45 protein-coding genes and 1 pseudogene (2 of these 46 only partly in view) are annotated in these 57,671 nt (G+C 60.9%); 27 read left to right on the plus strand and 19 right to left on the minus strand.

What is annotated here, in order from left to right:
- Positions 1–33: the 5' end (the start) of a Si-specific NAD(P)(+) transhydrogenase gene (gene sthA, locus ASC85_RS29190; RefSeq protein WP_003183399.1), read on the minus strand. 1,362 nt of this gene lie to the left of the window's left edge; the window shows 33 of its 1,395 coding nt (coding positions 1–33); it begins with the start codon at positions 31–33; its stop codon lies off the left edge, out of view.
- A 211-nt stretch (positions 34–244) separates the two neighbouring features.
- On the minus strand, positions 245–1,234 hold the full coding sequence (locus tag ASC85_RS29195; RefSeq protein ID WP_057452389.1) for an FAD:protein FMN transferase: 990 nt from the start codon (positions 1,232–1,234) through the stop codon (positions 245–247).
- A gap of 267 nt (positions 1,235–1,501) precedes the next feature.
- On the opposite strand from ASC85_RS29195, the gene ASC85_RS29200 reads away from it, so the two are divergent.
- Positions 1,502–2,800 (plus strand): MFS transporter, encoded by a 1,299-nt coding sequence (locus ASC85_RS29200; protein ID WP_057452390.1) that lies wholly within the window; start codon positions 1,502–1,504, stop codon positions 2,798–2,800.
- A gap of 184 nt (positions 2,801–2,984) precedes the next feature.
- On the opposite strand, the gene ASC85_RS29205 is transcribed toward ASC85_RS29200, so the two are convergent.
- A complete protein-coding gene (locus ASC85_RS29205; protein ID WP_057452391.1) occupies positions 2,985–4,448 on the minus strand; it encodes a glyceraldehyde-3-phosphate dehydrogenase in 1,464 nt (487 codons plus the stop codon).
- 168 nt (positions 4,449–4,616) lie between these two features.
- Here ASC85_RS29205 and mfd point away from each other — a divergent pair, with 168 nt between their 5' ends.
- From mfd to ASC85_RS29220, 3 genes are read left to right on the plus strand one after another with little or no spacing between them, the layout of a single operon-like run.
- Positions 4,617–8,066, plus strand: a complete 3,450-nt coding sequence (mfd, locus tag ASC85_RS29210) for a transcription-repair coupling factor (protein ID WP_057452392.1) — start codon at positions 4,617–4,619, stop codon at positions 8,064–8,066.
- Positions 8,067–8,076: 10 nt separating this feature from the next.
- On the plus strand, positions 8,077–8,643 hold the full coding sequence (locus ASC85_RS29215) for a CsiV family protein (RefSeq protein WP_057452393.1): 567 nt from the start codon (positions 8,077–8,079) through the stop codon (positions 8,641–8,643).
- A gap of 11 nt (positions 8,644–8,654) precedes the next feature.
- Entirely contained in the window at positions 8,655–11,348 is a 2,694-nt protein-coding gene (locus tag ASC85_RS29220; RefSeq protein ID WP_057452394.1) for a DEAD/DEAH box helicase, read from the plus strand.
- Between the two features lie 216 nt (positions 11,349–11,564).
- On the opposite strand, the gene ASC85_RS29225 is transcribed toward ASC85_RS29220, so the two are convergent.
- The 3 genes from ASC85_RS29225 to ASC85_RS29240 all read right to left on the minus strand — a co-directional run bounded on the left by ASC85_RS29225 (position 11,565) and on the right by ASC85_RS29240 (position 16,786).
- Entirely contained in the window at positions 11,565–14,855 is a 3,291-nt protein-coding gene (locus tag ASC85_RS29225; protein WP_082534537.1) for a DEAD/DEAH box helicase, read from the minus strand.
- 41 nt (positions 14,856–14,896) lie between these two features.
- Positions 14,897–15,895, minus strand: coding sequence for a beta-N-acetylhexosaminidase (gene nagZ, locus ASC85_RS29235; RefSeq protein WP_177343189.1), 999 nt, complete (start codon positions 15,893–15,895; stop codon positions 14,897–14,899).
- A gap of 183 nt (positions 15,896–16,078) precedes the next feature.
- A complete protein-coding gene (locus ASC85_RS29240; RefSeq protein WP_013692622.1) occupies positions 16,079–16,786 on the minus strand; it encodes a TetR/AcrR family transcriptional regulator in 708 nt (235 codons plus the stop codon).
- A gap of 241 nt (positions 16,787–17,027) precedes the next feature.
- On the opposite strand from ASC85_RS29240, the gene lexA reads away from it, so the two are divergent.
- Positions 17,028–17,636, plus strand: coding sequence for a transcriptional repressor LexA (gene lexA / locus ASC85_RS29245; protein ID WP_003199651.1), 609 nt, complete (start codon positions 17,028–17,030; stop codon positions 17,634–17,636).
- A 10-nt stretch (positions 17,637–17,646) separates the two neighbouring features.
- Positions 17,647–18,120, plus strand: a complete 474-nt coding sequence (gene sulA, locus ASC85_RS29250) for an SOS-induced cell division inhibitor SulA (protein WP_014339358.1) — start codon at positions 17,647–17,649, stop codon at positions 18,118–18,120.
- 71 nt (positions 18,121–18,191) lie between these two features.
- Here sulA and ASC85_RS29255 read toward each other — a convergent pair whose 3' ends face one another.
- From ASC85_RS29255 to ASC85_RS29285, 7 genes are all read right to left on the minus strand, one after another.
- Positions 18,192–18,425, minus strand: a complete 234-nt coding sequence (locus ASC85_RS29255; RefSeq protein WP_003183419.1) for a hypothetical protein — start codon at positions 18,423–18,425, stop codon at positions 18,192–18,194.
- 106 nt (positions 18,426–18,531) lie between these two features.
- Positions 18,532–19,056 carry a DUF6586 family protein gene (locus ASC85_RS29260; RefSeq protein WP_053120722.1) on the minus strand — a complete coding sequence of 175 codons (525 nt, stop codon included), beginning with the start codon at positions 19,054–19,056 and terminating at the stop codon, positions 18,532–18,534.
- A gap of 216 nt (positions 19,057–19,272) precedes the next feature.
- The gene (topA, locus tag ASC85_RS29265; RefSeq protein ID WP_003199646.1) at positions 19,273–21,885 is read right to left on the minus strand and encodes a type I DNA topoisomerase; all 2,613 of its coding nucleotides are present in this window, start codon (positions 21,883–21,885) and stop codon (positions 19,273–19,275) included.
- 115 nt (positions 21,886–22,000) lie between these two features.
- On the minus strand, positions 22,001–22,237 hold the full coding sequence (locus ASC85_RS29270; RefSeq protein WP_003199644.1) for a DUF1653 domain-containing protein: 237 nt from the start codon (positions 22,235–22,237) through the stop codon (positions 22,001–22,003).
- A gap of 109 nt (positions 22,238–22,346) precedes the next feature.
- Positions 22,347–23,522, minus strand: a complete 1,176-nt coding sequence (fadA, locus tag ASC85_RS29275; RefSeq protein ID WP_024618393.1) for an acetyl-CoA C-acyltransferase FadA — start codon at positions 23,520–23,522, stop codon at positions 22,347–22,349.
- Positions 23,523–23,552: 30 nt separating this feature from the next.
- On the minus strand, positions 23,553–25,700 hold the full coding sequence (gene fadB, locus ASC85_RS29280; RefSeq protein WP_057452398.1) for a fatty acid oxidation complex subunit alpha FadB: 2,148 nt from the start codon (positions 25,698–25,700) through the stop codon (positions 23,553–23,555).
- A 596-nt stretch (positions 25,701–26,296) separates the two neighbouring features.
- Positions 26,297–26,734, minus strand: coding sequence for a hypothetical protein (locus ASC85_RS29285; protein WP_057452399.1), 438 nt, complete (start codon positions 26,732–26,734; stop codon positions 26,297–26,299).
- 102 nt (positions 26,735–26,836) lie between these two features.
- Here ASC85_RS29285 and ASC85_RS29290 point away from each other — a divergent pair, with 102 nt between their 5' ends.
- The gene (locus ASC85_RS29290) at positions 26,837–27,277 is read left to right on the plus strand and encodes a universal stress protein (RefSeq protein ID WP_003199636.1); all 441 of its coding nucleotides are present in this window, start codon (positions 26,837–26,839) and stop codon (positions 27,275–27,277) included.
- A gap of 137 nt (positions 27,278–27,414) precedes the next feature.
- Here the strand turns inward: ASC85_RS29290 and ASC85_RS29295 are convergent, their stop codons facing one another.
- The gene (locus tag ASC85_RS29295) at positions 27,415–29,334 is read right to left on the minus strand and encodes an ATP-binding cassette domain-containing protein (protein WP_057452400.1); all 1,920 of its coding nucleotides are present in this window, start codon (positions 29,332–29,334) and stop codon (positions 27,415–27,417) included.
- A gap of 213 nt (positions 29,335–29,547) precedes the next feature.
- Here ASC85_RS29295 and ASC85_RS29300 point away from each other — a divergent pair, with 213 nt between their 5' ends.
- The gene (locus tag ASC85_RS29300) at positions 29,548–31,476 is read left to right on the plus strand and encodes a transglycosylase SLT domain-containing protein (RefSeq protein ID WP_057452401.1); all 1,929 of its coding nucleotides are present in this window, start codon (positions 29,548–29,550) and stop codon (positions 31,474–31,476) included.
- Between the two features lie 183 nt (positions 31,477–31,659).
- Here the strand turns inward: ASC85_RS29300 and ASC85_RS29305 are convergent, their stop codons facing one another.
- Positions 31,660–33,441: an ABC transporter transmembrane domain-containing protein gene (locus ASC85_RS29305; protein ID WP_162254905.1), complete on the minus strand. Its 1,782-nt coding sequence runs from the start codon at positions 33,439–33,441 to the stop codon at positions 31,660–31,662.
- A 249-nt stretch (positions 33,442–33,690) separates the two neighbouring features.
- Here ASC85_RS29305 and ASC85_RS29310 point away from each other — a divergent pair, with 249 nt between their 5' ends.
- A complete protein-coding gene (locus ASC85_RS29310; RefSeq protein ID WP_003199629.1) occupies positions 33,691–33,870 on the plus strand; it encodes a PA1571 family protein in 180 nt (59 codons plus the stop codon).
- A 231-nt stretch (positions 33,871–34,101) separates the two neighbouring features.
- Here ASC85_RS29310 and pdxB read toward each other — a convergent pair whose 3' ends face one another.
- A complete protein-coding gene (gene pdxB, locus ASC85_RS29315) occupies positions 34,102–35,244 on the minus strand; it encodes a 4-phosphoerythronate dehydrogenase PdxB (RefSeq protein ID WP_057452403.1) in 1,143 nt (380 codons plus the stop codon).
- A gap of 294 nt (positions 35,245–35,538) precedes the next feature.
- Here pdxB and ASC85_RS29320 point away from each other — a divergent pair, with 294 nt between their 5' ends.
- The gene (locus ASC85_RS29320; RefSeq protein WP_057452404.1) at positions 35,539–36,942 is read left to right on the plus strand and encodes an MATE family efflux transporter; all 1,404 of its coding nucleotides are present in this window, start codon (positions 35,539–35,541) and stop codon (positions 36,940–36,942) included.
- On the opposite strand, the gene tusA is transcribed toward ASC85_RS29320, so the two are convergent.
- Together tusA and rlmM are read right to left on the minus strand one after the other, a co-directional pair.
- Complete coding sequence (gene tusA, locus ASC85_RS29325) at positions 36,939–37,190, minus strand: sulfurtransferase TusA (protein WP_014339369.1); 252 nt, start codon at positions 37,188–37,190, stop codon at positions 36,939–36,941. The two genes, ASC85_RS29320 and tusA, sit on opposite strands and share 4 nt — an antisense overlap.
- A 137-nt stretch (positions 37,191–37,327) precedes the next feature.
- Positions 37,328–38,437: a 23S rRNA (cytidine(2498)-2'-O)-methyltransferase RlmM gene (rlmM, locus tag ASC85_RS29330; protein WP_057452405.1), complete on the minus strand. Its 1,110-nt coding sequence runs from the start codon at positions 38,435–38,437 to the stop codon at positions 37,328–37,330.
- A gap of 172 nt (positions 38,438–38,609) precedes the next feature.
- Here rlmM and acnA point away from each other — a divergent pair, with 172 nt between their 5' ends.
- From acnA to ASC85_RS29355, 5 genes are all read left to right on the plus strand, one after another.
- Complete coding sequence (acnA, locus tag ASC85_RS29335; protein WP_057452406.1) at positions 38,610–41,351, plus strand: aconitate hydratase AcnA; 2,742 nt, start codon at positions 38,610–38,612, stop codon at positions 41,349–41,351.
- Between the two features lie 327 nt (positions 41,352–41,678).
- On the plus strand, positions 41,679–42,467 hold the full coding sequence (locus ASC85_RS29340) for a CPBP family intramembrane glutamic endopeptidase (protein WP_057452407.1): 789 nt from the start codon (positions 41,679–41,681) through the stop codon (positions 42,465–42,467).
- 87 nt (positions 42,468–42,554) lie between these two features.
- Complete coding sequence (locus ASC85_RS29345; RefSeq protein WP_057452408.1) at positions 42,555–44,120, plus strand: methyl-accepting chemotaxis protein; 1,566 nt, start codon at positions 42,555–42,557, stop codon at positions 44,118–44,120.
- Between the two features lie 317 nt (positions 44,121–44,437).
- Positions 44,438–44,908 carry a hypothetical protein gene (locus ASC85_RS29350; protein WP_057452409.1) on the plus strand — a complete coding sequence of 157 codons (471 nt, stop codon included), beginning with the start codon at positions 44,438–44,440 and terminating at the stop codon, positions 44,906–44,908.
- 243 nt (positions 44,909–45,151) lie between these two features.
- Positions 45,152–45,610 carry a hypothetical protein gene (locus ASC85_RS29355; RefSeq protein WP_057452410.1) on the plus strand — a complete coding sequence of 153 codons (459 nt, stop codon included), beginning with the start codon at positions 45,152–45,154 and terminating at the stop codon, positions 45,608–45,610.
- A 92-nt stretch (positions 45,611–45,702) separates the two neighbouring features.
- Here the strand turns inward: ASC85_RS29355 and ASC85_RS29360 are convergent, their stop codons facing one another.
- On the minus strand, positions 45,703–46,395 hold the full coding sequence (locus ASC85_RS29360) for an alpha/beta family hydrolase (RefSeq protein WP_057452411.1): 693 nt from the start codon (positions 46,393–46,395) through the stop codon (positions 45,703–45,705).
- A 96-nt stretch (positions 46,396–46,491) separates the two neighbouring features.
- On the opposite strand from ASC85_RS29360, the gene ccoN (ASC85_RS29365) reads away from it, so the two are divergent.
- The 12 genes and pseudogenes from ccoN (ASC85_RS29365) to ASC85_RS29420 all read left to right on the plus strand — a co-directional run.
- Positions 46,492–47,916, plus strand: coding sequence for a cytochrome-c oxidase, cbb3-type subunit I (gene ccoN, locus ASC85_RS29365; RefSeq protein ID WP_057452412.1), 1,425 nt, complete (start codon positions 46,492–46,494; stop codon positions 47,914–47,916).
- Positions 47,917–47,926: 10 nt separating this feature from the next.
- Positions 47,927–48,535: a cytochrome-c oxidase, cbb3-type subunit II gene (gene ccoO, locus ASC85_RS29370; RefSeq protein WP_014339376.1), complete on the plus strand. Its 609-nt coding sequence runs from the start codon at positions 47,927–47,929 to the stop codon at positions 48,533–48,535.
- Positions 48,536–48,538: 3 nt separating this feature from the next.
- Positions 48,539–48,742, plus strand: coding sequence for a cbb3-type cytochrome oxidase subunit 3 (locus tag ASC85_RS29375; protein ID WP_057452413.1), 204 nt, complete (start codon positions 48,539–48,541; stop codon positions 48,740–48,742).
- Entirely contained in the window at positions 48,739–49,695 is a 957-nt protein-coding gene (ccoP, locus tag ASC85_RS29380; RefSeq protein ID WP_057452414.1) for a cytochrome-c oxidase, cbb3-type subunit III, read from the plus strand. Before ASC85_RS29375 ends, ccoP (ASC85_RS29380) begins: the two co-directional genes overlap by 4 nt.
- Positions 49,696–50,197: 502 nt before the next feature.
- On the plus strand, positions 50,198–51,640 hold the full coding sequence (ccoN, locus tag ASC85_RS29385) for a cytochrome-c oxidase, cbb3-type subunit I (RefSeq protein ID WP_057452415.1): 1,443 nt from the start codon (positions 50,198–50,200) through the stop codon (positions 51,638–51,640).
- Positions 51,640–52,248, plus strand: coding sequence for a cytochrome-c oxidase, cbb3-type subunit II (ccoO, locus tag ASC85_RS29390; protein WP_018925301.1), 609 nt, complete (start codon positions 51,640–51,642; stop codon positions 52,246–52,248). The genes ccoN (ASC85_RS29385) and ccoO (ASC85_RS29390) overlap by 1 nt, the downstream gene beginning before the upstream one ends.
- A gap of 6 nt (positions 52,249–52,254) precedes the next feature.
- Positions 52,255–52,440: a CcoQ/FixQ family Cbb3-type cytochrome c oxidase assembly chaperone gene (locus ASC85_RS29395; protein WP_003183474.1), complete on the plus strand. Its 186-nt coding sequence runs from the start codon at positions 52,255–52,257 to the stop codon at positions 52,438–52,440.
- A complete protein-coding gene (ccoP, locus tag ASC85_RS29400) occupies positions 52,437–53,420 on the plus strand; it encodes a cytochrome-c oxidase, cbb3-type subunit III (protein ID WP_057452416.1) in 984 nt (327 codons plus the stop codon). The genes ASC85_RS29395 and ccoP (ASC85_RS29400) overlap by 4 nt, the downstream gene beginning before the upstream one ends.
- Positions 53,421–53,532: 112 nt before the next feature.
- A pseudogene (locus tag ASC85_RS29405) lies at positions 53,533–53,721 on the plus strand (PIN domain-containing protein); the annotation flags it as partial.
- A 470-nt stretch (positions 53,722–54,191) separates the two neighbouring features.
- Positions 54,192–55,607 carry a cytochrome c oxidase accessory protein CcoG gene (gene ccoG, locus ASC85_RS29410; protein ID WP_057452417.1) on the plus strand — a complete coding sequence of 472 codons (1,416 nt, stop codon included), beginning with the start codon at positions 54,192–54,194 and terminating at the stop codon, positions 55,605–55,607.
- Positions 55,608–55,618: 11 nt separating this feature from the next.
- Positions 55,619–56,158 (plus strand): FixH family protein, encoded by a 540-nt coding sequence (locus tag ASC85_RS29415; RefSeq protein WP_057452418.1) that lies wholly within the window; start codon positions 55,619–55,621, stop codon positions 56,156–56,158.
- Positions 56,159–56,323: 165 nt separating this feature from the next.
- A protein-coding gene (locus ASC85_RS29420; protein ID WP_057452419.1) for a heavy metal translocating P-type ATPase crosses the window boundary here: on the plus strand, positions 56,324–57,671 show its 5' portion. The gene runs 1,103 nt beyond the window's last position; only the first 1,348 of its 2,451 coding nucleotides appear in the window; its start codon is at positions 56,324–56,326; its stop codon lies off the right edge, out of view.

A 57,671-nucleotide genomic window follows, 5' to 3' on the forward strand; every position in this document is an offset into this window, starting at 1 on the left:
CAGTACCACCACGTCGTAGTTGTAGACAGCCATGCGTACTCCTCAGAACAGGCCGCTGTGCCTCACTTGGCACCGACGGCTAAATCATGCCGGCCTGCGGCATGAAGGAACAATTTGGGGCCGGTTCACGAGCCCGGCCACAGTCTATAGAAGCGTCAACGCCGCGCACATTACCCCTTGGTCGCGTCGTAGGCTAGTTTTGCCTGTGCTATTTCGCCACAGGTAACCTTTCAGGGCGCTGTCATCATTGGGTTTTTCCGCGACTGATCCGTTCAAACTCATCATTGGTACGCGTCAAAAAACGATCGCCATCGCGCAACACGAAAAATACCCCGATGCCATGTTTCTGGGCATAGTCCCAACCCCGTTCAGGACCGAGAATCAGCAACAGCGTCGATAGTCCATCGGCCATCAACGCCGAAGGATGAATCACCGTGACTGACGCCAGGTTGTGTAGGACCGGCGTACCGGAGCGGGCATCAAAAGTGTGGGAATAACGCCTGCCGCCCTGTTCGAAATATTTACGGTAGTCGCCCGAGGTGGAAACCCCGTAGCCGTTGACCTCGATGACACGCTCGGCCACTTGCCGGTCGTCCCGGGGCTCTTCCAGGGCAATGCGCCAGGCCGAACCATCGGGCTTGCGCCCCGCAGCCTTGAGTTCGCCGGTGGCTTCGGCCAGGTAACTGTCGATGCCCAGGGCCTGGAGCCTCGCGGCGATGCGGTCGACGGCATAGCCTGCGGCGATACTGTTGAAGTCGACTTCCACCGCGGCGTCTTTGCACAGCCGGTCGCCGTCGATGCGCAAATGACCATGACCGACGCGCTGGCGCACCAGGGCCAGGGCTTCGGCGGTCGGTACTTTTTCTTCGCGAGACTGGGGACCGAAGCCCCACAGGTTCAGCAGCGGTTCCACAGTCAGGTCGAAGGAGCCATCGCTTTGGACCGACAACTGCTCACCTACGCGGACCAACTCCAGGACCGGGCCAGGCATGCGCTGACAGCTGTTGGCCGGCAGCGCGTTGAAACGCTCGATGTCCGAGTCGCTGCGATAGGTCGAGAGTTGCCGATCCACTTCGGCGAGGATGCTTTCCACTTCGGCCTGCACCGTTTTCACAGCGGGGCCGGCGGAATGTCTGACGTACTGAATCGAATAGTGACTGCCCATGGTCGGGCCATCGAAGCGTTCCAGGGTGTCGCCGTTGCCGCAACCCGACAACACGCCGGCCAGCACCATAAGCCCAATCCATCGTCCAGTTAACAAATCTTCATCTCCCCTCAAAACCGCGCCCGCCATTATGAACTCCAGCGCACGCAAAAACTGTGGGAGCCAATGGAGCCCTGTGGGAGCAAAGCTTGCTCGCGATGAACGATGACGCGGTCTTGCAGCTAAACCGTATCGCCTGCATCGCGAGCAAGCTTTGCTCCCACAGGCTCCCAGGCTCCCAAGTTCACACCGAGTGCAGCGCTTCCATACAAGATTTGCCAGAGTGAGTACCTACACATGTCTTCCAACACGAGCAACGGCAAGGCGATTTTTCGCGTTGTCAGCGGCAACTTCCTGGAGATGTTCGACTTCATGGTCTACGGCTTCTACGCCACGGCCATCGCCAAGACGTTCTTCCCCGCCGACAGCGCGTTCGCCTCGCTGATGCTGTCCCTGGCCACGTTTGGTGCCGGGTTCCTGATGCGCCCCCTCGGGGCGATTTTTCTCGGTGCCTACATCGACCGTCACGGCCGCCGCAAAGGCTTGATCATCACCCTGGCGCTGATGGCCATGGGCACCATACTGATCGCCTGCGTGCCAAGCTACGCCACCCTGGGCGTGGCGGCCCCCTTGCTGGTGCTGCTGGGCCGATTGCTGCAAGGTTTCTCCGCGGGCGTGGAACTGGGCGGCGTGTCGGTTTACCTGGCGGAAATTTCCACGCCGGGGCGCAAGGGTTTCTTTGTCAGTTGGCAATCCGCCAGCCAACAGGCTGCCGTGGTGTTTGCCGGCCTGCTGGGGGTGGGTCTCAATCATTGGCTGAGCCCCCAGGAAATGGGCGAATGGGGCTGGCGCGTACCGTTCCTGGTGGGGTGCATGATTGTGCCGGCGATATTCGTGATCCGTCGCTCACTGGAAGAAACACCTGAGTTCCAAGCGAGAAAACATCGTCCCAGCCTGTCGGAAATTGTCCGCTCCATCGGTCAGAACTTCGGCATTGTCTTGGCCGGCATGGCGCTGGTGGTGATGACCACTGTGTCGTTCTACCTGATCACCGCCTACACACCGACCTTCGGCAAGGCCGAGCTGAACCTGTCGGACCTCGATGCGCTGCTGGTCACGGTGTGCATCGGCTTGTCGAATTTCTTCTGGCTGCCTGTGATGGGGGCTTTTTCCGACAAGATCGGACGTAAACCCCTGCTGCTCGGTGCGACTGTCCTGGCGATCCTCACCGCCTATCCGGCGCTGTCCTGGCTGGTGGCGAACCCCAGCTTCAGCCATTTGCTGCTCGTCGAGCTGTGGTTGTCGTTCCTGTATGGATCCTACAACGGTGCGATGGTCGTGGCCTTGACGGAAATCATGCCGGTCGAGGTGCGCACCACCGGTTTCTCCCTGGCCTACAGCCTGGCGACAGCGACGTTCGGCGGATTTACCCCGGCGGCCTGTACGTATCTGATTCATGTGCTCGACAACAAGGCTGCACCGGGGATATGGCTCAGTGGTGCGGCGGTGCTGGGGTTGATCGCGACCTTGGTGCTGTTCAAGGGCAATCGGCATGCACTGCGGACTGCACAAGCCTCAGTCGTCGGCGGCGCCTGACACATCGCTATCGTCGGATCGCCGCCCGGAGCAAGCTCGCTCCCACATTGGACCGCATACATCAGCAACAACTCGGTCAACTGTGGGAGCGAGCCTGCTCGCGAAGAGGCCGGCCCAGCCAACACAAACCTCCAGATACAAAAACGCCCCGACAAGTCGGGGCGTTTTCACAAGCAGCTAAGGCTTAGCGCGGGAACGCTGGCGGGTTTACACCGGCCATGTCTTCCATCACGCGAACCACCTGGCAGCTGTAACCGAATTCGTTGTCGTACCAGACGTACAGAACAACGCGGTTGTCTTGGCTGATGGTGGCTTCAGCATCCACGACACCGGCGTGGCGCGAGCCGACGAAGTCGGTGGACACCACTTCCTGGGAGTTGACGAAGTCGATCTGCTTATGCAGATCGGAGTGCAGCGCCATGTAGCGCAGGTACTCGTTCATCTCTTCACGGGTGGCGGCTTTCTCAAGGTTCAGGTTGAGAATGGCCATCGACACGTTCGGCGTCGGCACACGGATCGCGTTGCCGGTCAGCTTGCCAGCCAACTCAGGCAGGGCCTTGGCAGCGGCGGTGGCAGCACCGGTCTCGGTGAGGACCATGTTCAGCGCGGCGCTGCGGCCACGGCGGTCGCCCTTGTGGAAGTTGTCGATCAGGTTCTGGTCGTTGGTGTACGAGTGAACCGTTTCGACGTGACCGTTGACGATGCCGAACTTGTCGTTCACTGCCTTGAGCACCGGCACGATGGCGTTGGTGGTGCAGGAAGCAGCGGAGACGATCTTGTCGTCAGCGGTGATTTCGCCGTGGTTGATGCCGTGAACGATGTTCTTCAGCTTGCCCTTGCCAGGCGCGGTCAGCACGACGCGGGCGATGCCCGGGCAGGTCAGGTGCTGGCCCAGGCCCTCGGCATCACGCCATACGCCGGTGTTGTCCACCAGCAGTGCGTCCTTGATGCCGTACTGGGTGTAGTCCACCTCGGTCGGGTTCTTCGCGTAGATCACCTGGATCAGGTTGCCGTTGGCGAGGATGGTGTTGTTTTCTTCATCGATGATGATGGTGCCGTTGAACGAACCATGGACCGAATCACGACGCAGCAGGCTGGCGCGCTTGGTCAGGTCGTTCTCGGCGCCCTTGCGCACCACGATGGCCCGCAGGCGCAGGCCGTCGCCGCCACCGGTTTTTTCGATCAGGATGCGCGCCAGCAGACGGCCGATACGACCGAAGCCGTACAGGACCACGTCGGTGCCTTTGCGAGGCGAAGCGTTCTGCTGGCCAACCACATCGGCCATCTCTTCACGAACGAACTGCTCGGCGCTACGGCCATTGCCTTCGTTGCGGAATTTGAACGCCAACTTGCCCAGATCCACCGAAGCCGCGCCGAGCTTGAGCTCGCTCATGGCTTTGAGCAGAGGGAATGTTTCGTGGACGGAGAGTTCGCTGTCGTCGGAAGAACGGTGGCGAGCAAAGCGGTGGGCTTTGAGGATCGCGATGACAGACTGGTTGATCAGGCTGCGGCCATAGATCGAGCTCACCACGTTGTTATTGCGGTAGAGCTGACCGATGAGAGGGATCATCGCTTCTGCGAGAGCTTCACGATCAATCCATTCACCAAGACACTGGTCGGGCTTCTGAGTCACGGTAACCTTCCACATGTAGGGGCTGAAAAAAGGGGCTACATTATGCCGCCGAGTCCTCGGCGGAGCAATGCGCGCCTGTCGCACCGTGGTTTTCCTGTCTGCCCGGGCAGTCTGCGACTGACAGCAGGCCCCTTCCCCCGCTACAATTGTCGACTTTGTCGCAATGCTGGAGCTCAATCTTCCGTGCCCGTTCTGCGTCTTCCGCTTCTCCCTGCCGCGGCAGGTAAACAGCACTGGGGCAACCTGCCCGGTGCCGCCCTGAGCCTGGCCATCGCCGAGGCTGCCAGCGCTGCAAAGCGCTTCACCCTGCTGCTGACCGCCGACAGCCAAAGCGCCGAGCGGCTGGAACAGGAGCTGAGTTTCTTCGCTCCGGATTTGCCGGTCTTGCATTTCCCGGACTGGGAAACCCTGCCCTACGATCTGTTTTCGCCGCACCAGGACATCATTTCCCAGCGAATCGCCAGCCTTTATCGGCTGCCGGAACTCAGTCATGGCGTTTTGGTAGTGCCGATCACCACGGCCCTACATCGCCTGGCACCGACCCAATTCCTGCTTGGCAGCAGCCTGGTACTGGACATCGGCCAGAAGCTCGATGTCGAGCAAATGCGCACCCGCCTTGAGGCCAGTGGCTATCGCTGCGTCGACACGGTATACGAGCACGGCGAGTTCGCGGTACGCGGCGCCTTGATCGACCTGTTCCCGATGGGCAGCAAACTGCCTTATCGCATCGACCTGTTCGATGACGAAATCGAGACCCTGCGCACCTTCGACCCGGAAAACCAGCGGTCCATCGACAAAGTGCAGTCGATCCGCCTGTTGCCGGCCAAGGAGTTCCCGCTGCAGAAAGACGCCGTGACCCGCTTCAAGGCACGCTTTCGCGAGCGCTTCGATGTGGATTTCCGGCGCTGCCCGATCTTCCAGGACCTGAGCAGCGGGATCACGCCCGCCGGCATCGAGTACTACCTGCCGCTGTTTTTCGAAGAAACCTCCACCCTGTTCGATTACCTGCCCCAGGACACCCAGGTGTTTTCCCTGCCGGGCATCGAACAGGCTGCGGAAAACTTCTGGAACGACGTGCGCAACCGCTACGAAGAACGTCGCGTCGATCCTTCCCGGCCCCTATTACCGCCGGCCGAGCTGTTCCTGCCGGTGGAAGACTGTTTCGCCCGCCTCAAGAGCTGGCCGCGGGTGGTGGCGAGCCAGCAGGACGTGGAAACCGGCGTCGGCCGTGAACGCTTTGCAGCCAGACCCTTGCCGGACCTGGCGATCGAAGCCAAGGCCACGCAACCTTTGGCGGCGCTGGCCGGCTTTCTCGATGCATTCCCCGGTCGCGTGTTGTTCACCGCCGAATCCGCGGGTCGTCGCGAAGTATTGTTGGAGCTGCTCGAGCGCCTGAAGCTGCGACCGAAGACGGTGGACAGCTGGCCGGACTTCGTCGCCGGCAAGGATCGCCTGGCGATTACCATCGCGCCGCTGAACGACGGCCTGGTCCTGGATGACCCGGCCCTGGCCCTGGTCGCCGAAAGTCCCTTGTTCGGCCAGCGCGTCATGCAGCGCCGCCGTCGCGAGAAACGCGCCGACGCCGCCAACGACGCCGTCATCAAGAACCTCACCGAACTGCGCGAAGGCGCACCCGTGGTGCACATCGACCACGGCGTGGGCCGCTACCTGGGCCTGGCGACACTGGAAATCGACAACCAGGCCGCCGAGTTCCTGACCCTGGAATACGCCGAGGGTGCCAAGCTCTACGTGCCGGTGGCGAACCTGCACCTGATCGCCCGCTACACCGGCAGCGACGACGCCCTGGCGCCGCTGCATCGCCTGGGCTCGGAAACCTGGCAGAAAGCCAAGCGCAAGGCGGCCGAACAGGTGCGCGACGTGGCCGCCGAGCTGCTGGACATCTACGCCCGTCGCGCGGCCCGCGAGGGCTATGCCTTCGCCGATCCGAAAGCCGACTACGAAACCTTCAGCGCCGGTTTCCCGTTCGAAGAAACCGTCGACCAGCAGACCACCATCGAAGCCGTGCGCGCCGACATGCTCGCGCCCAAACCCATGGACCGGCTGGTGTGTGGCGACGTGGGCTTCGGCAAGACCGAAGTGGCGATGCGCGCCGCGTTCATTGCCGTGCACGGTGGCAAGCAGGTGGCGATCCTGGTGCCGACCACCCTGCTCGCCCAGCAGCACTACAACAGTTTCCGCGACCGTTTTGCCGACTGGCCGGTGACCGTGGAAGTGATGAGCCGTTTCAAATCCACCAAGGAAGTGAACGCCGCCGTGGCCGACCTGGCCGAGGGCAAGATCGACATCGTCATCGGCACGCACAAGCTGCTGCAGGACGACGTGAAGTTCAAGAGCCTGGGGCTGGTGATCATCGACGAAGAGCACCGCTTTGGCGTGCGCCAGAAAGAACAGCTCAAGGCCCTGCGCAGCGAAGTCGACATCCTGACCCTGACCGCCACGCCGATCCCGCGCACGCTGAACATGGCGGTGTCGGGCATGCGCGACCTGTCGATCATCGCCACGCCGCCGGCCCGGCGCCTGTCGGTGCGCACCTTTGTCATGGAGCAGAACAAAAGCACGGTCAAGGAAGCCTTGCTGCGTGAGTTGCTGCGTGGCGGCCAGGTCTATTACCTGCACAACGACGTGAAGACCATCGAGAAATGCGCCGCCGACCTGGCCGAACTGGTGCCGGAAGCGCGGATCGGCATCGGCCACGGGCAAATGCGCGAGCGCGAACTCGAACAGGTGATGAGCGACTTCTACCACAAGCGCTTCAACGTGCTGATCGCCTCGACCATCATCGAGACCGGCATCGACGTGCCGAGCGCCAACACCATCATCATCGAGCGCGCCGACAAATTCGGCCTGGCCCAGCTGCACCAGTTGCGCGGCCGGGTCGGGCGTAGCCACCACCAGGCCTATGCCTACCTGCTGACGCCACCGCGCCAGCAGATCACCCCGGATGCGGAAAAGCGCCTGGAAGCCATCGCCAATACCCAGGACCTGGGCGCCGGCTTCGTGCTGGCCACCAACGACCTGGAAATCCGCGGTGCCGGCGAATTGCTCGGCGACGGCCAGAGCGGCCAGATCCAGGCTGTCGGCTTCACCCTGTACATGGAAATGCTCGAGCGCGCGGTCAAGTCGATCCGCAAGGGCGAACAGCCGAACCTCGATCAACCCCTGGGTGGCGGGCCGGAAATCAACCTGCGGGTGCCGGCACTGATCCCGGAAGACTACCTGCGGGACGTTCACGCACGGCTGATCCTCTACAAACGCATCGCCTCGGCCAGCGACGAGGAAGGCCTCAAGGACCTGCAAGTGGAGATGATCGACCGCTTCGGCCTGCTGCCGGAACCGACCAAGAACCTGGTGCGCACCACTCAGCTCAAGCTCAAGGCCGAACAACTGGGCATCAAGAAAGTCGACGGTGGCCCCAACGGTGGCCGGATCGAGTTCGAGGCCCAGACTCCGGTCGATCCACTGGTGCTGATCAAGTTGATCCAGGGCCAGCCCAAACGCTACAAGTTCGAAGGTGCCACGATGTTCAAATTCATGGTGCCCATGGAACGCGCAGAAGAGCGTTTCAATATCGTAGAGGCGCTGTTCGAGCGCCTCACTCCGACCACTGCTTGAAGGACGCCACATGCGCCTGTTTTGCTCACTGACCTTGTTGTTGACCCTGGTCGCTCCCCTGGCGTTTGCCGACGACCTGTATCAGGTTGAAATGATCCTGGTGCGCCAGAACGCCGAGCCGGCGATTGTCAGCCGTGCCGCACCGGAAGACTGGGACGCCGGCGCGCAACGCCTGGGCGCGGATAGCCAGCGCACACCGGCCATGGGTAACATCGTCGAGAAACTCACCGCCAGCGGCCAATACACGGTATTGATGCACAAGGCCTGGCAGCAGACGCTCGGTGAACAGGGGCGCAAAGTTGCCATCAGCGACGGCGCCGAACAGTTCGGGCAATTCCCCATCGAGGGCACCCTGGAACTGAAGCTGGGCCGCTTCACCGACGTGGATGCCGATTTCTGGATCAACCAGATCAACGCCAATGGCCTGGTCACCGCCAGCGAGCGCCTCAAGCAGCAGAGCCATACCAAGAATGGCCAACTGAACTTCCTCGACAACGGTCATCTTGGCCTGCTGATCAAGATCACCTCGTTGACCGCGCCCGCGCCACGGCAGGCACCTGAAGTCATTCCGGACTGATTGGCGCGCCTATGCCCTCGCCCCTGAGCAAACCCCTGGCACCTTCCTGGGTCAATCGATTCAAGGAACAGAGCCTGGAGCGCGGGCGCCGTTATGCGCTGGAAAACCGCGTCAGGATCGTCGAGGCCGGCGACAGCACCATCACCGCCAGCTGCGAAGGCTCTGGCGGTAACGTCTACCGTCAGACCATTCGCCTTAAGGAGTCAGCCAAGGGCACGCTGATTCTGCTCGAAGCCGCGTGCTCCTGCCCGGTGCGCATCAACTGCAAGCACTGCGCGGCCGTGTTGCTGCAAGTCCAGGAAACCCTGGCCTACCCGGCCGCCGAAAAAGACGCGCAGTTGCTGGAGAAACTCCAGGCCGTGCTGGACAACCGCAGCCCCAAGGCCCCACCACAAGTGCTGGTGGACAACGTGCAACCGGTGCCGCGCCTGTGGCTGGCCAGTATCGAGTTCAGCGCCTTCGAGCCGCGCAACGGCAAGATGCAGCGCTACATTCAACACCGCGCCGCGCTGTCGTTCGGTTACCTGGACGAATACGTCAGCGGCCAGCGCAACACCGACGTGCTGATTCGCCAGGAAACCCAGACACTGCGGATAAAACGCCACACCGACGTGGAACAGTCCTACCGCGAACAGCTGCGAATCCTCGGCTTCAAGGTCGCGACCCGACAAAGCAAGGCCCTGCCGGAAAGCGCCGGCGAACTGTACGAAATGGTCAACGACAGTGCCTGGCTGACCTTCACCCTCAACGACCTGCCGAAACTGCGCAGCCAAGGCTGGGAACTGCAGATCGACGAGGACTTCGGCTTCGACCTGACGGCAGTGGACGAGTGGTACGCCACCGTCGAGGAAACGCCGGAGCGGGACTGGTTCGACCTCGAACTGGGGATCATCGTCAACGGTGAGCGCCTGAGCCTGCTGCCGATCCTGTTGAACCTGATGCGCTCGCACATCGAATTGTTCAACCCGGAACGCCTGGCCCGGCGTCGGGACGACGAACTCATTCTGGTCAACCTGCCCAACCGTCCGAACTCGGAGTTCGGCCCGCAGCAGGTGGCCCTGCCCTATGGCCGGCTGAAACCGGTGCTGGCGACCCTGGGCGAGTTTTACCTGCAAGAGCCCGGCACCACTAAACTGCGCCTCAACAGCGCGGACGCCCTGCGCCTGAACCCGCTGCAGGACATGCCGTTGACCTGGGAAGGTGGCGAACACATTCGCGGCCTGGCGCAACGCCTGCGGGACATCAAGGATTACACCGCCACCGCGCCAGAGGGCCTGAACGCGACGCTGCGGCCGTATCAACTCGAAGGCTTGAGCTGGATGCAATCGCTGCGACAGCTGGAAGTCGGCGGCATCCTCGCGGACGACATGGGCCTGGGCAAAACCCTACAGACCCTGGCGCACATTCTCAGCGAAAAAAACGCCGGGCGGCTCGACCGACCGTGCATGGTCGTCATGCCGACCAGCCTGATCCCCAACTGGCTCGACGAGGCGGCTCACTTCACGCCGCAGCTCAAAGTGCTGGCCCTGTATGGCGCCGGGCGCAAGAAGCATTTCGACCGATTGGCCGATTACGACCTGGTCCTCACCACCTATGCCCTGCTGCCCAAGGATGTCGAGCGCCTGGCCGCGCAGCCGTTGCACGTGCTGATCCTCGATGAAGCCCAGTACATCAAGAACCCCACCAGCAAAGCCGCCCAGGCCGCCCGCGAGCTCAACGCCCGCCAGCGCCTGTGCCTGTCCGGCACGCCGCTGGAAAATCACCTGGGTGAATTGTGGTCGCTGTTTCACTTCCTGCTGCCGGGGTGGCTTGGGGACGTCAAGAGTTTCAACCGCGACTACCGTGTACCGATCGAAAAGCGCGGCAGCGATGTACGACTGCAGCACCTCAACGGTCGGATAAAACCTTTCCTGCTGCGCCGGACCAAGGAGCAAGTGGCGACGGAGTTGCCGCCCAAGACCGAGATCATCCATTGGGTCGAACTCAGCGACGCCCAGCGGGACGTCTACGAAACCATGCGCCTGGCGATGGACAAGAAGGTCCGCGACGAGATCACCCGCAAAGGCGTGGCCCGCAGCCAGATCATCATTCTCGAAGCGCTGCTCAAGCTGCGCCAGGTGTGTTGCGACCTGCGCCTGATCAACGACGCCACCCTGCCCGCCCGAGGCAGCACCTCGGGCAAGCTCGACAGCCTGATGGAAATGCTCGAAGAGCTGTTCGAAGAAGGTCGCCGGGTGCTGTTGTTTTCCCAATTCACGTCCATGTTGGCGCTGATTGAAGATGAGCTGAAGAAACGTGGCGTCGATTACGCCCTCCTGACCGGCCAGACCCGCGACCGTCGCACACCCGTCAAGGAATTCCAGAGCGGCAAGCGTCAGATCTTCCTGATCAGCCTGAAGGCCGGCGGTGTAGGCCTGAACCTGACTGAAGCCGACACGGTGATTCACTACGACCCGTGGTGGAACCCGGCCACCGAAAACCAGGCGACCGACCGCGCCTACCGCATCGGCCAGGAAAAACCGGTATTCGTCTACAAGCTGATTGCCCGAGGTACGGTGGAAGAGAAGATCCAGCTACTGCAAAAGGAAAAATCCGACCTCGCAGCCGGCGTACTGGACGGACGCGTAGCCGGGGATTGGAAACTGCAGAGCGACGATATCGAAGCATTGTTCGCGCCGCTGCCGGACAAGCTGGAAAAGCGCTGATTCACACCGTTTCCTGTGGGAGCTGAGCTTGCTCGCGATGGCGGTGGGTCAGCTTACACAGATGCTTACTGCACTGCCGCCATCGCGAGCAAGCTCGGCTCCCACAGGGGATTTGCAGCGTCCACAAAGCCGGAGCCCGCCCCACTCCAATGTGGGAGCGAGCCTGCTCGCGAAGGCTGACTATCAGGCGACATAGCCAGTGAATGTGCCGGTGAATCAGGTCTTGGGCAACGGTGCAAACAACGCTTCGATATCGCTCTGCTCAAGCTTCCACCCACCCTTCGCGCCGCCATCCAGCAGACTGCCCGCCAACGCGGCCTTATCCTCCTGAAGCGCCTGTATCTTCTCTTCCACCGTGCCTCGGGCAATCAGCTTGTAGACGAACACTGGCTTGTTTTGACCGATCCGATAAGCCCGGTCGGTCGCTTGATTTTCCACCGCCGGGTTCCACCACGGATCGAAGTGAATCACCGTGTCCGCAGCCGTCAGATTGAGCCCCGTACCGCCGGCCTTGAGGCTGATTAGAAACAGCGACACCTTGCCACTCTGAAATTCCCTCACCGGGGTGCGGCGATCCGTGGTGGATCCGGTCAGCAAGGAATAGGTCAGGCTGCGCTTTTGCAGTTCCTCCTCGATCAGGGCCAGCATCGAGGTGAACTGGGAAAACAGCAGAATCTTGCGCCCTTCGCTGAGCAACTCTTCGAGCATTTCCATCAAACTGAGCAACTTGCCGCTGCCTGAACGTAGCGCTTTGGCGGTCTGTACGGTATTGAGCAGCCGCAGGTCGCAGCAGACCTGGCGTAACTTGAGCAACGCATCGAGAATGATGATCTGGCTACGGGCCACGCCGCTGCGAGCGATTTCGTCGCGCACTTTCTTGTCCATGGCCACACGCACGGTTTCGTAGACATCCCGCTGACCGTCGCTGAGGTCGACCCAATGGACGATTTCAGTCTTGGGTGGCAGCTCAGTAGCGACTTGTTCCTTTTTACGCCGCAATAGAAACGGTTTTATTCGGGCCGTCAGATGGTGCATTCGCTCGCTGTTGCCATGTTTTTCGATCGGCGTCCGATAGTCCCGATTGAAACTTTTGCTATCCCCCAACCAGCCGGGCAGGAGGAAATGAAACAGCGACCAGAGTTCGCCCAAGTGATTTTCCAGGGGCGTACCGGACAGGCACAAGCGCTGCCGGGCATTGAGTTCACGGGCAGCCTGGGCGGCCTTGCTGGTGGGGTTCTTGATGTACTGGGCTTCATCGAGAATCAGCACACTCCAGGCCTGGGGTTTCAGCACCTCCAGATCCCGCGGCAACAAGGCATAAGTCGTCAGAATCAGGTCGTACTGTGCGAGGCTCGCAAAGTCCTTCTGCCGGGTAGCGCCATGAAGTGCCACGACGTTGAGCTGCGGCGTAAAACGCGCGGCTTCGTCAAGCCAGTTGGGAATAAGGCTGGTGGGCATGACCGCCAGCGCCGGGACATCCAGACGGCCGGCCTGCTTCTCGCAAAGCAGGTGAGCCAGGGTCTGCAAGGTTTTACCCAAGCCCATGTCATCGCCCAGGATGCCGCCGACTTCCAGCTCGCGCAGGGTCTGCATCCAATTGAGCCCTTCCAGTTGATAAGGTCGCAGGGTGGCTTTGAGCCCCGCCGGCGCCGGGACATGCACGTGAGTCGACTCATGTAATCGCTTGGCGAACGTACGCAACCGCTCCCCGCCTTGCCAGGTCAATGGCACGCCTTCCAGCACATTCAACCTGGCCGCATCAAAGGCATTCAACCGTATCGAGTCACCCCGGTGCTCCTTCATGTACAGCTCACCAAGCGTTGCCATCAGCGGCTTGACCCGCCCATATGGCAACGCGACCTTCACACCAGGACCCGCCCCGAATTTTCCGCCGTTGAGATCGAGCAACATCAACTCTTCATCACCACGCCGATCAAGGTTGTCCGGATCCATCATCTCGGGGCTTGAGCGAAGCAGATGAAGCAAGATCGGCAGCAGGCTGTGCCGTTTTCCATCCACGACAATGCCCAGCTGCAAATCGAACCACTCTCGACCGGGAGACTCCTCGATGTCGGCGTACAACTGCTCCACCGGTTGCAGATCGAAATGAAAACCCGCTTCGATATCGATCTGCCAATTGGCGGCACGCAATCGCGGCAGGCCTTTGTCCATGAAGGCCAACCAGGCGTGGTCATCCGCCATTTGAAATAGCTCACCCCCGATGTCCGCCAGCGCAAGGCTCTTGCGACTGGTTTTCTTGAAACCTACCTTACGCAGAACGGTGCGAAAGGCTTGCTCGACATCCGGTTTACGCTGAATGCGCAAAATTTCGGTTCCGGACAGGATCGACAGTTCGGTGGATGCTTTGTCGTCCGCCACATGACCATCATAAATAAAGGTCAGTGCCGCGCGATGTTCTGGAACAGATTTCCAGTGCCGGAAGTTGATTGCACTTCCCAACGTCAACAACGCTCGCGGCTCAACACCTTCGATGATGCGCTCAGTCAGTTCTTTCGGCGGCGGGATAGGTCGGTCGACAGCGTTGATCCTATGGCTGAAAAGCACGACATCCTGAGCAGGTACCTCCGGCGCATGGCATAAATGGCACGCCAATTTGTCGTCCATTTCATAGGACAGCCGGCCAAGTTCCCTGCGCGATAAATCCAGATAATGAAGCGGCTCAAGCACCAGAAGGTTATCCAGTACCTGATCGCCACTGCGCCACCGAGACCGATAGTTGCCATTGGCCTGCTCAGCCCAGAAAAACTGTGCATTTTTTAGCGGACCTGCGCCCAATGGCTGCGGCGGGTCGAAATCCAGGAACAAGCGTGAGGACTGTAATGCCAGCGCCAGCACTTCGGCGCCGCTGCGACCTTGCAACGGAAAGCTGTTCTGGCTGTGATAATGCTGACTGCTGATAAGCGACTGGCCAATTTGCTTGTCGACGTCGGACATATAATTCGGAAAACGATTCAGCATGTCCGTCAGTTGGCCAAACGCTTTCAGATCCTTCAGGGAACCATCATCGAGCTGGCGCCCCTTGAAGAGCTCCAAAAGCCACTGCCCTAAGTGCGTCTTCTTGAGTTTGTAGAAGATCCGGACATCGGCGTCTTTTTTGCTCGGTAGCGAATCGGCGCCCCGCTCGGGAATACACTTGATCCAGGTTTCAAGTTCAGAATTCAGGCGCTCGCCGTCGGAGCCGGCCTCCAGCGCTTGCGGATTCCACATCAAATGGAACATGACGGCAGCGCAGTGCTTGCAGCAGTCACCGACCGGGCACGAGCATTCGTAACGAACGCCGTCGTATCCCCGATAACGAGTGAGCGCGATCACCTGCTGATAGACATTATCGCCGCCACCCTCGCATTCGGCGTGAATCGATTGCTCGTCTATCCGCAGTATCCGTACTCGGTCTCTCTCGGCGTAGTCGAACCCGCGCTGAAGGTAACTCTGATGGAAGTCTTCTCCCCAATCCGTCTCAAGAAGCGCCTCAATTGGCTGGGTCATGGGCACCGCCGAGCGTTACGCATATCAGTCACGACACTTCCTTAATCAATCAGTTGGGCAGCTCTCAGCGCGCCGAGCGCCGCCAGCCAGCGAGGGTCCTGACGGTATTCAGTGGAGGCACAGGCCTGGCCGCGCATGCGGGCGATCCGCGCCGAAGGCTTGACCTTCAGGCGCTGGGCAGCGCTCAAGGCCAACTCCGCGGCAGCACGGTCGTTGCACACCAGGCCCATGTCGCAACCCGCCGTCAACGCGGCCTCGATACGACTGGCGGCATCACCGACCACATGAGCACCGGCCATCGACAGGTCATCACTGAAGATCACCCCATCGAATTGCAACTCGCCGCGCAGAATGTCCTGCAGCCAGCGACGGGAAAACCCGGCTGGATTGGCGTCAACCTGTGGGTAGATGACATGGGCCGGCATGACGGCGGCCAGTTGCTTGCTCAGCCTGGCAAACGGCACCAGGTCGTTGGCGCGAATCTGCTCCAGGCTGCGCTCGTCGTTCGGAATCGCCACGTGGGAGTCGGCCTCGGCCCAGCCATGTCCCGGGAAATGCTTGCCAGTGGCGGCCATCCCGGCGGCGTTCATGCCGCGGATGAAGGCACCGGCCAACAACGCAGCGCGCTCGGGATCACCTTCGAAGGAACGACTGCCGACCACGGCGCTGCGCTGGTAATCGAGGTCCAGCACCGGGGCAAAGCTCAAGTCGAGACCGACCGCCAGCACTTCAGTGGCCATGATCCAGCCGCATTGCTCGGCCAGGTATTCGGCGCTCGGGTTGTCGGCTATCGCCCGCATCGCCGGCAACCGCACAAAACCCTGGCGCAGCCGCTGGACGCGGCCACCTTCCTGATCCACCGCCAATAAAAGGTCGGGGCGGATGGCGCGGATCGACGCACTCAGCTCGCGCACCTGACGTGGATGCTCGATATTGCGGGCAAAGATGATCAAGCCGCCTACCTCAGGCTGGCGCAACAGGTGGCGATCTTCGGCCGTCAGCCAGGTACCGGCGACGTCCACCATCAACGAGCCTTGCAGGCCAGCAGTCATAGCATTTCCTTAATAACGATGAACCCGTGCGGCAACACAGGCACGACCACACCGCTGGGCCCAAGGCCCGGCAGGTCGCGGTCATGCAATAAAAAATGGAACGGGTTCGAAACGAGAGTCGGCATGGGCGGCTAGCTTAGCGGATGTAGGCAGCCGCGCCCACCCATGCACTTACGCCTTGGCCAGCGCCGGCGTCGATTTACTGCGCGGACGCAATTGCGCGGCAGCCATGGCTTCATCGGTGACGCCACTTTCGGCACGCATGCCGGCCGCCAGGAACGGCACCATCAAGCGCATCACCTGTTCGATCGAGGTATTCACGCCAAAGTCGGTTTCAGCAATGGCGCGCAGCGCCTTGATACCGGACATGCTGAACGCGGCGGCGCCGAGCATGAAGTGCACCCGCCAGAACAACTCGATGGGCGGAATACGCGGCGCGGCCTCATTGACCAGCAGCATGTAGCGACGGAAAACCTTGCCGTACATGTCTTCCAGGTAACGTCGCAGGTGTCCCTGGCTCTGGCTGAAGGCAAGGCCCAACAGGCGCATGAAAATGGAAAGGTCGTTACCGCTGCGCGGTTGCACGACAAGGGCCTGCTCGACCAGGATTTCCAACAGCTCTTCCAGGGTCGGCTTGACGTCAGGCTTGGCCTGGCGGCGCTCCAGCTCGCGATCGAGGCTGAGGCAGAAAGGCCCGAGGAACCGCGAGAATACCGCCTGGATCAGGGCCTTTTTCGAGCCGAAGTGATAGTTCACAGCCGCCAGGTTCACCCCGGCCTTGCTGGTGATCAGACGCAACGAGGTTTCAGCGAAACCTTTTTCCGCGAACAACTGCTCGGCAGCATCGAGAATGCGTTCAACGGTTTCCGACTGGGCCATGGTTACTCCGCCTGACAAACACTTGTTTGAAACATACGTTTCAGCCTAGGGGTTGTCAAGCCTGCCGGGGCGTTTTGCGAACGCCCGGTCACGTATTTAACCACACCTTTTAATGGGTGGTAGCCATGTCGCATCCAACAGCCCGACCGACCGTCCAGCGGCCGATGAAAAAAGGAGGATTGCCAAGCGGCGTCCACTGTATATAATCCCAGTCACTGTATAAAAAGACAGAGCGATCAATATGCTAAAGCTGACGCCACGCCAAGCAGAGATTCTGGCCTTCATCAAACGCTGCCTCGAAGACAACGGCTACCCGCCAACCCGCGCGGAAATCGCCCAGGAACTGGGTTTCAAGTCGCCCAACGCGGCTGAAGAACACCTCAAGGCGCTGGCGCGCAAGGGTGCTATCGAAATGACCCCGGGCGCATCCCGTGGCATTCGCATCCCCGGCTTCGAAGCCAAGGCCGACGAAACCACCCTGCCGATCATCGGCCGGGTCGCGGCAGGCGCACCGATCCTGGCCCAGCAGCATGTCGAGGAGTCCTGCAACATCAATCCTTCGTTCTTCCATCCTCGGGCCGATTACCTGCTTCGTGTACACGGCATGAGCATGAAGGACATCGGCATCTTCGACGGTGACCTCCTGGCCGTCCACACCACCCGCGAAGCCCGAAATGGCCAGATCGTGGTGGCGCGAATCGGCGACGAAGTGACCGTCAAGCGCTTCAAGCGCGACGGCAGCAAGGTCTGGCTCATCGCCGAGAACCCGGAGTTCGCGCCCATCGAAGTGAACCTGAAAGATCAGGACCTGGTCATCGAAGGCTTGAGCGTCGGCGTCATTCGCCGCTAAAGGAGGCTTTATGCAGTTCCCTCACACACCACAACACACACAACTTCCGCTGTTCGAGGCATTCATGGCTCAACCGCTGGCTCCAGTCCTGAAAGAGGTCATCGAGTCGCCCTGGGGCGTCGAGCCCGAGGCTTTCAGCGAACTGTCGTTACGTGGTGCGGCCGGAAACTGCCTGAACCTGCTGGCGCCGATTCTGCGAGAACTCAGCCAGGACCAGGATGCTCGCTGGCTGACGCTGATCGCACCACCGGCCAGCGTCACCCAGGCCTGGCTGCGGGATGCCGGCCTGAACCGCGAACGTATCCTGTTGTTGCAGCCGCGGGGCACCCAAAGCGCCCAACAGCTGACCTGCGAAGCCTTGCGCCTGGGCCGTAGCCACACCGTGGTCAGCTGGCTCAACCCGCTGACCGCGACCGCACGGCAACAGTTGATCAGCGCCGCCCGTACCGGGGACGCACAGAGTCTGAATATTCGATTGGGCTAAGACAAACGCGGGGCTTCTCCAAGGCAGAGAAGCCGACCAGCCACACTATCCAAAAAAGCCGACAGACGGGATCAATGAAGGACCCGCGGCCCCTCTTCCTTGTTGAATTCGCCTTCAACCAGGCGACCTGCCATCTGAACACCCACGCTCAGCATCGCCTTGGCGACTTCGACGTGTTGGCCCTGGAGGAATACCTTGGCATCTTCGGAGAAGTTCAGGGTAACCAGAGAACCCTCGTCCTCAGCCCTGCGCAGCTCGATGCGGCCATCAGGAAGTTCGACAATTTCTAGAAAGGACGTAGGCATAAAAGTCTGTTCTCCACGAAAGGCGAGGATTATATAGTCATCGGCCAGGCTCCGCTCGGGATCTTGACCAAGCGTTATCAACGAACGTAACGGGCCGAGGGAAAACTCAGCACTCGTTCAAACCTTCACGAAAGCGTATCGCCAGGCTCTTGAGGTTCTGGCGCCAGCTCTCCAGCTCCTCCCGGCTCAACTCCTGCTCGGGTTCTTGTTCGTCCAGATTGACCGCCACGATCAACGGCTGGGTCACGTCCCCCTTGGGCTTGCGTGGGGCCCGCGGCGGCTCGAACAGCGCCGCATGGGCCGCCAATAGCTTCGCCAGCCAGGTTTCCGGGTTGTGCGCCAGCTCGACCATTTCGGCCATTTCCGGGATAGCAATGGTTTCCAGCACTTCGCGGGTCAACAACAGCTCGGCCCGCGGTGCATTCGCTTGAGGCAGGCGATAGAAACCGGCGATTTCATGGCACAACCCCAACAATGCACCGTACAGGTGAAACAGCGCGGATTCGCGTCCTGCCTGGAGCAGTGCCGGGGAATTCATCGCACGCCCGTCTTCGGCCCTGGTGAGCGCTTCGAGCGACAGACCGGCGAAATAGATTTTCTGATTGGTGCGGGTATAGAGTTCGTGGGCCATGGCGGCATCTCCCCAACGACATGAAAGCGTCACGCAAGTGCGACAGTGTCATGGATCAACCGAGGCCACTGCAAGCCAAAAACAAAAAGGCCACATGAAAACCCATGGGTTGTCATGCGGCCTTTTGTTCACTTGGGACTTATTGGGACGGCTACGCCCGAAACGTCGGACCGGTCCAGCGGGAGCAAGCCCCCTCGTCACACGTGAGTGCTGTCATCAACTCTTGTCTTGCACCGTCCACTTACCGCCGTCGTAAAAGGCTTTCCAGCCGGTCGGCTTGCCGTCGACTTCGGTTTGCACGTATTGCTCCTTGGTCTTGCGGCTGTAGCGAATGACCGCCGGGCGCCCTTCCGGATCCTTCTGCGGCGCTTCGCAGAGAAAATGGTACTTGGGATCGATCTCGTCCTTGTGCGGCACGATTTCCATCACCAACGGTGCACGGGTTTCACGGTTTTTCGGGAACTGGCTGGCCGCCAGGAACAGGCCGGAGGCACCGTCGCGCAGGATGTAGGTGTCGTTGACCTTCTCGCACTTGAGCTCAGGCATCTTCACCGGGTCCATCTTCGGCGGCGCCGCGTCACCGCTCTTGAGCAGTTTGCGGGTGTTCTTGCAGGTCGGGTTGGTGCAGCCGAAGAACTTGCCGAAACGGCCGGTCTTGAGTTGCATCTCGCTGCCACACTTGTCGCACTCCAGGCTCGGGCCTTCGTAGCCCTTGATGCGATAAGTGCCTTCTTCGATCTCGTAGCCGGCACAGTCCGGGTTGTTGCCGCAGATGTGCAGCTTGCGCTTTTCATCCAGCAGGTAGGCGTCCATCGCCGTACTGCAGATCGGGCAGCGATGCTTGCCACGCAGCACCAGGGATTCCGACTCACCCTCGTCATCCGCGGCGATTTCGTCGCCCGGCACCAGGTTGACTGTCGCCTTGCAGCGCTCCTTGGGTGGCAGGCTGTAGCCCGAGCAACCGAGGAACACGCCGGTCGAGGCGGTACGGATTTGCATCGGGCGACCGCAGGTCAGGCACGGGATATCGGTCATGACCGGCTGGTTGGCGCGCATGCCGCTGTCTGGGCTTTCGGCCACTTCGAGCTTCTTCTTGAAGTCGCCGTAGAACTCGTCGAGAACGTTTTTCCAGTCGCGCTCGCCCTGGGCCACATCGTCGAGGTTCTCTTCCATACCGGCGGTGAAGCCGTAATCCATCAGGTTCGAGAAGCTCTCGGACAAACGCTCGGTAACGATGTCGCCCATCTTTTCCGAATAGAAACGACGGTTGTGCAGCGCCACATAACCGCGATCCTGGATGGTGGAGATGATCGCTGCGTAGGTCGAAGGACGACCGATGCCGCGCTTTTCCATTTCCTTGACCAGGCTGGCTTCGGAGTAACGGGCCGGTGGCTTGGTGAAATGCTGGGTCGGATCAAGCTTGATCAGCTTCATCACGTCGCCCTGGGCCATGTCCGGCAGGACGTCGTCATCCCCAGGCTTGGTGATCTGCGGCATGACGCGGGTATAGCCGTCGAACTTCAGGATGCGGCCCTTGGCGCGCAGCTCGAAGTCGCCGGCACCAACGCTGACCGTGGTCGACAGGTATTGCGCCGGCAGCATCTGGCAGGCCAGGAACTGGCGCCAGATCAACTCGTAGAGACGCTCGGCATCGCGCTCCATGCCCGACAGCTTGCTTGGCTCGGTGTTGGCGTCGGACGGACGAATCGCTTCGTGCGCCTCCTGCGCGCCTTCCTTGCTGCTGTAGACGTTCGGTGTGTCCGGCAGGTACTTCTTGCCGAACTCGCTTTCTATATAAGTGCGCGCCATCGCCACGGCATCGACCGAAAGGTTGGTCGAGTCGGTACGCATATAAGTGATGTAGCCGGCTTCGTACAGACGCTGGGCCATCATCATGGTTTTCTTCACGCCAAAGCCCAGGCGATTGCTCGCGGCCTGTTGCAACGTGGAGGTGATGAACGGCGCCGACGGCTTGCTGCTGGTCGGCTTGTCTTCGCGCTTGACGATGCTGTAGCTGGAAGCCTTGAGCTTCTCCAGCGCAGCCATGGCCTGGGCTTCGTTGAGCGGCTTGAAGGCCTCGCCCTTCTCCCGGGCCACGTCGAAGCGCACGGTAGCGCCCTTGGCGGTGCCGAGGTCGGCGTGGACTTCCCAGTACTCTTCAGGGATGAACGCACGGATCTCCCGCTCGCGTTCCACCACCAGTTTCACGGCGACCGACTGCACGCGACCGGCCGACAGGCCGCGGGCGATCTTGGCCCACAGCAGGGGCGAGACCATGTAGCCCACCACGCGATCGAGGAAGCGACGCGCCTGTTGAGCATTGACCCGATCGATATCCAGTTCGCCCGGCTGGGAGAAGGCTTCCTGGATGGCCTTCTTGGTAATTTCGTTGAACACCACGCGCTTGTAGCGGCTGTCATCCCCACCAATGGCTTCGCGCAGGTGCCAGGCAATGGCTTCCCCTTCGCGGTCCAAGTCCGTCGCGAGATAGATGGTGTCGGCATCCTTGGCGAGTCGGCGCAGCTCTTCGATGACCTTTTCCTTGCCCGGGAGGATCTCGTACTTGGCTTTCCAGCCGTGTTCCGGATCGACCCCCATGCGTGAGACCAGCTGCTTGCGCGCCTTGTCTTTCGGCGACAGCGCCGGCGCTTCACCGGCAGCAGCCTTGCCGCGCTTGGCGGCTGGCTCCTTGCTGGCGCTAGCCGAACCGCTGGTGGGCAGGTCTCGGATATGGCCGATACTCGACTTCACCACGTATTGGTCGCCCAGATACTTGTTGATGGTCTTGGCCTTAGCCGGGGATTCCACAATGACCAGCGATTTGCCCATGGATCAGAAAATTCCTGAATTCTAAAAAGTGAAAGGCGGTTGGCGCCTGACGCGGCACCGCTATATATAGTGGCTGCAAGGTGAGGTCAAGCGCAGGGTTGCCCGCATACAGGCCTCAAGGCTTGGAAAAAATGCTCTCCTCGGCCTGCACCAAAGCAAAGCGTGGCACCTGTTCGCCGTCAACCTCGACGGACTCCTCGAACATGCTCAAGGGACGCACCCAAAAGCCGTAATCGCCATACAGGGCTTGATAGAAGACCACTTCTTCCTCGGTCTCGGAATGCCGCGCGATGCTGAATACGCGGTACTGCGGACCTTTGTAATGCTGGTAGAGCCCAGGTTGTATCGGCATGCTTGGCACTCACTCAAATCTTTTCAAAATAAAAACAAAATCTTTTTTTTACTAAACCCGAAAAAACAAAAACCGGGGCACTTGGCCCCGGCTTCCATCAACGCAACGCTTAGACGCGTTCGAAGACAGTGGCGATGCCCTGGCCAAGGCCAATGCACATGGTGGACACACCAAAGGTGCCGCCATTCTGCTTCATGACGTTGAGCAGCGTGCCGGAGATACGCGCACCGGAGCAACCGAACGGGTGACCCAGGGCGATCGCGCCGCCGTGCAGGTTAACCTTCTCGTTCATCTTGTCGAGCACTTTCAAATCTTTCAGCACTGGCAGGGCCTGTGCGGCGAAAGCTTCGTTGAGTTCGAAGAAGTCGATATCGGCAATACCCAGGCCTGCGCGCTTCAAGGCTTTCTGCGTGGCCGGTACTGGACCATAGCCCATGATCGCCGGGTCCACACCCGCCACGGCCATCGAACGAATCACCGCCATCGGCTGGATACCCAGGTCCTGGGCACGTTGGGCCGACATCACGATCATGCACGAGGCACCATCGGTGATCTGCGACGAGGTACCGGCTGTCACGGTGCCGCCCTTCGGATTGAATGCCGGCTTGAGGGCCGCCAGGCTTTCCAGGGTGGTTTCCGGACGAATGGTTTCGTCGTAGTCGAACAGCTTCAGGAAACCGTTCTCGTCGTAGCCCTGCATCGGGATGATCTCATCCTTGAACTTGCCTTCCACGGTCGCCTTGTGGGCGAGCTGGTGGGAGCGCACGCCAAAGGCGTCCTGCTGTTCGCGGGTGATGCCGTGCATTTTGCCAAGCATTTCCGCTGTCAGGCCCATCATGCCCGAGGCTTTTGCCGCGTACAGCGACATGTGCGGGTTCGGATCGACGCCGTGCATCATGCTCACGTGGCCCATGTGCTCGACACCACCGACGACGAACACGTCACCGTTGCCGGTCATGATCGCCTGGGCGGCAGTGTGCAGTGCGCTCATGGACGAACCGCACAGGCGGCTGACGGTCTGGCCCGCCGCCGTGTGAGGGATCTGGGTCATCAGCGAGGCCATGCGGGCGATGTTCCAGCCCTGCTCCAGGGTCTGGTTCACACAGCCCCAGATCACGTCTTCGACTTCGTTGGGGTCGACCTTGACGTTGCGCTCCAGCAGTTTGCTGATCAGGTGCGCCGACATGTCCTCGGCGCGGGTGTTGCGGTGCATGCCGCCCTTGGAGCGGCCCATCGGCGTACGACCGAAGTCGACAATCACGACGTCTCTAGGATTCAAGCTCATAAATGTTCTCTCGCTCTAGTCGTTGGGCGCTTAACCGAAGAAGCTCTGGCCGTTCTTGGCCATTTCACGCAGCTTCGCGGTCGGGTGGTACAGCGCGCCCAAATCAGCGTACTGGTCAGCCAGGGCAACGAACTCGGCGACACCGATCGAATCGATGTAGCGCAGCGCACCGCCACGGAATGGAGGGAAACCGATACCGTAGACCAGACCCATGTCGGCTTCGGCGGCGGTTTCGACAATGCCGTCTTCCAGGCAACGCACGGTTTCGAGGCACAGCGGGATCATCATCCAGTTGATGATGTCCTCGTCGGTGACTTCGCGCTGCTCGTAGACAATCGGCTTGAGCACTTCCAGCACCGACGAGTCGGCGACTTTCTTCTGCTTGCCGCGCTTGTCGGTCTCATAGGCGTAGAAGCCCTTGCCGTTCTTCTGGCCCAGGCGCTTGGCTTCGTAAAGCACGTCGACAGCCGAACGACGGTCGTCCTTCATGCGGTCCGGGAAACCTTCGGCCATGACATCGCGACCGTGGTGGCCGGTGTCGATGCCGACCACGTCCATCAGGTACGCCGGGCCCATCGGCCAGCCGAATTTTTCCATGATCTTGTCGATGCGCACGAAGTCCACACCGGCGCTGACCAGCTTGGCGAAACCGCCGAAGTACGGGAACAGCACGCGGTTGACCAAGAAGCCCGGGCAGTCGTTGACGACGATCGGGTTCTTACCCATTTTCTTGGCGTAGGCCACGGTGGTGGCAACGGCGTGTTCGCTGGACTTCTCGCCACGGATCACTTCCACCAGCGGCATCATGTGCACCGGGTTGAAGAAGTGCATGCCGACGAAATTCTCCGGACGCTTGAGGGCCTTGGCCAGCAGCGAAATGGAGATGGTCGAGGTGTTCGAGGCCAGGATGGTGTCCTCTTTGACCTTGTCTTCGACTTCAGCCAGTACCGCCTGCTTGACCTTCGGGTTCTCGACAACGGCTTCGACCACCAGGTCGACATGGCCGAAATCGCCGTAGGACAGGGTCGGACGAATGCCGTTGAGCACTTCGGCCATCTTCGCAGCGGTCATGCGACCTTTGTCGACACGGCCGACCAGCAGCTTGGCGGCTTCGGCCAGGCCTTGCTCGATCCCGTGTTCGTTGATGTCCTTCATCAGGATCGGCGTGCCTTTGGACGCCGACTGGTAGGCGATACCGCCCCCCATGATGCCGGCGCCGAGCACGGCGGCCTGCTTCACGTCACTGGCGATTTCGTCGTAGGCCTTGGCCTTTTTCTTCAGTTCCTGGTCATTGAGGAACAGACCGATCAGGCTTTGCGCAGCCGAGGTCTTGGCCAGCTTGACGAAGCCGGCGGCCTCGACTTCCAGAGCCTTGTCACGGCCGAAGTTCGCGGCTTTCTGGATGGTCTTGATCGCTTCGACCGGCGCCGGGTAGTTAGGGCCTGCCTGACCGGCCACGAAACCCTTGGCGGTTTCGAAGGCCATCATTTGTTCGATGGCGTTGAGCTTGAGCTTTTCCAGCTTCGGCTGACGCTTGGCCTTGTAATCGAACTCGCCGCTGATGGCGCGCTTGAGGGTTTCAAGGGCCGCTTCCTGGAGCTTGCCAGGTTCGACCACGGCATCCACGGCACCGACCTTCAACGCGTCTTCAGCACGGTTTTCCTTGCCCGCGGCAATCCACTCGATGGCATTGTCGGCACCGATCAGGCGCGGCAGGCGCACGGTGCCGCCGAAGCCTGGGTAGATGCCCAGCTTGACTTCCGGCAGGCCGATCTTGGCCGTGGTGGACATGACGCGGTAATCCGCCGCCAGGCACATTTCCAGGCCGCCACCCAGGGCGATGCCGTTGATGGCCACGACGGTCGGTACGTTGAGGTCTTCGAAGTCGCTGAAAATACGGTTGGCTTCGAGGTTGCCAGCGATCAGTTCGGCATCGGGCAGCTTGAAGTTGTCGACGAATTCGGTGATGTCGGCGCCGACGATGAACACGTCCTTGCCGCTGCTGACGATCACACCCTTGATCGAAGCATCTGCCTTGATAGTGTCCACAGCCTGACGCAATTCATTCAGGGTTAGACGGTTGAACTTGTTGACGGACTCACCCTTGAGGTCGAATTTCAATTCGACGATGCCACTTTCAAGAGCCTTAACCGTGATGGCTTTACCTTCGTAAATCATCAACTGATCTCCACGATATGGAAGCTGAACAGTACACGTTGAACGCTGACCACTGGTTCGGCATTGACGTTTACCGTCGATGCTACGCCAATCCGCCAGGCACACCCGTCAACGCGATAGTCGGGGTCTGTAGGAGCATTCTGAAAATACAAACGCTCAATTCATACGCCCGTTTGATTTGGGTACGTCACCTTCACGGAATTTCCGACAATTGTCAATCGCCCTAAACACAGGCGTGAACGCGACTTCACGGTCATTTCCGTACCGTACGGATCCGCAACACGGCGCCGCATGAGCAGCTATTCATAGGATCAATAATTAGAAAAATCGCCCTAATTCCAGACATATCGGATCCAGCGGTCTACGCTGTCGGGACGCGATTGAAAATTGGGAACAAAGGACGTTACGAACGCACGTCCTGACACGAGATTGTTTACCGGCCTGCCTGGCCAACCCGCCCGATGAGACTGTCGGGCTTTTTTATGCCGGTAGGCGCTGCCGAAGGCTGCGATCTTTCGCTTGAGACTCAATGGCCTGGGTAAAGATCGCAGCCTCGCTTCGCTCGACAGCTCCTACGGGAGGACAAACTATGAGATTCAGGCCAGCGCCTTGAGGGTGCTGGCAATGTCTTGCAAAACACTGGCTTCGCCCTTCTCGCCCCAGTACAAGGCGATCATTTGCCGATCGGCTTCGACCTTGTAGACGTTGGCCGGCAGTTTTTCGAAATGATTGAGCAGGGACTCATCCTGGCAGACTTCTCGCCACTGGTTGACCCAGACGCCTGGCGCAGTCTGCCAATAGCTCCAGACAGCCGGCTCCTTGCCACGCCGGGGCCGGTGGTACTGGGCGCAGGGGTTTGGCGGCTGCTGGCCGAGCCAGTGCGGCCACTCCTGCGGCGCCAGTTGCATGGCCAGGCCCAGGCGTCGCGCCTCCATGCGCAGGGCCATGCGACCGCTCTGAACACGGGACGGACGCAACCATGCCAGCGGACTTAACACCACCAACAGGATTGACACCACTATCCAGACCGTCATATTCGTACTCCCGAATTCTGATGAGCCCATTGAGCCACGTCGCCGTCAATGCGCTTGAAACCAGCCATACTTACCGTATCGCAATTCTCTGGAGTGCTTTCCATGTACTACGAACACGTTCTGGTCGCCGTCGACCTCACTGAAGAATGCGATCCGGTCGTCAAGCGCGCCCTCGCCCTTTGCGAAAGCCGGGACACCAAGCTGTCGCTGGTGCACATCGTCGAACCAATGGCCATGGCCTTCGGCGGCGACGTGCCCATGGACCTTTCCCAGTTGCAACAGCAGCAATTCGACCAGGCCAAGGAACGCCTTGACCGACTGATCGTGAAATACCCTGCCCTGAAGAAGGAATTCAGCCACCTGACCTACGGCCAGCCGCGCCAGGAGATCCATCACCTGGCCAAGGAACAGGGCTGCGACCTGATTGTGGTCGGTAGCCATGGTCGCCACGGCCTGGCGCTGTTGCTGGGCTCGACCGCCAACGACGTGCTGCATGGCGCGCCTTGCGATGTGTTGGCGGTGCACCTGGTCAAGCGCACATAACCCCAGACCCTGACCTTGTGGGAGCGAGCCTGTGGGAGCAAAGCTTGCTCCCACAGGCTCACCCCTACAGGGGAATAGCGTTTCAAATAGAAATCCCGGTGCTCGCCACGCAACACCGGGATTTTTTTAACAGCGGATCAAGCGTCCAGTTCAGCCCAGCGCTCGACCAGTGCGTCCAGCTCGGCCTGCAACTGCTCCAGGTGCGCGATGACCTTGGCGGTTTCGGCAGCAGGTCGCTGGTAGAAGCCGGCATCAGCCATCTCCGCTTCCACCGCGGCGATCTGCTGTTCCTTCGCGTCGATGTCACCCGGCAGCGCCTCCAGCTCGCGCTGCAGCTTGTAGCTGAGTTTTTTCTTGGCCGGTGCCGGGGCCGTCGCGGCAGCCACCGGAGCTGGCTCGGCCTTGACCACGGCCGAATTCAGGTCGGCCTTGCCGGACTTGCTCTCGGTTACCCCCAGCAGACGCGGCGAGCCGCCCTGGCGCAGCCAGTCCTGATAGCCACCGACGTATTCACGCACCAGGCCTTCGCCTTCGAACACCAGGGTGCTGGTGACCACGTTGTCGAGGAATGCCCGGTCGTGGCTGACCATCAGCACGGTGCCGTTGAAGGTCAGCAACACCTCTTCCAGCAACTCCAGGGTTTCCACGTCCAGGTCGTTGGTCGGTTCGTCGAGCACCAGCAAGTTGGCCGGTTTGCTGAACAACTTGGCCAGCAACAGACGGGCGCGCTCGCCACCCGACAGCGCCTTGACCGGCGTACGGGCACGCTGGGGGCTGAACAGGAAATCGCCAAGGTAGCTCAGCACATGGCGGCTCTGGCCATCGATGTCGATGAAATCGCGGCCTTCGGCGACGTTGTCGATCACGGTCTTTTCCAGGTCCAACTGATGGCGCAACTGGTCAAAGTAGGCGACGTCGATCTTCGTGCCCTCCTCCACCTTGCCATTGGTCGGCACCAGGCCGCCGAGCATCAGCTTGAGCAAGGTGGTCTTGCCGGTACCGTTGGCACCCAGCAGGCCGATGCGATCGCCACGCTGCAGGACCATGGAGAAGTCCTTGATCAGGAACGGGCCGCCCGGGTGCGCGAAACTCACGTTCTCAAGGACCATCACCTGTTTGCCGGACTTGTCAGCGGTATCCAACTGAATGTTGGCCTTGCCGGTACGCTCGCGACGTTCACTGCGCTCCATGCGCAAGGCCTTGAGCGCCCGCACACGGCCTTCGTTGCGGGTGCGACGCGCCTTGATGCCCTGGCGAATCCAGACTTCTTCCTGGGCCAGTTTCTTATCGAACAACGCGTTAGCGGTTTCTTCCGCCGCCAGCGCCGCTTCCTTGTGTACCAGGAAGCTGGCGTAGTCGCCGTTCCAGTCGATCAGGCCGCCACGGTCCAGTTCAAGGATGCGGGTCGCCAGGTTCTGCAGGAAGGAACGGTCGTGGGTGATGAACAGCACCGCACCCTGGAAGTCCTTCAAGGCTTCTTCAAGCCAGGCGATGGCGCCGATGTCCAGGTGGTTGGTCGGTTCGTCGAGCAGCAGCAGGTCCGGCTCGGACACGAGGGCCTGGGCCAGCAGGACGCGACGACGCCAGCCGCCGGACAACTCGGCCAGGGTCTTGTCGGCCGGCAATTGCAGGCGGCTCAGGGTGCTGTCGACCAGTTGCTGCAGACGCCAGCCGTCTCGGGCTTCAAGGTCGTGCTGCACGTGCATCAACTTGTCCAGGTCGGCATCGGTGACGATGTTCTGGCTCAGGTGGTGGTACTCGGCCAACAGCGCGCCGACACCGTCCAGGCCTTCGGCGACCACGTCGAAAACGGTCCGCTCGTCGGCCACCGGCAGTTCCTGGGGCAATTCGCCGATTTTCAGGCCTGGCGCGCGCCAGACCGAGCCGTCATCGGGCTTTTGATCGCCCTTGACCAGCTTCATCATGCTGGACTTGCCAGTGCCGTTGCGGCCGATGATGCACACCCGCTCACCACGGGCGATCTGCCAGGACACCTTGTCCAACAACGGCATAGCGCCGAAAGCAAGGGACACATCGCTGAATTTGAGCAGGGTCATGAGCTTCTCCAAAAACCGGGCGCGCATTCTACCTGAGATGAGGCCTCAAGGGTCCGCCAATTTCGCCACCGAAGCACTCTGCATAACAAATGTTGCGAACTTGCATCGACGGCCCTGCAAAGCTTTCGCCGGCTGCTGGCAAAAGGCTAAGCTACAGATAGTTACCCTGGGTTACCCCTTGGGCTTGTCATGTTTTTTATGCCCGGACGTCTCATGCGCAGTCGCCTTTTCAGTGTTTTATCGTGTCTTTTTGTATGTGCCACTGCCGTTCAATCCGCGCAGGCGGTGGATATCTCCACTCAACGCCAATATTACGACGAGGCCAAGCGCGCCTTGGCCAAGGGTGATTCCGGCCCTTACTTTCGCTACAGCCAGGCCCTGCGTGATTATCCGCTGGAACCCTATCTGGCCTACGACGAATTGACCGCTCGCCTCAAGAGCGCCAGCAACGCCGAAATCGAGAAGTTCCTCGCCGAACACGGTGATCTGCCCCAGGCCAACTGGATGAAGTTGCGCTGGCTGCGCTGGCTGACCGAGCGCGGCGACTGGGAGACCTTCGTCAAGTATTACGACCCCAAGCTCAATTTCACCGAACTGGACTGCCTTAACGCCCAGTACCAGCTCAGCCATGGCTTGAAGGCCGAAGGCTATGCCAATACCGAAAAGCTGTGGCTCTCCGGTAAATCCCAGCCCCAGGCGTGCGATGCCTTGTTCGGCCTATGGGCCTCCCAGGGCCAGTTAACCGAACAGAAACGCTGGGAACGCACAAAACTGGCGGCCCAGGCCCGCAACTACCCGCTGGCCAACAGCCTGGTCAGCGGCCTGACCACCCTCGCCCCCCGCGGCAAGTTGCTGGTGGACGTGGCGCAAAAACCCGAGTTGCTCAACCAGCCCTCGCGCTTCATCCCGGCCGATGAACCGATGTCCGATATCGTCAGCCTCGGCCTGCGTCGCCTGGCCCGCCAGGATCCGGAAAAGGCCATGGCGCTGTTGGACGGCTACGCCAGCACCATGCATTTTTCCCGAGATGAAAAAGTCGCGATTGCCCGGGAAATCGGCCTGACGCTGGCCAAGCGCTTCGACAGCCGGGCCTTGGACGTGATGACGAAATACGACCCGGAACTGCGCGATGACACCGTTTCGGAGTGGCGCTTGCGCCTGCTGCTGCGCCTGGCCCGCTGGGACGATGCCTACCAACTGACCCGTCGCCTGCCGGAGTCACTGTCCAGCACCAATCGCTGGCGGTACTGGCAAGCCCGTACGCTGGAACTGGCGCAACCGCAGAACCCCGAGGCGCTGACGCTCTACAAGCACTTGTCCCGTGAACGGGATTTCTATGGTTTCCTGGCCGCCGACCGTTCCCAGTCGCCGTACTCGCTCATCAACAAGCCGCTGGTGATGAGCCAGGCGCTGATCAACAAAGTGCGCAACACCCCTGGCGTGCGTCGGGCGCTGGAATTTCATGCCCGTGGGGACATCGTCGACGGGCGTCGCGAGTGGTATCACGTCAGCCGTCATTTCAACCGGGACGAGATGGTCGCCCAGGCCAAACTGGCTTATGACCTGAAGTGGTATTTCCCGGCCATTCGCACCATCAGCCAGGCCAAGTACTGGGACGACCTGGACATCCGTTTCCCGATGGCCCACCGCGACACCCTGGTGCGCGAAGCCAAGATCCGCGGCCTGCATCCAAGCTGGGCGTTCGCCATTACCCGCCAGGAAAGCGCCTTCATGGACGACGCCCGCTCCGGTGTCGGTGCCGCCGGCCTGATGCAATTGATGCCTGGCACCGCCAAGGAAACCGCGCGCAAGTTCAGCATTCCCCTGGCCTCCCCACAGCAAGTGTTGAACCCGGACAAGAACATCCAGTTGGGCGCGGCCTATCTGAGCCAGGTTCACAGCCAGTTCAATGGTAATCGTGTCCTGGCTTCGGCGGCCTACAACGCCGGCCCCGGTCGCGTGCGCCAGTGGCTGCGCGGCGCCGACCACTTGAGCTTCGACGTCTGGGTCGAAAGCATTCCTTTCGACGAAACCCGCCAATACGTGCAGAACGTGTTGTCGTACTCGGTGATCTACGGCCAGAAACTCAACTCGCCGCAACCGCTGGTGGATTGGCATGAGCGGTATTTCGATGATCAGTGATTATTAGCGCAAGCTGTTCCTGAGAAGAGAAAATGCCCGCATCGAAAGATGCGGGCATTTCTTTTGCTCGCTTGCTGGACCTTGTGGGAGCGAGCTTGCCCGCGATGGCGGTGGCACCTTCAACATGGATGCAAGCTGGCTCACCGCTATCGCGAGCAAGCTCGCTCCCACAAGGGACCATACTTAGTCGGCTGCCGCCTCCAGGCCAACATTGAACTGCAACGCCGCCAACCGCGCGTACAGCGCATTGCTGGCAACCAGCTCCTGGTGAGTGCCCACCGCAACCACCTTGCCTTGATCCATCACCGCGATCCGGTCAGCGTTTTTCACCGTGGCCAGACGGTGGGCGATGACCAGGGTCGTGCGGTTTTTCATCAGGTTGGGCAGGGCTTGCTGGATCAGGTGTTCGCTTTGCGCATCGAGGGCGCTGGTGGCTTCGTCCAGCAGCAGGATCGGCGCGTCCACCAGCAACGCCCGGGCGATGGCCAGGCGTTGGCGTTGCCCCCCGGATAACCCGAGACCACCATCACCCAGGTGGGTCTGGTAGCCGTCGGGCATTTTTTCGATGAAATCGTGGGCGTGGGCAATCTGCGCGGCCTCACGCACCTGCTCGGACGTTGCGTCGGGGTTGCCGTAGCGGATGTTCTCTTCGACCGTGCCGAAAAACAGCGCCGGGTTTTGTGAAACCAGGGCGAAGTGGCGGCGCAAGTCCAGCGGATCGAGGCGAGTCAACGGCACGTCGTCGATCAGGATCTGCCCTTGCACCGGATCGTAGAAGCGCAGCAACAGGTCATACACCGTTGACTTGCCCGCACCGGAAGGCCCGACCAGGGCCAGGGTCTCGCCGGCCTTGATGGTCAGGTCGAGGCCGTCGACCGCATAGCTGTCCGGCCGGGAGGGATAGGAAAAACGCACGCCTTCGAGGCGCAGATCGCCCCGGACCCGCTCCGGCAAGGTGACAAGGCCTGAAGCCGGCGGCTGGATGATGTTCTCCGAACGCAGCAACTCGGCAATGCGCTCTGCCGCACCCGCCGCCCGTTGCAGCTCGCCGATCACTTCGCTCAGGGTGCCGAAGGCACTGCCGACGATCAGGCTGTAGAACACGAATGCCGCCAGCTCACCACCGGAAATCCGCCCGGCGATCACATCCATGCCGCCGACCCAGAGCATCACCCCCACCGCGCCCAGCACCAGCACGATCACCAGGGTGATCAGCCAGGCCCGCTGGGCGATGCGCTTGCGGGCAGTGTCGAAAGCCTGTTCCACCGTCACGGAGAATCGTTGTTCGTCCTGGACCTGGTGGTTGTAGGCCTGCACGGTCTTGATCTGGCCAAGGGTTTCGGAGACGTAGCTGCCGACGTCGGCAATGCGGTCCTGGCTCTGGCGCGACAAACTGCGCACCCGACGACCAAAGACCAGGATCGGCGCCAATACCAGCGGCAGGGCAATCACCACGATGCTGGTCAACTTGGGATTGGTGATGAACAACAGCACGATGCCGCCCACCACCATCAAGGCGTTGCGCAAAAACAACGACAGCGACGAACCGATCACCGATTGCAGCAAGGTCGTATCGGCGGTCAGCCGCGACTGGATTTCCGAACTGCGGTTGTTTTCGTAGAAACCGGGGTGCAAGTACACCAGATGGTTGAAGACCTGCCGCCGGATATCGGCCACCACCCGCTCGCCGATCCAGGACACCAGGTAAAACCGCGAAAACGTACCGATCGCCAACCCCACCACCAGCACCATGAACAGGCCGATGGATTGATTGAGCAGGTGCGGCGAGCGGGTCATGAAGCCCTGGTCCACCAGCAACCGGATGCCTTGGCCCATGGACAAGGTAATACCGGCGGTGACAATCAGGGCCAGCAAGGCGCCGGCGACCTGTTTGCGGTAAGGGGCGATGAAGCCGCTGGCCAGGCGTATGGCACGGCGATGTCGGGAAGAAAGCATCAAGGGCATCCGATAATGCAGCAGGAAAAAGGCCGGCCAGCGACGCCAAAGCGTAGCGGAACCAAATTGAATCAGAATGAGTCGGGTTAAATATGACCACAACGACTAGAGGCTAGATGTTATCGGTCTAAAGTCTGGCTGGAAACGCAACTATGTTTCTGATTGAGTGGAGGTGTCGCCATGAACCTACAAGGAGTGTCATGGCTCGGTCACCTGGCGACATTAAAGTAGGCACACAACCTGATGAGGAGACAGGCCATGTCCTTGCAACACAGCAGCGACGACAAGATTCAAGTAATCCGCACGCAACCGGACCAGTCTCTGGGCTGCTCGTTCATCGACGCCCAAGGGCGCGAAGTACCGATCACCGAAGACATGATCCAGAAAGCCTGCAGCGAGCTGGAAAAACGACTGGTCAAGCCTGCCGAACAAAAGTGATACAGCCCGTCTCGATTGAACCCGACCTTGATGTCGGGTTTTTTATGCCTGCCGACTTTGCAGGCGCCTGTGGCACGCGGGACTGCGTTGTAGGAGCTGTCGAGCGGAGCGAGGCAGCGATCTTTCCACTGACGCTTGGATTCCAAGTGAAAGATCAAAAGATCGCAGGCTTCGCCAGCTCCTACACCGCCGAGCGGGAGCAAGCTCCCTCGCCACAAGAGCGCACCGCCCTTAAAGGGTGGTGGCACCCAGCGCTGTCACGATCTGTTGCAAGGCCGCCGACTGCCCCTCGATACGAACCTTCAGGCTGTCGATTTCCCGCCGTGGCGGATAATGCTTGCGCAAGGCGTCGAACGCGCTGCGTTGCTCGCTGACCGTGCCCACCAGGCTGCGGCGAAAGTTCGCGTCGTCGCCACGGGGGTCGTACACACTCCGGCACAACGCCGCCAAGGCCCAGGCCGGGTCGGTTGCGGCATCCAGGGTGATGCCACCCAGCCAAGGTCGAGGCAACAGGTCGCTGAGGCTGACCTCAACCGGCCGCTCCAGGAAAGCGCACAAGGCCTGGTAGATCTGGGCGGTGCCGCGCTGGCGGCCATCAAGGCTGTAACCGGCAATGTGCGGGGTGGCGATCAAGCACAAATCGGCCAAGTCCACATCCACGGTGGGTTCCTGCTCCCAGACATCCAGCACCGCTTGCAGGTCTTCGCGTTCCAGCAACACTTCGCGTAGCGCGGCGTTGTCGATCACCGGGCCGCGGGCCGCGTTGATCAGCCAGGTCCCGGGCTTGAGCTGGTTCAGACGCGCCTCGTCGAACAGGTGCCAGGTCGGTTGCTCGCCGTCGTGGGTCAACGGTGTGTGCAGGCTGATCACATCGCACTGCTCGATGATCTGTTCCAGGCTCACATAGTCGCCCCCCTCGGCGGCCTGGCGCGGCGGATCGCAGACCTTTACGGTCCAGCCCAGCCCCTTGAGCACCTCGATCAACCGCCCGCCCACCTGGCCTGCGCCGACCACGCCGAAGGTTCGTTGCTCGAGTTGTGCGCCTTCGATTTCCGCCAGGGTCATCAGGCTGCCCAGCACATAGTCCACCACGCCACGGGCATTGCAGCCCGGCGCGCTGGCCCAGCGGATACCGGCCTCGGCTAGATAGTCCAGGTCCAGGTGATCGGTGCCGATGGTGCAGGTGCCGACGAAGCGCACCTTGCTGCCTTCCAGCAGGGCCCGATTGACCTGGCTGACCGAACGCACCAGCAGCACGTCGGCTTGCTCGACCATCGTCCGGTCGAGCCCCCGGCCCGGTACCCGGCGGATTTCGCCGAATCCTTGGAAAAATGCATCTAGCAGGGGGATGTTTTCGTCGGCGACGATCAGCATGGCGGAGCTCCTTTGGCGGGAGGGGCAGTGTAGGCGTTCCGTTGGGCCTGTGCATTACCCGGAGCGAATGATGTTGTGGCATGGGAATGTATGTGGGAGCAAAGCTTGCTCGCGATGCCGGCGCCTCGGTTCCTCGGCAGACCGCATCATTTTCATCGCGGGCAAGCCTTGCTCCCACAGGTGCTCGAAAACTGAAAAAACGATTACAAATCCACAACACAGGTTTTTTCCTGACCACTGTGTCAAGGCGTAGAATTCGCCGCCTTGCGCTTAACCTTTTCGGACGCTTTCCCTGTGAACCCTGCAATCGATACCGCCACCACCCTCTCCCGCCCGGCCCGCGTTCGCCTTGAACTCAGGACCTTGCTGGCCCTGGCCTTGCCGATCATGGTGGCGCAACTGGCAACCACCGCCATGGGGTTTGTCGATGCGGTGATGGCCGGTCGGGTTGGCCCGCGGGACCTGGCGGCCGTAGCCCTGGGCAACTCGATCTGGGTGCCGGTGTTCCTGTTGATGACCGGCACATTGCTGGCGACCACGCCGAAAGTTGCCCAGCGCTTCGGTGCCGGTACGTTCGACGAGATCGGGCCGCTGGTGCGCCAGGCGCTGTGGCTGGCGTTGGTGGTGGGGTTGATCGCCACACTGGCGCTGTTCAGCGCCGAACCGATCCTGCACATCATGAATGTCGACCCCGAACTGATTGGCCCATGCATGGAATACCTGCGGGGCATCGGCACGGGCCTGCCGGCCGTGGCGCTGTATCACGTACTGCGCTGCTTCAGCGACGGCCTGGGGCGCACGCGGCCGGCGATGGTGCTGGGGCTGTGCGGGCTGGCGCTGAACATTCCGCTCAATTACATCTTCATCTATGGGCACCTGGGCGTGCCCGCCATGGGCGGCGTCGGTTGCGGCTGGGCCACGGCCATCGTGATGTGGGTCATGGCCCTGGGCATGGCCGGTTGGGCTCGCTGGGCGCCGGCCTATCAGTCGAGCCGGCTGTTCAGCCGTTTCGACTGGCCGCAATGGGCGGTCATCAAGCGCCTGCTGGGCATCGGCTTGCCGATTGGCATTGCGGTGTTCGCCGAATCGAGCATTTTCGCGGTGATCGCGCTGCTGATCGGCAGCCTCGGTGCCACGGTGGTGGCTGGGCACCAGATCGCGCTGAACTTCAGTTCCCTGGTGTTCATGATCCCCTACTCCCTGGGCATGGCCGTCACGGTGCGGGTCGGCCAGGCCCTGGGCCGTCGTCAGCCTCGCGAAGCGCGCTTCGCCGCTGGGGTGGGCATGGGCACGGCCCTGGCGTATGCCTGCCTGTCGGCGAGCCTGATGTTCGCACTGCGCGGGCCCATCGCGGCGATCTATACCGCCGATCCGGTGGTGATCGACGTGGCTTCGATGCTGATCGTCTATGCGGCGCTGTTCCAGTTTTCCGATGCGATCCAGGTCACGGCGGCAGGCGCGTTGCGCGGCTTCCAGGACACCCGGGTGACGATGATCCTGACCCTGTTCGCCTATTGGGGCATCGGCCTGCCGGTGGGTTATGCCCTGGGCCTGACCGACTGGCTCGGCGCGGCCAGCGGCCCGAGCGGATTGTGGCAAGGCTTGATCGTGGGCTTGAGTTGCGCGGCGCTGATGCTGTCGATCCGCCTGGCACGCAGCGCGCGCAAGCAGATCCGCATCAGCCGCTCGACGGATTAAGCGAGTTTCTTGCGGATCCAGTAGAGGTAAGTGCCTGCTTCCTCCTGCTGGGCCACCAGTTCGTGGTCCAGGAACACGCAAAACTTGGGGATGTCGCGGCGGGTCGAGGGGTCGGTGGCGATGACTTTCAGCAGCCCGCCGGGGACCAGGTCGCGGATGTGCTGGTGCAGCATCATCACCGGTTCCGGGCAATTGAGCCCCGTGGCATCCAGCGTGCCGTCCACCGGCGTGTCGTTCATTTCACTCATGTTCTACTCCTGAAACTGGCCGGTATTGTCGCGCAATGTCGGTTCTGAGCAAAGCCTGTGGGGCGGCAAACATGTGAGAGCAAGACTGTGGGAGCAAGGCTTGCCCGCGATGCAGGCACCTCGATCTCCGGACCGCGTCATCGTTCATCGCGAGCAAGCTTTGCTCCCACAGCTTTGCTCCCACGGGGCTTTTTCGTATCCAACCGCCGCAGATGGCACGTCACTTCCTCGCGATCGTGGTACAGCTGCTTGCAACCGATCTCGACCTTGATCCCCCGAGCCTTGAACCCCTCGGCGATGCGTTCGAGCAGGCGCATGACCTCGGCATAGCGCTGTTTCATCGGCAGCTTGAGGTTGACCACGGCCTCGCGGCAATGCCCTTCGCCAATCCACTCTTCCAGCATCGCCGCGTTGCGTGCCGGTTTCTCGACGATATCGCAGACCATCCAGTCCACCGGCTGCTTGGGCTTGAACGTGAAGCCGTCTGCCATCAGATGCTGCACCAGGCCGGTGTCCATCAGGCTTTCGGCCATCGGGCCATTGTCGATCGCGGTCACCAGCATGCCCCGGTTGACCAGTTGCCAGGTCCAGCCACCCGGCGCGGCGCCGAGGTCCACGCCGGTCATGTCGCTGTGCAGGCGCTCGTCCCACTGGTCCCGGGGAATGAAATGGTGCCAGGCCTCTTCAAGCTTGAGAGTGGAACGGCTCGGCGCTTCCCGGGGAAACTTCAGGCGGGGAATGCCCATGGGCCACATCGCCGAGTTATCGGATTCGGCCAGGCCCAGGAACACTTCGCGGCCACTCTTGAAAGTCAGCAGCAGGCGCGGCTTGCGCGGGTCGTCCACCAGCTTGCCGGCGCCAATCAGCGCCTTGCGCAACGGGCCTTCGAATTTTTTGCAGAAGTTCGACAGTTCCTTGCCGTCGTTGGTATCCACCACTTCCAGCCACAGGCTGCCACAGGTCGGGAAAGCGGCCATGTGGGCCAGGATGACGCTGATGCGATCGGTTTCCGGCAAATCGATGAACGTACCGCGCGCCCACTGGCGCGGAAAAATCAGTTCGGCGAAGCGCTGGCCGCCCATCAGCCGCTCGGCGCCGTCGTCCTCGGTGCAGACAAACTCAGCGCAGGCACTGGCCGGTTTGGCCTTGGCGTAGCCGGCCACGTTGAGCCGGGCCGCGTGTTCGGCGATCTCGGAACAGACCTCGCCTTCGAAGCCCGGCCGGCAGTGCATGAAAAGCGTGTTCATTGAAACTCCGTAGCAAAGCCTGTCACGAAAACCGCCGCATGATAGCGGAGTTCGGAACCGCGAACCTGCCCATAGAGTCCAGTGATTAGTCATACGCTCAAAACAGGGCTAGGTTAAAGGCTCTGTCCGTTCCGTCAGTCCGTAGCCGTGCGGACTCAAAGGAGTGATTTCAATGCCGTCCCTCGATAGCCTGAAAACCCTTAAAACACTGCAAGTCGACGCCAGGACCTACCACTACTTCAGCCTGCCGGATGCCGCCCGAAGCCTGGGTGACCTGGACAAACTGCCCATGTCGTTGAAGGTGCTGCTGGAAAACCTGCTGCGCTGGGAAGATGAAAAAACCGTCACCGGCACCGACCTCAGGGCCCTGGCCGGTTGGCTCAAGGAGCGCCGTTCCGACCGCGAGATTCAATACCGCCCGGCACGGGTGTTGATGCAAGACTTCACTGGCGTCCCCGCCGTGGTCGACCTGGCCGCCATGCGCGCCGCCATGGAAAAGGCCGGCGGCGATCCCCAGCGGATCAACCCGCTGTCGCCGGTGGACCTGGTGATCGACCACTCGGTGATGGTGGACAAATTCGCCAGCAGCCAGGCGTTCGAGCAAAACGTCGACATCGAAATGCAACGCAACGGCGAACGCTACGCCTTCCTGCGTTGGGGCCAGAGCGCTTTCGACAACTTCAGCGTGGTGCCGCCGGGCACTGGCATCTGCCATCAGGTCAACCTCGAATACCTGGGCCGCACCGTGTGGACCAAAGAGGAAGACGGTCGCACCTACGCGTTCCCGGACACCTTGGTGGGCACTGACTCCCACACCACCATGATCAATGGCCTCGGCGTACTGGGCTGGGGCGTCGGTGGGATCGAGGCGGAAGCCGCCATGCTCGGCCAGCCGGTGTCGATGCTGATTCCCGAGGTCATCGGCTTCAAACTGATCGGCAAGTTGCGCGAAGGCATCACCGCCACCGACCTGGTGTTGACCGTCACGCAGATGCTGCGCAAGAAAGGTGTGGTGGGCAAGTTCGTCGAGTTCTATGGCGACGGTCTGGCCGACCTGCCGCTGGCCGACCGCGCCACCATCGCCAACATGGCGCCGGAATACGGCGCCACCTGCGGCTTCTTCCCGGTGGACGATGTGACCCTGGACTACTTGCGCCTGTCGGGACGCCCAGCGGAAACGGTGAAATTGGTCGAGGCCTATTGCAAAGCCCAGGGCCTGTGGCGCTTGCCCGGCCAGGAACCGGTGTTCACCGACACCCTGGAGCTGGACATGGGCAGCGTCGAGGCCAGCCTCGCCGGACCGAAACGCCCGCAGGACCGGGTCTCGCTGCCGAATGTCGGCCAGGCTTTCAGCGACTTCCTGGGATTGCAGGTCAAACCCACCAGCAAAGAAGAAGGTCGCCTGGAAAGTGAAGGTGGCGGTGGCGTCGCGGTGGGCAATGCCGATCAGGTGGGCGAAGCCGAATACGAATTCGAAGGCCACACCCATCGCCTGAAAAACGGCGCGGTGGTGATTGCAGCGATCACCTCGTGCACCAACACCTCCAACCCCAGCGTGATGATGGCCGCCGGGCTGCTGGCGAAAAAAGCCGTGGAAAAGGGCCTGACCCGCAAGCCGTGGGTCAAGAGTTCCCTGGCCCCGGGCTCCAAGGTGGTCACCGACTACTACAAGGCGGCCGGCCTGACCGAGTACCTGGATAAACTTGGTTTCGACTTGGTGGGCTATGGTTGCACCACCTGCATCGGCAACTCCGGACCGTTGCCGGAGCCGATCGAAAAAGCCATTCAGAAAGCCGACCTGACGGTGGCCTCGGTATTGTCAGGCAACCGCAACTTCGAAGGCCGGGTACACCCACTGGTGAAGACCAACTGGCTGGCCTCGCCGCCGCTGGTGGTCGCCTATGCCCTGGCCGGCACGGTGCGTATCGACATCAGCAGCGAGCCGCTGGGCAACGACCGGGGCGGCAAGCCGGTATACCTGCGGGACATCTGGCCCAGCAGCCAGGAAGTGGCCGCCGCCGTGGCCCAGGTCAACACCAGCATGTTCCACAAGGAATACGCCGCCGTGTTTGCCGGTGACGAGCAATGGCAGGCTATCGAAGTGCCGCAAGCGGCGACTTACGTCTGGCAGGACGACTCGACCTACATCCAGCACCCGCCGTTCTTCGACGACATCGACGGACCGCCACCGGCCGTCAAGAACGTCGAAGGCGCCCGGGTCCTGGCCCTGCTGGGAGACTCGGTGACCACCGACCACATCTCCCCGGCCGGCAACATCAAGGCAGACAGCCCGGCCGGTCGCTACCTGCGCGAACAAGGCGTGGAGCCGCGAGACTTCAACTCCTACGGTTCCAGGCGCGGCAACCATCAGGTGATGATGCGCGGCACCTTCGCCAATATCCGCATTCGCAACGAAATGCTCGACGGCGAAGAAGGCGGCAACACGATCTACATTCCCAGTGGCGAACGAATGCCGATCTACGACGCCGCCATGCGGTACCAGGCCGCCGGCACGCCACTGGTGGTGATCGCCGGCCAGGAATATGGCACCGGCTCGAGCCGGGACTGGGCAGCCAAGGGCACGAACCTGCTGGGGGTCAAGGCGGTGATCGCCGAAAGCTTCGAGCGCATCCATCGCTCCAACCTGGTGGGCATGGGCGTGCTGCCGTTGCAGTTCAAGCTCGACCAGAACCGCAAGAGCCTGAACCTCACGGGCAAGGAAACCCTGGACATCCTCGGGCTCAACGACGTCGAACTGACGCCGCGCATGAACCTGCCCCTGGTCATTACCCGCGAGGACGGCAGCCAGGAACGAATCGAAGTGCTGTGCCGGATCGATACCTTGAATGAAGTGGAGTATTTCAAGGCCGGCGGGATCCTTCACTATGTGTTGCGGCAATTGATTGCCGGTTAAAGATAAGCGTCCCCTGTGGGAGCGAGCTTGCTCGCGATAGCGGTCGATCAGCCAATATCGATGTTGACTGACAGGCCCCTATCGCGAGCAAGCTCGCTCCCACAGGTTCTGCGGCTTACTGACCGTTATTAACGTCTTAAACAGGCGATGTTTTTGTATCGGCCTGCCTATAATCCCTCCGGCGCTCACGGAACAGAGCCAACCAACTGCTTGCCCCTTCCTGCGCATGAACCTGCATGGACACAAATGTGCTCTTTGCGCGACACGGTGGCGTCGAAGACCCGACGGCCGCTCTCGCCCAGAGCGCTCCCGCTAAAAGGATGTTGTATGCCCGCGTTACCCTGGCTTCACCTGGCCCTCCTTTCCATTGGCTACGGCCTGGCGCTGATCTACGGCCATTTGGCCTGGACGGCGGCCATCTCGGTCGCGCTGCTGCTGTTCGCCGGGTATGCGGTTCGCCAGCAGCAAACGCCGGTTGGCCAGTTTCTCGGGCATGCCCTGTTCCTGACCATGGCCCTGGCACTGGCCCTGCACTGGATGCCCGGTTTCTTCAATGGGCGGGTGATCCCGGCGCAACGCTTGACCGACGACGCCGCGCCATTTGCCATGTACCTCAACCAGGACAAGCCGCTGATCGGATTCTGGCTACTGCTGGCCTGTCCGTGGATCGTCGGCCGGCGCTCATTGCGCCTGTCGGCCCAGGCCACGGCACTGGGCCTGGCGTTGAGCGCGGTGCTGGCCCTCGGCGGGGCCGTGCTGCTGGGCATGATCCACTGGGCGCCGAAGTGGCCGGATCACGCCTGGTTATGGGTGCTCAATAATCTTTTATTGGTGACGCTCGTGGAGGAAGCGCTGTTTCGTGGCTACATTCAGGGAGGCCTGAGTCGGCGCTTCAAACATTTGCCCCATGGCGACAACCTGGCGCTGTTCCTGGCCTCGCTGCTGTTCGGCCTGGTACACGCTGGCGCAGGTTGGCAATGGGTGCTGCTGTCGGGCCTGGCGGGGGTCGGTTACGGCCTGGCGTACCGTTTTGGCGGCCTGGGCGCGGCGATTGCCACGCATTTTTTTCTCAACCTGCTTCATTTCGCCCTATTTACCTACCCGATGCTGGCGTGATAGCGACAAGCAAAAATAACTTCAATTAAAACCTGGCACCGCCGACAACCTTTCATAGCCTTTCAAAGCCTTGCGGATCTATACACCATGCGTAACAACCAGCCCGTCACACAACGCGAAAGGACCTTCCCGGCCCAGCAACGATTGATTTCGACCACCGACGCCAAGGGCGTGATCACCTACTGCAACGACGCGTTCGTTGACATCAGCGGGTATTCGAAGGAAGAACTGATTCGTTCGCCGCACAATCTCGTGCGCCATCCCGACGTCCCATCCGCTGTGTTCGCGCACATGTGGGGCACGCTCAAACAAGGCTTGCCATGGATGGGCATCGTCAAGAATCGCAGCAAGAACGGCGACCATTACTGGGTCAACGCCTATGTCACGCCCGTGTTCGAGGGCAATCAGGTGGTCGGCTACGAATCGGTGCGGGTCAAGCCCTCCGCCGAACAGATCGCCCGCGCCGAGGCGCTTTATCAACGTATCAACCAAGGCAAGTCCGCGGTTCCTGGCAGCGACAAATGGGTGCCCATACTGCAGGACTGGCTACCGTTTATCCTGGTCAGCCAGTTGAGTTTCATCGTCGGCGCTTTCCTGGATTCCTCCTGGGGCTTTGCTCTGGCCGCCGTGCTGTCGGTGCCCTTGGGGCTGATGGGCCTGCAATGGCAGCAACGCGGGATCAAGCGCCTGCTGCGTCTGGCCGAGCAAACCACGTCCGACCCGCTGATCGCACGGATGTATACCGACAGCCGCGGCGTCCAGGCACGCCTGGAGATGTCGATCCTCAGCCAGGAAGCGCGCCTGAAAACCTGCCTGACCCGCCTGCAGGACACCGCCGAGCACCTTAACGACCAGGCTCGCCAGTCCAACACCCTGGCCCATGACAGTTCCAGCGGCCTGGAGCGCCAGCGGGTGGAAACCGAACAGGTCGCCACGGCCGTCAACCAGATGGCGGCAACGACCCAGGAAGTCGCCAGCCACGTGCAGCGCACCGCCGATGCCACCCAGGAAGCCAACCGCTTGACCAGCCGCGGCCGCGACATCGCCGGCGAAACCCGCGAAGCCATCGAGCGCCTGTCAGTGGTGGTCGGCGAGACCGGGCAGACCGTGACCCAACTGGCCAAGGACAGCGACGAGATCGGTGGCGTGGTAGACGTGATCAAAGGCATCGCCGACCAGACCAACCTGCTGGCCCTCAACGCCGCCATCGAAGCGGCCCGCGCCGGGGAAATGGGCCGCGGCTTTGCCGTGGTAGCAGACGAAGTGCGGCAACTGGCACAACGCACCAGCGAATCCACCGGGCAGATCCACGCCCTGATCGCCAAGCTCCAGCAGACCGCCACCAACGCCGTGCAGACCATGGACGCCGGCCATCGCCAGGCCGAAGAAGGCGTGGCGCGGGTCATGGAAGCGGACGAGGCGCTGGTGGGGATCAGCGAAGCGGTGGCCCACATCACCGACATGACCACCCAGATCGCCGCCGCCACCGAGGAGCAAAGCTCAGTGGCCGAGGAGATCAGCCGCAACATCAGCAACATCTCGGAACTGGCTGACCAGACCTCCGGCCAGGCTCACAGCTCGGCGCTGCTGAGCGAAGAGCTGACCCGCACGGCCAACACGCAGTATTCGTTGGTGGAGCGGTTTAATCGCTGATAGATGTCGGTTTGATCAAAAAGCCCGGACAGCGAAAGCTTCCGGGTTTTTTGTTGCCTGATAAACCGCTATCGCGAGCAAGCTCGCTCCCACAGGGGTTGTGGGCCGCTCGTTCAAATGCATTCCAATGTGTGGAGCGGGCTTGCCGGCGATGAGGCCGGGACTGCCTGCCAGGAACACGCCGAAGAAACTCAGCCATCTTATTCGCCGCCACCTGTCAGCTCTGACAGTAGACAGCAATCGCCATCTCACTACCCTGCGAAAGGCAACAAAAAAAGGAACTCTCATGAACGGCGATTAACGAAGAGGGATTTCACATGGACAGCCATAGTTTTTTCATTCCACACAAAAAAACCCGAAAGCTTGCGGGAAATTCATTTACCTGGAACTTCGGCACAACCCCCATCAACGCCGAAAATACGCTCTTTTACCTGAATGTGTATCAATCCACGGGAGAGAAAAACTGGTCTTTCAGGGGGAGCACCGGTTCTGCGGAAGACGAAAACCACTCCAGCTTTGGCTTTTCGATTCCCTATGTCAGCGATGAAGTGATGGATGCCAGCTATACAATGGAGGGCGGGCTCAGGTTCTCTCACATCCATTCTATTCCTGCGCCGCCCGGTTTCACTGGTTTTAGAGTGGTCCGGGCGGACAAAGCGGATCTGACCATCAGGCTCGATCCTGTCAAAGGAACAGCAAAGGGCGATTTCACCGCGCTTTTCAGAACCGATGGCTATCGATTGAACCCGACGGGGACATTCGAATTGATCAGGGATGATCAGAAATAATATTTCGGGCTGGCAGCCTCTCTATCGCAAGCGAACTCGCACAGAGGGGTTGCCTTCCAATTGTGGAAGCGAGCTTGCTCGCGATAAGGCCGGGACTGCCTGCCAGGAACCTGCCGAAGAAACTCATCCATCTTATTCGCCGCCACCTGTCAACTCTGACAGTAGACAGCAATCCCCACGGCCCTACCCTGCGAAAGCCAGCAAGAAATTTTAATGCGCGGCAATTAACAGAGAGGGACTCACATGAACAGTCAAAGCTTTTTCATTCCCAAAGAGAAGACCCTGAAAGCCACAGGAAACTCATTTATCTGGAACCTCGGCACAGGTCCCGTCAGCGCCGAAAGTACATTGTTTTACCTGCATATATTTCCGCCCACGGGGGCGAAGAGTTGGGCCATTAGCGGAGGCACCGGCTCGGGTCCCGAGGAGAACTACTTCAGTTTCGGTTTTTCGATTCCCTACGTCAGCGATGAAATTATGGATGCCAGCTACACAATGGAAGGCGGGCTCACGTTTAATCACATCCACTCGATCCCCGCACCGCCCGGCTTCTATGGCTTTCAGGTGGTCAGTGCGGATAAAGCAGAATTAACCATCCGGCTCGACCCGATCAAAGGAACAGCCAAGGGCGACTTCACTGCCCTCTTCAAAACTTATCGACTGAACCCGACAGGGACATTTGATTTAATCCTCGGTGACTAAAAAGACTCATGCAAAGTGGCAAATCCTTACCGCAAACAGGTTCCCCCTCATGACTTGCCAGTTGGGGAGCCTGTCAGGCCGAGACAAACACTTCACTCCCGAATAAGAAACCCAGCCACTTTTTGCGCCGCCGCCTCCAGATGCTGCTCATGACTGAACCCCGACGCCTTCAGCGGCTTGAGGTCATGATCCCCCGCCACCAACCACAACACCTCGATGCTCGGTGACAAGGTGTAGCCCTGCACCGCCTCCCGATTGCCCAGCGCATCGCGCTCGCCCTGGACGATCAAGGTCCGGGTTTTCAACGCCGCCAGGTGCTCGACCCGTGGTTTCTCCGGCTTGCCCACCGCATAGAAGGGATACCCCAGGCACACCAGCGCATCGGCGCCCAACTCATCGGCCAGCAGGCTCGCCATGCGCCCGCCCATGGACTTGCCACCCACGGCCAGCCGCCCAGCGACATATGGCCGCACCGTGGCGTACACCTCCCGCCAGCTTTCCAGCAGCTTAGGTGCCGGATTGGGCGGACGCTTGCCCCCGTCCTGGCGCCGTTGGGCCATGTAGGGAAACTCGAAACGCAACACGTTGACACCATGCGCGGCAAGGCGCGCGGCCATGTCCTCCATAAAGCCACTGTCCATTGGCGCACCGGCACCATGGGCCAGGATCAGGGTCGGCGCCTTGGCGCTGGCGACCGATTGACCGGCTGTCCATAACCAGCCGTGTTCGGCTACACATCGCGCCCATTGATCCCCGTCAATACTGGCCTTGTGCTGTTTGTCCATGCTGACCTCGCTTTTAGTCTGCCTATAACTCCAGGCGAAGAACGCCGCACTGCCTTGCGCAGGCGCTCACTTCGGCTGAACCGTGGATGGGGAACCATGAACACTTCTATCAGTACCGCCTACAACTACAAGGTGGTCCGCCAATTCGCCATTATGACGGTGGTGTGGGGCATCGTCGGCATGGGGCTCGGGGTTTTTCTCGCCGCCCAATTGGTCTGGCCACAACTCAACTTCGATTTGCCATGGACCAGCTTCGGCCGCCTGCGCCCACTGCACACCAACGCGGTGATCTTCGCTTTCGGCGGCTGCGCCCTGTTCGCCAGTTCGTTCTATTCGGTGCAACGCACCTGCCAGACGCAGCTGTTCGCGCCGAAAATCGCCGCGTTCTGCTTCTGGGGCTGGCAACTGGTGATCCTGCTGGCGGCCATCAGCCTGCCACTGGGCTACACCAGTTCCAAGGAATACGCCGAGCTGGAATGGCCGATCGACATCCTGATCACCATCGTCTGGGTCGCCTACGCCATCGTGTTCTTCGGCACGCTGGCCAAGCGCAAGACCAAGCACATCTATGTGGGCAACTGGTTCTTCGGTGCGTTCATCATCACCGTGGCGATCCTGCACCTGATCAATAACGCCGAATTGCCGGTGAGCTTCACCAAGTCCTATTCGGCCTATGGTGGTGCAACCGATGCGATGGTGCAGTGGTGGTACGGCCACAACGCCGTGGGCTTTTTCCTCACCGCGGGCTTTTTGGGGATGATGTATTACTTCGTGCCGAAACAGGCCGAGCGCCCGGTGTATTCCTATCGCTTGTCCATCGTGCACTTCTGGGCGCTGATCACCCTGTACATCTGGGCAGGTCCCCACCACCTGCACTACACCGCGCTGCCGGACTGGGCACAGTCCCTGGGCATGGTGATGTCACTGATCCTGCTGGCGCCAAGCTGGGGCGGCATGATCAACGGCATGATGACCCTGTCGGGTGCCTGGCATAAGTTGCGCAGCGACCCGATCCTGCGGTTCCTGGTGGTGTCCCTGGCGTTCTACGGCATGTCGACCTTCGAAGGTCCGATGATGGCGATCAAGACCGTCAACGCCCTCTCCCACTACACCGACTGGACCATCGGCCACGTACATGCCGGCGCCTTGGGCTGGGTGGCAATGGTGTCCATCGGCGCGCTGTATCACATGATCCCGAAAATCTTCGGTCGCGAGCAGATGTACAGCATCGGCTTGATCAATGCGCACTTCTGGCTCGCGACCATCGGTACCGTGCTCTACATCGCCTCCATGTGGGTCAACGGCATCGCCCAGGGCCTGATGTGGCGTGCAATCAACGACGACGGCACGCTGACCTACTCCTTCGTCGAAACCCTGGTGGCCAGCCACCCAGGCTTCGTCGTGCGGTTGGTGGGCGGGGCGATCTTCCTCAGCGGCATGCTGCTGATGGCCTACAACACCTGGCGCACCGTGCAAGCTTCCCAGCCTGCCGAAGCCGCCGCTGCCGCGCAGATGGCCTGAGGAATCCACCATGAAACACGAAACAATCGAAAAAAACGTCGGCCTGCTGATGCTGCTGATGGTCCTGGCCGTGAGCATTGGCGGCCTGACCCAGATCGTGCCGCTGTTCTTCCAGGACGTGACCAACAAACCGGTGGACGGCATGAAGCCCTACACCGCCCTGCAACTGGAAGGCCGCGACATCTACATCCGTGAAGGCTGCGTCGGCTGCCACTCGCAGATGATTCGTCCGTTCCGCGCCGAGACCGAGCGCTACGGCCACTACTCCGTCGCCGGCGAAAGCGTCTGGGACCACCCATTCCTGTGGGGCTCCAAGCGTACCGGGCCGGACCTGGCACGGGTCGGCGCGCGCTACTCCGATGATTGGCACCGCGCCCACTTGTACAACCCGCGCAACGTCGTGCCCGAGTCGAAAATGCCGGCCTACCCATGGCTGGTGACCCAAGCGGTGGACAGCAGCCACACCGAAGGCAAGCTGCGCGCCATGCGCACCCTGGGCGTGCCGTACACCGACGACGACATCACCGGCAGTGTGGCCTCGCTCAAGGGCAAGACCGAAATGGATGCGCTGGTGGCCTACCTGCAAGTGCTCGGCACTGCCATCAAGAGCAAGAGGTGAGCCATGGTTCTTGAAATGAGTACTGGAATGATCCGCGGCCTGGGCACGGTCGTGGTGTTCATCGCCTTCATCGGCCTGACCCTGTGGGTATTCAGCAGCAAACGTCGTCCAGAGTTCGCCGAAGCGCGCCTGCTGCCGTTCGCCGACGAGCCACCTGCCGACATCACCACCCCCCAAGACCCTGCAACAAGGAGTACCCGGCCATGACCACCTTCTGGAGTACGTGGATCTGCGTACTGACCATCGGCAGCCTCATCGGCCTGACGTGGTTGCTGATCGGCACTCGCAAGGGCGAGACCAAGGGCAGCGTCGACCAGACCATGGGCCACAGCTTCGACGGCATCGAGGAGTACGACAACCCGCTGCCGCAGTGGTGGTTCCTGTTGTTCGCCGGCACCCTGGTGTTTTCCGTCGGCTACCTGGTCCTCTATCCGGGCCTGGGCAACTGGAAAGGCATCCTGCCAGGCTACGAGAACGGCTGGACCGGCGCCCATGAATGGGAAAAGGAAATGGCCAAGGCCGACGCCAGGTTCGGGCCGATCTTCGCCAAATTCGCCGCCATGCCCGTGCAGGAAGTGGCCAAGGATCCACAAGCCTTGAAGATGGGTGGCCGCCTGTTCGCCTCCAACTGCTCGGTCTGCCACGGCTCGGACGCCAAGGGTGCCTTCGGCTTCCCGAACCTGGCCGACAGCAACTGGCGCTGGGGCGGCGCTGCCGACACCATCAAGGCCACCATCATGGGCGGCCGCATGGCGGCGATGCCGGCCTGGGGCGAAGTGCTGGGAGAGGCCGGGGTCAAGAACGTGGCCGCGTATGTACGCCACGACTTGGCCGGCCTGCCTCTGCCGGCGGACAGCGGTGCCGATCTGCAAGCCGGCCAGCAGGCCTTCAACACCACCTGCGTCGCCTGCCACGGCGCCAACGGCCAGGGAACCGAAGCCATGGGCGCGCCGAACCTGACGCAACCGGCCGGCTTCATCTACGGCACCAGCCTGGCACAGTTGCAACAGACCATTCGCCATGGTCGCCAGGGCCACATGCCGGCGCAGAATGAGTTGCTGGGCAACGACAAGGTGCAACTGCTCGCGGCTTACGTCTACAGCCTTTCGAAGAGTGGGGAGCAGTTGAGCGGCAAGCCTCAAGCTGCAAGCCTCAAGTAAAAGCAAAAGCAAAAGCAAAAGCAAAAGCTGCAAGCGACGCGTACTCGCTTGCAGCTTGAAGCTTGAAACTTGCAGCTGCTTCTTTTTGTCGCACCCTCCCATAGTCTTTCTTTCGGTTCCCCGGAATCGGGTCTAAGCTTGCCTTTGCGTGCGCTGGCGACTGCCGGTTTCAGGTCGACCCGACCCGATGCGTTCGACAATCGTTCGTCAAAAAGGCCGCAAAGGCAGGTGAATACCGGCTGTTGCGACAGTTGCCTGGCATCACCCGAACGCTGTGTTCGAACACACCCCGTTACAACCGACCTGCCCCCCTCGCCTCATTCCTTCGTTGCGACATTTTGCCGTGGGCCATTTTTGTCCCTACAAGGAACATGGAAAGGCCGCAGAATCAGCTTTGGAAAGCATTGACCCAGGTCATGGCGCGTTGCAATGACCCCCCGCTTTCTCCATACTTGCGACCGATTTTTATCCTAATAAAACACCCAAACCGTGGAACCTTAGAATGAGCACAGCAATCAGTCCGACTGCTTATAACTATAAGGTAGTCCGCCAGTTCGCCATCATGACGGTGGTCTGGGGGATCCTTGGCATGGGGCTCGGTGTCTTCATCGCCTCGCAACTGGTCTGGCCGGAGTTGAACTTCGATCTGCCATGGACGACATTTGGACGCCTGCGCCCGCTGCACACCAACCTGGTGATCTTCGCCTTCGGTGGTTGTGCATTGTTTGCCACTTCTTACTACGTCGTGCAGCGAACCTGCCAAACGCGACTGATCTCCGACAGCCTCGCCGCCTTCACCTTCTGGGGCTGGCAAGCGGTCATCGTCGGTGCGATCGTGACCTTGCCACTGGGTTACACCACCACCAAGGAATACGCTGAGCTGGAATGGCCCCTGGCTATCCTGCTGGCCATCGTCTGGGTGACCTACGGTCTGGTGTTCTTCGGCACCATCGTCAAGCGCAAGACCAAGCACATCTACGTCGGTAACTGGTTCTACGGTGCGTTCATCGTCGTGACAGCCATGCTGCACATCGTCAACCACGCTTCCCTGCCGGTCAGCTTCTTCAAGTCGTACTCGGCCTACTCGGGCGCGACGGATGCGATGATCCAGTGGTGGTACGGCCACAACGCCGTGGGCTTCTTCCTGACCACCGGCTTCCTGGGGATGATGTACTACTTCGTGCCGAAACAGGCCGAGCGTCCGATCTACTCCTATCGCCTGTCCATCGTCCACTTCTGGGCGCTGATCACCCTGTACATCTGGGCCGGTCCCCACCACCTGCACTACACCGCACTGCCAGACTGGGCGCAGTCCCTGGGCATGGCGATGTCGATCATCCTTCTGGCACCAAGCTGGGGCGGCATGATCAACGGCATGATGACCCTGTCGGGCGCCTGGCATAAGCTGCGCACCGACCCGATCCTGCGGTTCCTGGTGGTGTCGCTGGCGTTCTACGGCATGTCGACCTTCGAAGGCCCGATGATGGCCATCAAGACCGTCAACTCCCTGAGCCACTACACCGACTGGACCATCGGCCACGTGCACGCTGGTGCGCTCGGCTGGGTTGCGATGATTTCCATCGGAGCCATCTACCACATGATCCCGAAACTGTTCGGTCGTGCGCAGATGCACAGCACCGGCCTGATCAACGCGCACTTCTGGCTCGCGACCATCGGCACCGTGCTCTACATCGCCTCGATGTGGGTCAATGGCATCACCCAGGGCCTGATGTGGCGTGCAATCAACGACGACGGCACCCTGACCTACTCGTTCGTCGAAGCGCTGCAAGCCAGCCATCCTGGTTTCATCGTTCGTGCCCTGGGCGGCGCGTTCTTCGCCAGCGGCATGCTGTTCATGGCCTACAACGTGTACCGCACCGTTCGTGCCTCTGACCCGGCTGAAGCTGAAGCCGCCGCCAAGATCGCCGTAGTTGGAGCTCACTGATGAAGCACGAAGCAGTAGAGAAGAATATCGGCCTGCTGGCCTTCTTCATGGTCATCGCCGTGAGCATCGGCGGCCTGACCCAGATCGTTCCGCTGTTCTTCCAGGACGTGACCAACAAGCCGGTCGAAGGCATGAAGCCACGTACCGCCCTTGAACTGGAAGGCCGTGACATCTATATCGCCAACGGTTGTGTCGGCTGCCACTCGCAGATGATCCGTCCGTTCCGCGCCGAGACCGAACGCTACGGCCACTATTCGGTCGCTGGTGAAAGCGTCTGGGACCACCCATTCCTGTGGGGTTCCAAGCGTACCGGTCCGGACCTGGCCCGCGTTGGCGGCCGCTACTCCGACGACTGGCAGCGTGCGCACTTGTACAACCCGCGCAACGTGGTGCCTGAGTCGAAAATGCCAGCCTACCCGTTCCTCGTAGAAAACAAGCTCGACGGCAAAGACACCGCCAAGAAAATGGAAGTCCTGCGCACCCTGGGCGTGCCTTACACCGACGAAGACATCGCCGGTGCCAAGGATGCCGTCAAGGGCAAGACTGAAATGGACGCGCTGGTGGCCTATCTGCAAGGCCTGGGCACCATCATCAAAAGCAAACGGTGATTCTTTATGGATATCGGGATGATTCGCGGCCTGGGTACCGTCGTCGTGATGGTGGCCTTCATCGGTCTGGCCCTGTGGGTGTTCAGCCCCAAGCGCAAGTCGGAGTTTGACGACGCGACCTTGCTGCCGTTCGCGGATGATCCCGAAGCCATCAAGCACGTCGAGCAAGCTTCTAGGAGTAACAAAGAATGACTACATTCTGGAGTCTGTACGTCACAGTCCTCAGCCTGGGAACGATCTTCTCCCTGACCTGGCTGCTGCTGTCGACCCGCAAGGGCCAGCGCGCCGAGCAGACGGACGAGACCGTCGGCCACTCGTTCGACGGGATCGAGGAGTACGACAACCCACTGCCGAAATGGTGGTTCATGCTGTTCGTGGGCACCATCGTGTTCGCCCTCGGTTACCTGGTGCTCTACCCTGGCCTGGGCAACTGGAAAGGCCTGCTGCCAGGCTACAACTACCTGGACACCGAAAAGCAGACCGCCTTCGCCAACGGCCAGACCGGCTGGACAGGCGTTCACGAGTGGGAAAAGGAAATGGCTCGCTCGGACGCCAAGTTCGGTCCGATCTTCGCCAAGTTCGCCTCCATGCCGATCGAAGAAGTCGCCAAGGACCCGCAAGCCCTGAAGATGGGTGGCCGCCTGTTCGCCTCCAACTGCTCGGTTTGCCACGGTTCCGACGCCAAGGGTGCCTATGGCTTCCCCAACCTGACCGACGCCGACTGGCGCTGGGGCGGTGAGCCGGAAACCATCAAGACCACCATCATGGGCGGTCGTCACGCCGTGATGCCGGGCTGGGCTGCCGTGGTTGGCGAGCAAGGCGTCGCTGACGTGGCTTCCTACCTGGTGACCAGCCTGCACGGCCGCAAACTGCCGGAAGGCGCCAAGGCCGATCCGGCCAACGGCCAGAAACTGTTCGCGGCCAACTGCGTGGCCTGCCACGGCCCAGCCGGCAAAGGTACGCCTGCCATGGGCGCACCTGACCTGACGCATCCGGCCGGCTTCATCTACGGTTCGAGCTTCGCTCAACTGCAGCAGACCATCCGTTACGGCCGCCAGGGCCAGATGCCTGCCCAGGCTGACCTGCAAGGCAACGACAAGGTCCACTTGCTGGCCGCCTATGTCTATAGCCTGTCTCATGGCGAAAAGGCTCCGGCCGCTGACGCCCAGTAAGACAAGTAGCTGATACACCAAAGGCCCCGCCAATCTGATTGGCGGGGCCTTTTTGTTACCGACCGAAAAAACTGGGTAAATCTGTTTCGCTTGCCGGCCACCCACACCGGTAGGCAGGATCCTGGCGGTAGACCGTGCCGTCGCACTGCGTTGCGCTCGCCTGCATGCGCCTGACCGCAGTAATGAATGCGATGCGTTGATTGCCGCCACCGCCCTGGTCCATGGGCTGACCGTGGTGACCCGCAACGTGAATGATTTTCAAAGCAACGGCGTGGCAGTGCTCAACCCGTGGGTTGACTGATGCATATTCGGCAGTCATCACAAGGCGCCCTTTTGTAGCAAGGAAGCTTGCTCCCGCTGGGTGGCGGTGTAGGAGCTGTGTAGGAGCTGTCGAGTGCAACGAGGCTGCGATCTTTCCACCGACAATTGAGTCGGGCAAGAGCGAAAGATCAAGATCAAGATCAAAAGATCGCAGCCTTCGGCAGCTCCTACACACAGCCGAGCGGGAGCAAGCTCCCTCGCCACGAAACAGAACAGCCTGCAGAACGCGCCCTTCGTTTCGCCGACAGTTATGAAATAGCTATAGTCAATTGATCTGAGTCATGACTTGTTACATCCGCTACACCATTCTATGCAGACCCCCAACGCGACCAAAGGTCGCACCCTTGGGCTAGAGCGACAGGCGTATCATTGCGCCACCGCAACACCCTTTCTGACCGTGGTCGGCACGTACTGGCCCCGGCACTTTTCCACTGCCGTGGGATGCATTCGATGAGCAACCAGATTCCGGTACATGACGTCACCCCGCCTGCCAAGGACGCGAACAAAAGCGTCGACCTGTATGCCTCTCGGGAAAAAATCTACACCCGTGCCTTCACTGGCCTGTTCCGCAACCTGCGAATGGCTGGCGGCGCACTATTGTTCCTGCTGTATTTCGGTACGGTCTGGCTGAACTGGGGTGGCCATCAGGCCGTCTGGTGGAACCTGCCGGAGCGCAAATTCTTTATTTTCGGCGCCACCTTCTGGCCCCAGGATTTCATCCTGCTGTCCGGGATGTTGATCATTGCCGCCTTTGGCCTGTTTTTCATCACGGTCTATGCCGGACGAGTGTGGTGTGGCTATACCTGCCCACAGAGCGTGTGGACCTGGATCTTCATGTGGTGCGAAAAAGTCACCGAAGGCGACCGCAACCAGCGCATCAAGCTCGACAAGGCCCCCATGGGCGCCAACAAATTCCTGCGCAAGTCCGCCAAGCACAGCCTGTGGCTGCTGATCGGTTTCGTCACCGGCATGACCTTTGTCGGTTACTTCACGCCAATCCGCGAACTGGTGTTCGAGTTCTTTACCGGCCAGGCCGATGGCTGGTCGTATTTCTGGGTCGGTTTCTTCACCCTCGCCACCTACGGCAACGCTGGCTGGCTGCGTGAGCAAGTGTGTATCTACATGTGCCCTTACGCACGCTTCCAGAGCGTGATGTTCGACAAGGACACCTTGATCGTTTCCTACGACCCGCGTCGTGGCGAAAGCCGTGGCCCGCGCAAGAAGGGCGTTGACTACAAAGCCCTGGGCCTGGGGGATTGCATCGACTGCACCATGTGCGTCCAGGTCTGCCCTACCGGTATCGACATTCGCGACGGCCTGCAGATCGAGTGCATCGGCTGCGCGGCCTGCATAGATGCCTGCGACAACATCATGGACAAAATGGATTATCCACGCGGCCTGATCAGCTACACCACCGAACACAACCTTTCGGGGCAGAAAACCCATAAACTGCGCCCGCGCCTGATCGGTTATGCCTTGGTGCTGCTGACCATGATGAGCCTGTTGGCGGCGGCGTTCTTCATGCGCTCGCTGGTGGGTTTCGACGTCAGCAAGGACCGCGTGCTGTACCGCGAAAACGCCGAAGGCCGGATCGAGAACGTCTACAGCCTGAAGATCATGAACAAAGACCAACGCGACCACACGTACGTCCTGGAAGCCGCCGGCCTGCCCGACCTCAAGCTGCAAGGCCGGCGGGAAATCAAGGTCGCGGCCGGCGAGATCTACAGCCAGCCTGTCGAGCTGTCCAGCGCACCGGAACAACTGCCATCGAGCACCAACGAGGTGACCTTCATCCTCAAGGACGCCGATGACGAAAGCGTACATGTCGAAGCCAAGAGCCGGTTCATCGGCCCACAAACTCGTTGAGAGAACTGAACATGCCTGCAGCAACCGCCACCAGCCCCTGGTACAAGCACCTCTGGCCGTGGATCATCATCGCGATCCTGACCTGTTCGGTGACCCTGAGCCTGACGATGGTGACCATTGCGGTGAAGAACCCGGACAACCTGGTCAACGACAACTATTACGAAGCCGGCAAGGGCATCAACCGCTCGCTGGAGCGCGAATTGCTGGCCCAGACCCTGCAACTGCGTGCGAACGTGCAAATGGACGAGCTCACCGGTGAAGTGAATCTGCGCCTGAACGGCAACAGCCGTCCCCAGACCCTGGAACTGAGCCTGATCTCGCCGACCCAACCGGAGAAGGACCGCAAGATCGTCCTGACCCGCAACGACAGCGAACCGGGGCGCTACGTCGGTCAGTTGACCGACAAGGTCGAAGGCCGGCGCTTTGTCGAATTGCTGGGTGTGGAGAACGACAAGACCTGGCGCCTGTTCGAAGAAGAACAGATCAATCACGGCCAGGACCTCTTGCTCGGCGATGAACCGCTGCAAGGCGCTGAAGACCTGAAAAAATAAAACTGCTCACAGCCCTGTAGGAGCTGCCGAAGGCTGCGATCTTTTGATTTTTTTAATCTTTCGCTTGAGACTCAAGTGCCAGGGGAAAGATCGCAGCCTTCGGCAGCTCCTACAGTTAGCGTACCTCCTTGCAAGCCCACTATGTCTGGCCTTCATGCGATACCCATGACCACTCCACAGCCCTGCTACCACTGCGCCCTGCCCGTCCCTCCGGGCAGTCGCTTCACCGCCGTTGTCCTCGGTGAAACCCGCGAGCTGTGCTGCCCGGGCTGCCAGGCGGTGGCCGAGGCCATTGTCGCCGGCGGCCTGGAAAGTTATTACCAGCATCGCAGCGAAGCGTCGGCCAATCCCGAGACCCTGCCCGTCCAGCTGACCGATGAACTGGCGCTCTACGATCGCCCTGACGTGCAGCAATCATTCGTGCGCCATGAAGGCGAACTGGCCGAAACCACCCTGTTGATGGAAGGCATCAGTTGCGCCGCCTGCGGCTGGTTGATTGAAAAACAATTACGCAGCCTGCCGGCCGTGGCCGAAGCGCGATTGAACCTGTCCAATCATCGCCTGCATGTACGTTGGGCCGACGCTCAACTGCCGCTGAGCACGCTGCTCGCCGAATTGCGCCAGATCGGCTACGTAGCGCACCCGTATCAGGCCGACCAGGCCTGTGAACAACTCGCCGCACAAAACCGCCTGGCCCTGCGCCAATTGGGCGTGGCCGGTCTGTTGTGGTTCCAGGCGATGATGGCGACCATGGCCACCTGGCCGGAATTCAACATCGACCTGAGCCCGGAGATGCACACCATCCTGCGCTGGGTTGCCCTGTTCCTCACCACGCCCATCGTCTTCTACAGCTGCGCACCGTTCTTCAAGGGCGCCATGCGCGACCTGCGCACCCGTCACCTGACCATGGACGTTTCCGTGTCCCTGGCCATCGGCGGCGCTTACGTCGCCGGGATCTGGACGTCGATCACCGGGGTCGGCGAGTTGTACTTCGATGCCGTGGGCATGTTCGCCTTGTTCCTGCTGGCCGGCCGTTACCTGGAACGCCGGGCCCGGGAACGCACGGCGGCCGCCACCGCCCAACTGGTCAATCTGTTGCCGGCCTCGTGCCTGCGCCTGGAGGATAACGGCCAGAGTGAACGCATCCTGCTCAGCGAATTGCGCACCGGTGACCGGGTGCTGGTGCATCCCGGGGCGGTCCTGCCGGCCGATGGCAGGATCCTGGATGGCCAGTCCAGCATCGACGAATCGCTGCTGACCGGTGAATACCTGCCCCAACCTCGCCAGGTGGGCGACGCGGTCACCGCCGGCACGCTGAATGTCGAAGGGGCCTTGACGGTCGAGGTGCTGGCCCTCGGGCAAGACACCCGGTTGTCGGCCATCGTGCGGTTGCTGGAGCGGGCCCAGGCCGAGAAGCCACGACTGGCGGAAATCGCCGACCGCGCCGCCCAATGGTTCTTGCTGTTCTCCTTGGTCGCCGCTGCCGTCATCGGGCTGGTGTGGTGGCAACTGG

This window comes from Pseudomonas sp. Root401 (genome assembly GCF_001425105.1).
Taxonomy (GTDB): domain Bacteria; phylum Pseudomonadota; class Gammaproteobacteria; order Pseudomonadales; family Pseudomonadaceae; genus Aquipseudomonas; species Aquipseudomonas brassicacearum.

What these genes read in the sequence shown, in the direction of transcription:
- ccoP (WP_057452414.1), top strand. Translation starts at nt 48,739, where the DNA reads ATGACCACCTTCTGGAGTACGTGGATCTGCGTACTGACCATCGGCAGC.
- ASC85_RS29240 (WP_013692622.1), bottom strand. Translation starts at nt 16,786, where the DNA reads ATGGCCCAGTCGGAAACCGTTGAACGCATTCTCGATGCTGCCGAGCAG.
- ASC85_RS29270 (WP_003199644.1), bottom strand. Translation starts at nt 22,237, where the DNA reads ATGCCGATACAACCTGGGCTCTACCAGCATTACAAAGGTCCGCAGTAC.
- ASC85_RS29350 (WP_057452409.1), top strand. Translation starts at nt 44,438, where the DNA reads ATGGACAGCCATAGTTTTTTCATTCCACACAAAAAAACCCGAAAGCTT.
- ASC85_RS29200 (WP_057452390.1), top strand. Translation starts at nt 1,502, where the DNA reads ATGTCTTCCAACACGAGCAACGGCAAGGCGATTTTTCGCGTTGTCAGC.
- acnA (WP_057452406.1), top strand. Translation starts at nt 38,610, where the DNA reads ATGCCGTCCCTCGATAGCCTGAAAACCCTTAAAACACTGCAAGTCGAC.
- ccoO (WP_014339376.1), top strand. Translation starts at nt 47,927, where the DNA reads ATGAAACACGAAACAATCGAAAAAAACGTCGGCCTGCTGATGCTGCTG.
- tusA (WP_014339369.1), bottom strand. Translation starts at nt 37,190, where the DNA reads ATGAGTGAAATGAACGACACGCCGGTGGACGGCACGCTGGATGCCACG.
- ASC85_RS29195 (WP_057452389.1), bottom strand. Translation starts at nt 1,234, where the DNA reads ATGGTGCTGGCCGGCGTGTTGTCGGGTTGCGGCAACGGCGACACCCTG.
- rlmM (WP_057452405.1), bottom strand. Translation starts at nt 38,437, where the DNA reads ATGAACACGCTTTTCATGCACTGCCGGCCGGGCTTCGAAGGCGAGGTC.
- ASC85_RS29260 (WP_053120722.1), bottom strand. Translation starts at nt 19,056, where the DNA reads ATGGCCCACGAACTCTATACCCGCACCAATCAGAAAATCTATTTCGCC.
- ASC85_RS29395 (WP_003183474.1), top strand. Translation starts at nt 52,255, where the DNA reads ATGGATATCGGGATGATTCGCGGCCTGGGTACCGTCGTCGTGATGGTG.
- ASC85_RS29220 (WP_057452394.1), top strand. Translation starts at nt 8,655, where the DNA reads ATGCCCTCGCCCCTGAGCAAACCCCTGGCACCTTCCTGGGTCAATCGA.
- topA (WP_003199646.1), bottom strand. Translation starts at nt 21,885, where the DNA reads ATGGGCAAATCGCTGGTCATTGTGGAATCCCCGGCTAAGGCCAAGACC.
- ASC85_RS29355 (WP_057452410.1), top strand. Translation starts at nt 45,152, where the DNA reads ATGAACAGTCAAAGCTTTTTCATTCCCAAAGAGAAGACCCTGAAAGCC.
- ASC85_RS29345 (WP_057452408.1), top strand. Translation starts at nt 42,555, where the DNA reads ATGCGTAACAACCAGCCCGTCACACAACGCGAAAGGACCTTCCCGGCC.
- fadA (WP_024618393.1), bottom strand. Translation starts at nt 23,522, where the DNA reads ATGAGCTTGAATCCTAGAGACGTCGTGATTGTCGACTTCGGTCGTACG.
- ccoN (WP_057452412.1), top strand. Translation starts at nt 46,492, where the DNA reads ATGAACACTTCTATCAGTACCGCCTACAACTACAAGGTGGTCCGCCAA.
- ASC85_RS29290 (WP_003199636.1), top strand. Translation starts at nt 26,837, where the DNA reads ATGTACTACGAACACGTTCTGGTCGCCGTCGACCTCACTGAAGAATGC.
- ASC85_RS29285 (WP_057452399.1), bottom strand. Translation starts at nt 26,734, where the DNA reads ATGACGGTCTGGATAGTGGTGTCAATCCTGTTGGTGGTGTTAAGTCCG.
- ASC85_RS29300 (WP_057452401.1), top strand. Translation starts at nt 29,548, where the DNA reads ATGCGCAGTCGCCTTTTCAGTGTTTTATCGTGTCTTTTTGTATGTGCC.
- ccoG (WP_057452417.1), top strand. Translation starts at nt 54,192, where the DNA reads ATGAGCAACCAGATTCCGGTACATGACGTCACCCCGCCTGCCAAGGAC.
- pdxB (WP_057452403.1), bottom strand. Translation starts at nt 35,244, where the DNA reads ATGCTGATCGTCGCCGACGAAAACATCCCCCTGCTAGATGCATTTTTC.
- ASC85_RS29215 (WP_057452393.1), top strand. Translation starts at nt 8,077, where the DNA reads ATGCGCCTGTTTTGCTCACTGACCTTGTTGTTGACCCTGGTCGCTCCC.
- ASC85_RS29340 (WP_057452407.1), top strand. Translation starts at nt 41,679, where the DNA reads ATGCCCGCGTTACCCTGGCTTCACCTGGCCCTCCTTTCCATTGGCTAC.
- lexA (WP_003199651.1), top strand. Translation starts at nt 17,028, where the DNA reads ATGCTAAAGCTGACGCCACGCCAAGCAGAGATTCTGGCCTTCATCAAA.
- sulA (WP_014339358.1), top strand. Translation starts at nt 17,647, where the DNA reads ATGCAGTTCCCTCACACACCACAACACACACAACTTCCGCTGTTCGAG.
- ccoP (WP_057452416.1), top strand. Translation starts at nt 52,437, where the DNA reads ATGACTACATTCTGGAGTCTGTACGTCACAGTCCTCAGCCTGGGAACG.
- ASC85_RS29255 (WP_003183419.1), bottom strand. Translation starts at nt 18,425, where the DNA reads ATGCCTACGTCCTTTCTAGAAATTGTCGAACTTCCTGATGGCCGCATC.
- ASC85_RS29205 (WP_057452391.1), bottom strand. Translation starts at nt 4,448, where the DNA reads ATGTGGAAGGTTACCGTGACTCAGAAGCCCGACCAGTGTCTTGGTGAA.
- ASC85_RS29305 (WP_162254905.1), bottom strand. Translation starts at nt 33,441, where the DNA reads ATGCCCTTGATGCTTTCTTCCCGACATCGCCGTGCCATACGCCTGGCC.
- ASC85_RS29375 (WP_057452413.1), top strand. Translation starts at nt 48,539, where the DNA reads ATGGTTCTTGAAATGAGTACTGGAATGATCCGCGGCCTGGGCACGGTC.
- ccoO (WP_018925301.1), top strand. Translation starts at nt 51,640, where the DNA reads ATGAAGCACGAAGCAGTAGAGAAGAATATCGGCCTGCTGGCCTTCTTC.
- ASC85_RS29225 (WP_082534537.1), bottom strand. Translation starts at nt 14,855, where the DNA reads ATGACCCAGCCAATTGAGGCGCTTCTTGAGACGGATTGGGGAGAAGAC.
- ASC85_RS29360 (WP_057452411.1), bottom strand. Translation starts at nt 46,395, where the DNA reads ATGGACAAACAGCACAAGGCCAGTATTGACGGGGATCAATGGGCGCGA.
- ASC85_RS29295 (WP_057452400.1), bottom strand. Translation starts at nt 29,334, where the DNA reads ATGACCCTGCTCAAATTCAGCGATGTGTCCCTTGCTTTCGGCGCTATG.
- fadB (WP_057452398.1), bottom strand. Translation starts at nt 25,700, where the DNA reads ATGATTTACGAAGGTAAAGCCATCACGGTTAAGGCTCTTGAAAGTGGC.
- ASC85_RS29310 (WP_003199629.1), top strand. Translation starts at nt 33,691, where the DNA reads ATGTCCTTGCAACACAGCAGCGACGACAAGATTCAAGTAATCCGCACG.
- ASC85_RS29415 (WP_057452418.1), top strand. Translation starts at nt 55,619, where the DNA reads ATGCCTGCAGCAACCGCCACCAGCCCCTGGTACAAGCACCTCTGGCCG.
- ccoN (WP_057452415.1), top strand. Translation starts at nt 50,198, where the DNA reads ATGAGCACAGCAATCAGTCCGACTGCTTATAACTATAAGGTAGTCCGC.